Below are 57,671 nucleotides of genomic sequence, written 5' to 3'. Positions count from 1 at the left end.
TCGCGCTGCGCCAGGACGGCGCGTGCGGCGGCGTTCACCTTGGACCGCAACCGGATCGCGCCACCCTGCGCCGGACGGCGCAGGTCCAGGTAGCGGTACTTCAGCCGGGCTTCCTCACCGACGTTGATCCGCTCGTCGATCTGGAACGGCAGCGGCGCGGACGCGCTGAGCACCTCGATGGTGTCGGCGACGACATCGATCTCGCCGGTGGGCAGGTCTGTGTTGACGTCCTTGGCGTCACGCGGGGTGACCGTGCCGGTCACCGCGATGCAGTACTCGTTGCGCAGTCCGTGTGCGGCGCCGGTCAGCACCTCGTCACGGGCGACGACCTGGACCACACCGCTGGCGTCGCGCAGGTCGAGGAAGGCGACCCCGCCGTGGTCCCGGCGCCGGGCCACCCAGCCGGTGAGCGTCACGGTCTGTCCGGCGTCGGCGGCGCGCAGGGTGCCGGCGTCATGGGTTCGAAGCATGATGTGCGTTTCCTTTCGGGTCGGTTCCCGAAGGTCGCGCGATCGGCCACCTGTCGGGAAGGCAGCCCTGGAGGTGTGGGCGGGGGCCAGATCGCGGTGCCACCACACCTTCGCCGAGGAGACCTCGGCCTCTCGTCGGTGACGCCGCACGCGCGTCCCGCGGCCGGCATCCGGGGTATGACGCACCTGGTGCGTCATACCCGTCGTGTGCCTGGTGGGTCGTCACTCCACCACCGCAAGCGAGGCCCATCCTACGGTGTCGCGTCCCCTCACCCGAAACGGATAAGCCGCCCGCCGGGCGGACCCACCGCCATGCCACTACCCTCACGGGCAATGGATGCCGCCGAGATCATGCGTATCGCCGCCACCAGCTACTGGGTGCCGCCGGACAGCGAGCACGTCGTGCGCGATGGCTTCACGGTGGTGCGCTACGACAACGGATTCCAGTACGACACAGGCGTTTACGAGATCGACTCGGCGCGCCCGGCCGCCGACCTCTTCGCGGAAGTCACCTCGCTGGCCCGGTCCTGGGGACGCCCGGCGACCTACTGGAACGGACTCAACGAGCACATCCGGCCGGCATCGCTGATCGACGTGCTGCTCGCTCACGGTGGTGAGGAAGTGGAGCGGCTGGCGATCCTCGCCCTGGACCTGAACGACCGCACCGACCTCGCGGTGCCGGCGGACGTCACCGTCGAGGTTCCGCTGGACCGCGCGGGCTGCGAGGCGTCCGCCCGGGTGGCGGCCGAAGGGTTCGAGCGTGACGTCACACCGGTGACCGATGCCGAGATCGCCGCGCACCGACGAACGGTCGAGACCGGCTCGGGCATCTCCTTCGTGGCCCACGTGGACGGACGTCCCGCTGCGACGGGCGGCACCACGTATGTCGCCGACGGCCGGGCCGCGAAGCTCTGGGGCGGTGCGAGCACGATCCGGGATCGGGGCCGCGGCGCCTACCGCGCAGTGCTGGAGGCACGACTGCGGGCGGCGCAGGAACGCGGCTGCGAGGTCGCGATCGTCGGAGGACGGGTCGGCACGTCCGCGCCGATCCTGCGGCGGGCGGGCTTCCGGTCGTACGGCGAGGAGTTCATGCTCCGGGTGCCGGTCGGTCCGGCATACCCTGCGGACGACCGCCACCTAGGCTGAGCAGGTGACCACCTGCGACCACCCCGGAGCGCTGCTCGCGACGGGCGCGACCGCGTCGGTCTACGAATTGGCCGGCGGTCGCGTGCTCCGACGTTACCGGGACGAGTCGCGATCGGCGGGTCCGGCCGCGACCGCCACGCGGATCGCGTGGGAGGCCGGCGTGCCCACACCCCGGGTGCTGGCCAGTCGCGGACCGGACCTCGTGCTGGAGCGTGTCGACGGCCCGACCATGCTGGCCGAGATGACTGCCGGGCGACTGGCGATGGACGAGGCGATGCGGATGCTCGCCGATCTGCACCGGGTGACCCATGGCGTGCGCAAGCCCGAGGGCGCCAGCGAGTTGCCCGAACGTGACGGGGACGATCGGCTGATCCACCTCGACCTCCACCCGAACAACGTCCTGATGGCCGCCGGTGGCCCCCAGCTGATCGACTGGGAGAACGCCTGCTGGGGCCCGCCGGGCCTCGACGTGGCCGTCACTGCGGTGATCCTGGCCTGTTATGCGCTGGCCTACCGGGCCGAGGACGACTCGCTGGACGCCACCGACCTGCTCGACGCGTTCCTGCAGGCCGCCGAGCCGCTCACCCATCTCGACGAAGCGGTCGCCTTCCGCCGGGACCGCGTCGACTTCATGCCGGCCGCGGAGGCTGCGCAGCTGGACAACGCCGCCGGGCTGGTGCGCTACCTCGCCGATCGTCCGGTGCAGTAGTCGCCCGGATCAGTCGTCCGCGTCGAGGTAGAACCAGCGCCCGCCGCGCTTGGCGAAACGGCTGCGCTCGTGCAGCTCTCCCCCGTCGTATGACGCGACGAACTCCACGACCCCGGTGTCGTCGTCGGTCTGACCGTCGCGAACGTCCAGGATTCGCAGGCCGGTCCACGTCATCGACGGCTCGACTGCGACTTCCGGCGGACGCGTCCTCGGGTGCCAGGTGCGCCACAGGTGCTCCCGGTTGCCGTAGAAGTAGGCGGTGTACCGCGACCGCATGAGTTCCTCGGCGGTGCCGGCCAGCCGCTCGGTCGCGAGCAGCGGGCCGCAGCAGTCGTCATACACCCGGCCGGAGCCGCAGGGGCAGGGATCGTCGGTGCTCACCGTTCACACCGTAGACCGCCCGCCCGCGATCACGAGGAGGGCCGTAGGCTGCTGTGCCGTGTCGAAAGTGTTGAACTCCATCCCCGTCGGCGAGCGCGTCGGCATCGCCTTCTCCGGTGGCCTGGACACCTCGGTGGCCGTGGCCTGGATGCGCGACAAGGGCGCGGTGCCGTGCACGTACACCGCCGATCTGGGCCAGTACGACGAGCCGGACATCGACTCCGTCCCGGGTCGCGCCGGGCAGTACGGTGCCGAGCTGTCGCGCCTGGTCGACTGCAAACGACAGCTGGTCGAGGAAGGCCTGGCGGCGATCGCCTGCGGCGCCTTCCACATCCGCAACGGCGGCCGCGTCTACTTCAATACCACACCGCTGGGTCGCGCGGTGACCGGCACGCTGCTCGTGCGTGCGATGCGCGACGACGACGTGTCGATCTGGGGTGACGGATCGACGTTCAAGGGCAACGACATCGAGCGGTTCTACCGCTACGGTCTGCTGGCCAACCCCGACCTGCGGATCTACAAGCCGTGGCTGGACGCGCAGTTCGTGGACGAGCTCGGCGGGCGCCACGAGATGTCGGAGTGGCTGGTCGCCAAGGGTCTGCCCTACCGCGACTCGACCGAGAAGGCGTACTCGACCGACGCCAACATCCTCGGCGCGACGCACGAGGCGAAGAAGCTCGAACTGCTCGACACCTCCATGGAGATCGTCGAGCCGATCATGGGCGTGCGCTTCTGGGATCCCGACGTTGCCATCGAAACTGAAGACGTCACAGTGCGATTCGAGCGCGGCCGCCCGGTCTCGATCAACGGGCAGACGTTCGACGACGTGGTCGACCTGTTCAAGCTTGCCAACGAGGTCGGCGGACGACACGGCCTCGGGATGTCGGACCAGATCGAAAACCGCATCATCGAGGCGAAGTCGCGCGGCATCTACGAGGCGCCGGGCATGGCGCTGCTGTTCGCGGCATACGAGCGGCTGGTCAACGCCATCCACAACGAGGACACCATCGCGCAGTACCACAACGAGGGCCGGCGACTGGGTCGCCTTCTCTACGAAGGACGTTGGTTCGACCCGCAGTCGCTGATGATCCGCGAGGGCCTGCTTCGCTGGGTCGCGTCGGCGGTCACCGGCGAGGTGGTGCTGCGGCTGCGGCGCGGTGAGGACTACTCGATCATCGACACCCGCGGTGAGGCGTTCAGCTACCACCCCGACAAGCTGTCGATGGAGCGCACCGAGGACGCGGCGTTCGGCCCGACGGACCGCATCGGCCAGCTGACGATGCGCAACCTGGACATCGCCGACACCCGCTCCAAGCTGGAGCTGTATGCCGGGCTCGGCGCTCTCCCGCAACGCGAGACAGACCTGGTCGGCGAGCTGAAACCCGGTGGTGCCGCCGCGATTTCGGCGAACCCGGCAGTGGACAGCGACGAGGACGACGCACTGGATCGCGCTGCGATCGACTTCGGTGTCGACTGAGCACGTCGTCGCGGACACCGCCCTCGTCTTCGAGGGCGGTGCCATGCGCGGCAGCCATTCCGCGGGTCTGGTCGTGGCCCTCATCGAGGCACGCATCCGGATGACCTGGATGGTCGGCATCTCGGCCGGCGCGACCAACGCCTCGAACTACTTCACCCGTGATGCGTGGCGGGCGCACGCGTCGTTCACGACGTTCGCGCAGGAGCCGAACTTCGGCGGCTGGCGCACCTTCGTGCGCGGCAAGGGCATCTTCAACTCGCAGTTCATCTACCAGGAGTCCGGCCTGCCCGACAACGTGCTGCCGTTCGACTGGCAGACCTACGAGGACTCTTCAGATCAATGGCGGATCGGCGCCTTCGACGCGGGCACCGGTGAGACCGTCTACTGGGGCCGGGACGAGATGAAGACGCTGCCGGATCTGCTGGCGCGCGTGCAGGCCTCGGCCTCGATGCCGGTGCTGATGCCCCCGGTCCACCTGGACGGGCACGTGTATGTCGACGGCGCGCTCGGCACTTCCGGTGGCATCGCCCTGGACGCGGCGCAGGCCGACGGGTACGACAAGTTCTTCGTGGTGCTGACCCAGCCGCGGTCCTACGTCAAGGAGCCCGAGGGCAAGGACCTGTTCTTCAAGACGTACTACCGGAAGTACCCTGCGGTTGCCGAAGCGCTGCGGACCCGGGCGGCACGCTACAACCGGACGCGCGAAGAGTTGTTCGAGCTCGAAAAGGCCGGTAGAGCCTACGTTTTCGTGCCAGAGATCGAGCCGGTCGGCAACGGTGAGCGTCGTCTCCCGGTGCTCGAGGCGAGCTATCGCGCAGGCTACGAGCAGGCGCAGCGGGAGCTGCCCGCCATCCGCGAGTTCCTCGGCATCTCCTGACGGTCCGCCGGTCCGCCGGTCCGCCGGTCCGTCACACAACGACGTCGGCAACCCCCCGTCCGCCCCGGCCCGACCACCGACAGGCTCAGAAAATACCGATCGGCTCAGCAACTCCACCGATATTCCATCGCGGTACTGAGCCGGTGGACTACTTTTTGAGCCTGTCGGTGACGGACTTCGCCAGTTCGGAGGCACCGGGCGGATAGAGCGGATGGGACTCCGCCGCGTCGTCGACAGGACGCCACCAGACCGGCATCGGGTCGCCGTCGTCCGCGAACACCTTGCCGCCGGGCGGGATGATGCCGGGATCGGGCAGCTGCCCGCCATACACGAAGACCACCTCGTGTCCGAGGCGACCGTTGATCCGGAAGATGTTCTCCAGCACGTCGAGCAGCTCCGCGTCGGCCAGGGGCGCGCCGAGCTCCTCGAAGACCTCCCGGTCCAGCGCGTCCCGCGCCGTCTCCCCCGGTTCGATGTGCCCGCCGATCAACCGGTCGTAACCGTGCGGGTTCTCGGCCGTCGGGCGGAGCCGGGCAACGGCGTGCGCCGTCGCATCCGCGCTGGGCAGGATGATCATCGACTTGACCCGGATGTGGTCACCCTCCGCCATGGCCCCTCCTTCGCAGGCGATCGACTGCCGTGCACTGCGGCCACGATTGCACCACAGCGTCGACCTCCTGCGCCGCATCCTCGCTGCTCAGCTCGGTCGTGTCGACTTCCAGATCCTGGTCGCCGTGGCCGAACACCAGGCCCACCTGTGCGAGCGCAGTGCCCGGTACGCGGTCACCACGCTCCCGCTCCCGACGTTCCAACTCGGCGCGCGAAGCCGTCACGTGCACGAGCAAGGTCGGTATGCCGTCCAGCGCCAGCAGCAGATCCGCGATCCGCCACGGCTCGCTCAAGACGTGGTCACCGACGACGTCGTTGCCCGCCTGCGCCAAGCCCGCGAGCATCCGGTGATAGCCGGCACGGCTGCGCCGGAAGCTCTCCTGCCACCGCGTCCCGTCGGTCGGTAGATCCGCCATTGCCGCGGGACGCGACCGGATCGAGTGGACCAGGTCGACCGGCAGGTAGTGCCACGGTGTCGACTGCCGCGCGAGGAACGCCCGGGCCAGCGAGGACTTGCCCGCGCTGGAGGGTCCGTTGAGCAGCACGACCCTGCCCGGCGCACTCGTCGCGAAGCTCTTCGGCATACCCGCCATTCTCACCGACAGGCTCACAAACGCACTGAGCGGACACGAAAACCGGCGCCAGCGCACGCTCGAAGACCCGCTCGTGTGGGCCTCTCGGTGCGTTTGTGAGCCTCTGTAACGAAGATAGGTGCGTGGCGTTGTGTCCTGGGTTGTCAGGCTGCGGGTGTGAGGGTGACGGTGTAGCCGAGGTCGCGGAGCATTTTCAGGGCACGTGTTTTCGTGCGGTCCGGGCGTAGCCGGGTGTAGTAGTCAGCGCCGGGTTCCTGGTAGGGCTGGCCGGTGTGGCCCATGGCCCAAACGATGGACAGCAGGGTGCGTTCGATCGCGACGATGGCTTTGAGTTTGCCGCGGCGGGCAGCGATGCGGTGATACCGGGCGCCCAGGCGCGTGTTTCTGGTGCGGGAAACCGACATGGCCGCGATGCCCAGGGCGCCTTTGAGGTGGGAGTCCCCGGGACGGGCCGTGGTCGATCCCGTGCGTCCGGCGGACTCGTTTTGCCCGGGCGCGACCCCGGCCCACGCGGCCAGGTGCCCGGCGGTGGGAAACACGCTCATGTCCGCGCCGGTCTCGGCGATGATCACGTCCGCGACGGTGGTACTGATTCCCGGGATCGCGCAGATCAAGTCCCGGAAGGAGCGAAAGGGTTCGATCTGTGCCTCGATCCGCTGGGTCAACGCGGCGATCGCTGCGTCGTCCTGGGCGATGCGTTCCAGGGACATCCGCACCAAGAACGCGTGATGCTCAGTGAACCGGCCGGTCAGGGCTCGTTGCAGGTCCGGGCGCTTGTTGCGCATGCTGCCGCGGGCCAACTCCGACAGGGCGATCGGGTCGCGTTGCCCGGCGACCATCGCGGTCAGCATGTCGTGACAGGACACCCCGCTCAGGTTGGAGGCCACCGAGGACAGTTTGATCCCGGCGTCCTCCAACTGCTTTTCCAGCCGGGCGATCTTGCGGGTCCGTTCGTGGGTGATCACCTCCCGGGAACGGGTCAGATCCCGCAACGCCCGGATCGGTGCCGGCGGCACGAAGCTGGATCGCACCAGCCGGTGTGCGCACAAGTCCGACAGCCAGGTCGCGTCATTGACGTCGCTCTTGCGGCCGGGGATGTTCTTCACGTGCCGGGCATTGGCCAAGATCAGTTCGAACCCGGCGTCCTCGAGCAGGTAGTAGAACGGTTTCCAGTAGTCACTGGTCGATTCCATCAACACCCCGGTCACCTGCTGATCGATCAAGTACTGGCGTAACCCGAGGATGTCATCAGTCATCGAACCCCAGTCCGTGACCTCATACCCGGTCTTGCGGCGGCGAGTGCCTTGTACCCGGACACAGACTTTCGCGCCCTTTTTTGCGATATCGATCCCGGCACACCGGGCGTGTACTACTTCCATCACGGCCTCCTTCAGACCGCCGCCGGCCCGGCCCCAGGACCGGGGTCGGGTGCGTGTTGCGGGGAGGGCAGGAAAGAAATGAAGTCTGTAACGCGTGCTCGTAGCAACAATCCACGGTTCCCGTGGAGCCCTCCGCCACCATGCTCGGTGCCAGGCTCACCATGGCGCTAGAGAGGAACGGCGTCTAACCGCAACACACTCCACCAGTGTCCCGCCAACAGCCCACGAACAGCCAGCCACCACCACCAGAAATCTTCCCCACCCACGGTGGGCCAAGCGAAGCGGCCCGGCAAGCTCGGTGGGGGGAGCCGGGGCGCGCGGTCAGGCCTTGTCGCCGCTGCCGCTGTCGCCGTGGCCGCTGCCGCTGTCGCCGTGGCCGCTGCCGCTGTCGCCGTGGCCGCGGCCGCTGTCGCCGCCGCTGCTGCTGCTGCCCCGCCGCCGCCGTCAGATGATCGCGACGAGGCGGTCGAGCGCCTCGTCGAGCGCGTCCGTTGCCCCGCAGAAGCTCAGCCGGACGAACCGGTTGCCGTGCACCGGGTCGAAGTCGATGCCCGGCGCGATCGCGACCCCGGTCCGGTCGAGCACCTCCGCGCACCAGCGGGTGCTGTCGTCGGTCAGGTGCGACACGTCGCAGTAGGCGTAGAACGCCCCGTCCGGTGGCGCGAAGGAATGTATGCCGAGCTCGGGCAGCCGGCGCAGCAGCAGGTCGCGGTTGACGGCATACCGTTCCACGTGCCGCTGTAGCTCGGCGGTCGCTTCCGGCGAGAACGCCGCAACCGCAGCGTGTTGCGACACCGCCGGGGCACAGATCGCCAGGTTGCTCTGCAGCACGTCCACCGGTCGGCGCAACGCCGGCGGCAGGAGGTTCCAGCCGACCCGCCAGCCGGTCATCGACCAGAACTTGCTCAACGAACCGAGCACCACTGCCTCGGTCGAGAACACACGTGCGGTCTGCGCCGACGCGCCGTACGAGATGCCGTGGTAGATCTCGTCCGAGAGCAGCAGGACGCCGTGGGTCCCGCACCACGCGGCGATGTCGGCGAGTTCCTCGGCACCGATGATGGTGCCCGTCGGGTTTGCGGGGCTGGCGACGATCACGCCGGCCAGCGGCGCCACCGCGTGCTCGCGGTCGAGCTGGTCGACCGTCAGCTGGAAGCGCGTATCGGCGTCCACGTCGATCTCTACCGGTTGAAGTCCCAACGCACGCAACGTGTTCCGGTATGCCGGGTAGCCCGGCCGAGCCATCGCAACCCGGTCAGCGGTGTCGAAGGCCGCCAGCAGGAGCGTGCTGAAGCCACCGGACGATCCGGTGCTGACCAGGACCTCCTCGACACCGACCGGCACGTCGTAGACGCGCGCGTAGTGTGCGGCGATCGCTTCCCGCAGCGCAGGGATGCCGTCGCCCTCGGTGTAACCGAGCGCGTCGGTCTCCAGCACCGAATGCACCGCGTCCAGCACCGGCCGCGGCGCGGGTGTCGACGGTTGACCGACGCACAGCAGGATCATGTCGCCGTGGCTGCGCTGTCGCGCCGCCGCCGCGCGCACGACCTCCATGACGTGGAACGGCTCGACCGCGCTGCGCCGCGACGGCTGCCTGGCGACGCTCATCGGTATGCCGGATGCGCCGGCCACGGAGCGTCCGCCGGACGCAGTGCCGCCCAGTCGCCCTGACGCGCGATCTCGGTGGCGAGCACCGCGGAGACGGCGATGCCGTTGTGCACCCGTCCGGCCATGATCGCCTCGATGGCAGCCGGCAGTGACACCCAGCCGGTCGGCATACCGAGCTCTTCGCCCTCCCGCACGAAACCTTCGGCGACGGCCGGGTGCACGTCACGGGCGAGGAAGACACGCAGGTTCTCCGACAAGGCACCCGGAGAGGTGAACAGGTCGACCAGCACGTGCCACGTGCGCGCGTCCAGGTCCGCCTCCTCACGCAGCTCACGTGCCGCGGCATCGCGCGGGTCCTCACCCGGCTTGTCGAGCAGTCCTGCCGGAACCTCCCAGTCGAAGGTGCCCACCGGGTGGCGGTACTGCTGGATGAACAGCAGTTCCTCCGCGCCCGGATCACCACGCAGCGCCACCACCGCGACGGCCCCGGTATGACGCACGAAGTCGCGCGTGACCTCGCCGCCCGCGCCGAGGTGCACTCTCTCCGACATCACGTCCCAGACCCGGCCGTGGTAGACCAGCTCGGAGGATGTCACCTCTTGCGGCTCGACCCGGTCGGTCAGCGGGGTCGACAACCGATCATGCCCGGAGCTCATGCTGCCCTTTCGCGAAAATCACTGAACCGCAACCGGATCGGCCGCCTTCGGGCGCTCGACCTCTACAAGCCTGGCCGCACGCTGCTGGTCGATCGCCGCGCCGACCAACCCGGCGAAGAGCGGATGTGCCCGGTTGGGCCGGGACAGGAACTCCGGGTGGGCCTGGGTCGAGACGTAGTAGGGGTGAGCATCCTTCGGGATCTCGACGAACTCGACCAGCTCCCGGTCGGGCGACAGACCGCTGAAGACCAGTCCGGCCTGTTCCAGCTCCCCGCGGTAGGCGTTGTTGACCTCGTAACGGTGCCGGTGACGCTCGGAGACGCTGGTGGCGCCATACGCCTCGGCGACCACGCTGTCGGCGACCAGCTGCGCCGGGTAGGCGCCCAGCCGCATGGTCCCGCCCAGGTCCCCGGCACCCTCGACGAACGCCTTCTGCTCCTCCATCGTCGCGATGACCGGCGCGGGGGTCTCCGGGTCGAACTCGGTGGAGGACGCCCCGGCGATCCCGGCGACGTTGCGGGCGTACTCGATCACCATGCACTGCAGGCCGAGGCAGATGCCGAGTGTCGGCACCTGGTGTTCGCGCGCCCAGCGCAGCGCCCCCAGCTTGCCCTCGATGCCGCGGACGCCGAAGCCACCGGGCACGAGCACCGCGTCCACTCCGCCGAGCACCTTGGCGGCCCCGGCGGGTGTGGTGCAGTCGTCGCTCTTGACCCATCGGATGACGACTTTCGCGTCGTGGTGGAAACCACCCGAGCGCAGGGCTTCGGTGACCGACAGGTAGGCGTCCGGCAGATCGATGTACTTGCCGACCAGCGCGACCTCGACCCGGTGTTCCGGCTGGTGCACCCGCTCCAGCAGCAGATCCCAGTCGTGCCAGTCGACGTCCCGGAACGGCACGCCGAGCCGGCGTACGACGTAGGCGTCGATCCCCTCGGTGTGCAGCACCTTCGGGATGTCGTAGATGCTCGGGGCGTCGACGCACGCGGCCACGGCCTCGAGATCGACGTCGCACATCCGCGCGATCTTGTCCTTGATCCCGTCCGGCAGGTCCCGATCCGCCCGGAGCACAAGGGCATCGGGCTGGATACCGACCTGCCGGAGCGCCGCCACCGAGTGCTGGGTCGGCTTGGTCTTCAACTCACCGCTCGGGGCCAGGTAGGGCACCAGCGAGACGTGCAGGAAGAAGACGTTGTCCCGGCCGACGTCCTGGCGCACCTGCCGGGCCGCCTCCAGGAACGGCAACGACTCGATGTCGCCGACGGTGCCGCCGATCTCGGTGATGATCACGTCGACGTCCGCGGCCGCCTGGGCGCGCATCTGCGCCTTGATCTCGTTGGTGATGTGCGGGATGACCTGCACGGTGTCGCCGAGGTATTCGCCGCGTCGTTCCTTGGCGATGACCTGGCTGTAGACCTTGCCGGTCGTGACGTTGGCGTCCCCTGCCAGGTTGACGTCGAGGAACCGCTCGTAGTGGCCGATGTCCAGATCGGTCTCGGCGCCGTCCTCGGTGACGAACACCTCGCCGTGCTGGAACGGGTTCATGGTGCCCGGGTCGACGTTGATGTACGGGTCGAGCTTCTGCATCGTCACCCGTAACCCGCGAGCGCGGAGTAGGTGTCCGAGGCTGGAGGCGGTGAGCCCCTTGCCGAGCGAAGAGGCAACGCCTCCGGTCACGAAGATGTGTTTCGTCTGCTCCACCACGGGCTCCCAGTCTACGTCATGAAAAGGGTTCGGCCGTCACCACCGACGGCCGCGCGCTCATATCTGTGCGAGCTCGTCGAAAACCGTTGTCCTGACTCGTGTCTCGCGCGAGACCAGGATCGATCGCGGCGTGTTGCGCCGGTCCGGACGCTCAGTCGCGGCTGCCGCTCGCACCGTCCAGCAGTTCCTGGGCGTGTTCGCGTGCGGACGCACTGTCGCTGACCCCGCCGAGCATCCGGGCGAGTTCGGCGAGCCGGTCGGCACCGTCGACGACGGTCACGTCGCTGGCGGTCACGTGGTCGTCGCTGGACTTGCGCACCACCAGGTGCCGGTCGGCGTATGCCGCCACCTGTGCCAGGTGGGTCACGACGATGACCTGGGCGCCTTTCGCCAGTCTGGCCAGTCGCGCCCCGATGTCGAGTGCGGCTGCACCGCCGACCCCGGCGTCGACCTCGTCGAACACGAAGGTCGGGACCGTGCCACTGGCGGTGACCACCTCGAGGGCGAGCATCACCCGCGACAGCTCACCGCCCGACGCCGCCTTGGCGACGCTGCGCGGCGCGGACCCGGCGTTGGCGGCCAGCAGGATCTCCACGTCATCGGCGCCGTGCGGTCCGCGGTGCTGCGGATCGGTGGCCACCTGGACGGTCAGCTTCGCCGACCCCATGGCGAGATGCGCGAGCTCGGCGGTGACGGCCTTCTCCAGTTTCCGGGCCGCCCTGGTGCGGGCCTTGGTCAGCTCGGACGCCGCCTTGTCGAGCCTGGGCTCCAGCTCCGCGAGCGCGGCATGCAGGGTCTCGATCCGGTCGTCGGTGCCGGCGAGCTCCGCCGCCTCCGCCGCGGCGCTCTTGCTCCAGACCAGGACCTCGTCGATGCTCTCGCCGTACTTGCGCAGCAGGGCGGTCAGCTCGGCGCGCCGCAGCTGTACCTGTTCCAGCCGGGCGGGGTCCACCTCGAGATCCGCCAGGTATGACGCGAGGTCTCCCGCGAGGTCCGCGGCCAGCACACCGAGTTCGCGCAACCTGTCGTCGAACCCGGCGAGCGCTGCGTCGTGGTCCACGGAGCCGGCCAGCGCCTGCCGTGCCCGGGCGACGAGCGCGATGACGTGGGGTGCGTCGTCGGCGGCCTCGCTGCCGGCCAGTGCATCGTGTGCGGTGCCGGCGCCGTCGCGCAGGGCGTCCGCGTGGGTCAGCCGGTCCGACTCCGCGGCCAGCTCGAGATCCTCCCCCGGCACGGGGGCGACGCGCTCGATGTCCTCCAGCGCCGCGGTCAACAGGTCCAGCCGCTGTGCCCGGTCCCGTGCCCGGGTGGTCAGGTCGTGCAGTTCCTCGCGGGTCGCGTGCCACTGCTGGTGCAGCGCCCGGTAGGCCGTGAGCGCCTTCGCGACAGGTTGCCCGCCGAAGTCGTCGAGCATCACCCGGTGCTGTTCGGGTCGTTGCAGCCGCCACTGGTCCGCCTGGCCGTGGACCGCGACCAGCAGCTCCCCCAGCTCGGACAGCACCCCCACCGGCGCGCTGCGGCCGCCGACGTGCGCCCGGGACCGGCCGTGGCCGGAGACGGTCCTGGCGAGGATCAGCTCGTCGTCGACGTCGGCTCCGGCCTCCTGGGCACGCGTGACGGCGGCATGGTCCGCCGGCAACTCGACGATGCCTTCGACATACGCCTTGTCGGCGCCGCCGCGCACCAGCCCCGCGTCGCTGCGCCCACCGAGCAGCAGCCCCAGGCCCTGCACGACCATCGTCTTGCCGGCCCCGGTCTCGCCGGTGACGACGTTGAGGCCGGGCGACAACTCGAGCAGGGCGTCGTCGATGACGCCCAGGCCCTGGATCCGCAGTTCGCGCAACACGCCCCGCAGCCTAGTCACCTCGCGATGTTCACCGCTGGCCGCGCCGGGCGCCACGCCAACCCGACACCGACAGGTCGAACTTGGCGACCAGCCGATCGGTGAACGGTGCATCGGTGAGGCGCGCCAACCGCACCGGCTGGTCGCTGCGCCGGACCTCGATGCGTGCACCGCACGGGAGGTCGAACGAGCGGCGACCGTCACACCACAGCACCGCCTGCGCATCCGTGGTGTCCCGGAGGTCGATGGCGATGTGCACGTCGTGGCTGAGCACGAGCGGACGGGCGAAGAGTGCGTGGGCGGAAATGGGGACGACCAGGATCGCGGCGACCCCGGGCCAGACGATGGGGCCACCGGCGGAGAACGCGTATGCCGTGGAGCCCGTCGGCGTGGACATCACGACCCCGTCGCACCCCCAGGTCGACAGCGGGCGGCCGTCGATCTCCAGCGTCACCTCGAGCATCCGCTCACGTGCCGCCTTCTCGACGGAGGCCTCGTTGAGCGCCCAGTTGGTCCACAACGACTCGCCGGCGAGCGATGCCTCGACCTCGAGCGTCTCGCGTTCCTCGACGGTCCAGCCACGGTCGACGATCTTGCGCACGGTGTGGTGTATGTCGTCCCGCTCGGCCTCGGCGAGGAAGCCGACGTGGCCGAGGTTGATGCCCAGTAGGGGGACACCGCTCTCGCGGACGATCTCGGCGCCGCGCAGCAGGGTCCCGTCGCCGCCGAGCACGACTGCCAGCTCCGCGCCATCGGGCCGGGGCTTGTCGAGTCCGGTGACACCCGCTTCGCCGAGTACCCCGAAAGCACCGAGTTCGTCGGTCTGCCCGACCACTTCGATGCCGTTCGCGGTGAGGCCGTGCACCAGCTCCGCCGCGACGTCGAGGGCCTGCGGTCGACCGGGGTGTCCGACGAGCAGGACATGTCTGGTCATACCCGTCCGATTCCCTTCTCCTGCGCCAGCAGCCGCTCGAGCACGGTCCGCACCTCCATGTCCGACATACTGCCCCTCCCCTCGTGCCGGGCCCACAGCAGGTATTCGCGATTGCCGGTTCCACCTTCGATCGGGCTCGCCGTGAGACCGTGCACGGTCAGGCCGGCCGCCGCGACCGCGCCGAGCACATCGCGCAGCACGCGCTGCCGCTCGTGCGGTGAGGTCACGACCCCGGTGCGCGCGAGGCGGTCCCTGCCCACCTCGAACTGGGGCTTGACCAAGGTGATCAGATCGCCGGCCGGAGCGGTGAGCCGAGCCATGGTGTCCAGCACGAGACGCAGCGAGATGAAGCTCAGGTCGGCCACGACCAGCTCGAACGGTCCACCGAGGAGATCCGGTCCCACGTCGCGCACGTTCGTGCCCGAGCGTTCGACGACACGCGGGTCGGTGCGCACCGCCTCCGCCAGCTGGCCGTGGCCGACGTCGAGCGCCACGACCTGCCGGGCGCCGCGCCCGAGGAGCACCTGTGTGAAGCCGCCGGTGGACGCGCCGATGTCGAGGCAGCGCCGGCCCGACGGGTCGACCGGGAAGGCTTCCAGCGCCCCGAGCAGTTTGTATGCCGCCCGACCCACCCACGCGTCGATCTCGCCGCTGACGGTGAGATCGGCGGGGTCGACCGGGGTCGAAGCCTTGGTCACGCGGTTGCCCGCGGCCATCACCTGGCCCGCATCGATGAGCTCCTTGGCGACCGCACGTGACCGGGCCAGCCCCCGCTCCACCAGCGCTGCGTCTGCGCGCACCGGTCAGCCGGACAGGTCGGAGAGCCGTTGCTGGAGCCCGCGATGCACCGCCGTGGCTGCCGCGAGGTGTTCGTCCAACGGGCCGGGGTCGGGCAGCCCGCCGCCGAGGGCCGGCTCGTCCTGGCCGGCGGCGCTCTCCCGCTCGATCGGCGCGTCGGGAGCGGCGGCCGATCCACCGTGATGCGCCCGGGGATCGGGCAGCTGCGCGATCACCTCGTCGACCCGGGCATCTCCCGTCGGCGGGAATCGCGCAGCGGTCGTCGCGATCGTCGGCTCCTGGGCCTGCTCCTCGTCGGTCACCGGCCCATTATGACTGCGGTCGGCCACCGTCACTTGCCACCACCACGCTGCACGGACCTCTTGGCCGTCGTGCTCTTCCGGGTCGCCGCCGCCTTGGCCGCGGTCTTCTTCGCCCCGGACTTCGTGGCTGCGGACTTCGTGGCCGCGGGTTTGCGCGCGACGTTCTTCTGCGCCGCGGGCGCGGCGCCGGATGCTGCGCCCGCGGACACCTTCTCTGCTGCTGAGCTGCGAACGGCCGAGCGGGCCGGGCGTCGCCGCGACGTCGTCGCGGGAGTGGCGGAGGTGGGCGAGGCAGCGACCGGGGACCGGTCGGCGCGCAGTGACGCCACCTCGGCCTCCAGCGCTTCGATGCGGCGCTGCGCGGACTCCAGGTCGCTGCCTCGCACCAGCCCCAGACGCGTCAGCTGCCGCTCGAACTCGGTGCGCACCAGGTCGTGGACCAACTGCTGGTTCCCCGTCGCCGCCTGGAGGAGTTCCTCCGCCAGCTGAGTCACGCGCGTCGACGTGTCTCCGACACCGGGAAGCTCCAGCAGGGTCGCCGCGGCCTCCATCGCGCGAGCCCGCGTGAGTTCTCCGGCACCACTCAAGAGTTGCAGTGCCGTTCGAACGCTGTTGATCGCCATGTCCGCATCTCCCTGTATGTCGTCCGGTCAACCACGGTGTCGAAGCCCGCGGTATCGCCCGAGGGGCCACTCGACGCTTCTGCCAGGCTAGACGGGCCGGCGGGCCCGACACTGTCTTCGCCGCGAGCGGGTCAGCCGCGGACCGGCAACGCGGCGACGGCCTGGTCCGGGGTCAGCGCACCGGCGTCGAGTGACTCCCACAGCAGCGCCAACGCCAGCCGGAGCCGGACGATCCAGCTCGGCACACCGTTCTCTGCGGTGAACTCGATCCGGAACGTCTCCCCACCGCCGGACGCGGCGGCAGACGCATCGGCGAGGGTCCACCGGCCGTCGAGGACCCGTTGTGGCTCCTGATATGCCTCGCCGAGCGCACGCAGGTCCTCGGCCACGAACCGTGGCCGCAGGTCCGGTCGTGCGCGGACGAGGTCGGCGGGTCCGTGCACCCCGGTGAGAACGTGCAGAGCACTCAGGCCGGCGGCGTGCGCACCGGCGACGTCCGTCTCGAGTCGGTCACCCACCCCCAGGGTGTGCTCGACGTCGGTGCCCAACGCCTGCGCCGCGAGCTCGTAGAGCAGTGCGCCCGGTTTGCCGACCACCACCGGGTCCACCTCGACTGCGAGCCGCACCGCAGCGACGAGCGAACCGTTCCCCGGAGCCACCCCCCGATCGGTCGGCAGCGTGAGGTCGTCGTTGGTCGCCACCCAGCGGGCGCCGCCCTGGATCGCGTAAGCCGCCTCACCCAGTTGCGCCGCGGTCACCCCCGACCCGTAACCCTGCAGCACCGCATCGACGTGTACCTCCGGTGCCGCGTCGGGGCTCACCGGGCGAAATCCTGCGTCCTGCAAGGCTTCCGCGACGCCCGGTCCGCCGATGGCGAGCACCTGCGCGCCGGGCCGCAGATCCTCGGCAAGATGCCGCGCCCCGGCGATCGAACTGGTGAGGACGTCGTCGACGCCGACGGTGAGACCGAGGTGGCGAAGCGACTCGGCCACCACTGCGGGGGGACGTGACGCATTGTTGGTCGCGTAGACGATCCGTCCCCCCGACCGCGAGACAGCCGTCAGCGAGTCGACGGCGTGCGGCACTGCCTGCGCTCCGCGGTAGACGACGCCGTCGAGGTCGCACACCAGGCCGGGGAAGCGTTCGGCGAGCGTCGGCGGTGCGTCCCGCCGGGCGCCGTCGCCGCTCACCTCCAACGGTGCGCTCTTCCCACCCGGCGAACGGCCTGCTGCATTGTCGGACACGAGAGCCATCTTGCCGAGTCGCGTGTCACCTCGTCGCATCGGCCTCCTGACGGCGTGGCCCGATCGCCCGCCACCACTTGCGCTACTTCACAGCGCGCGCTTGGTCCGCCTCGACCTCGTAGCGGCTGGCAACACCGTGCGCGCCGCGCCAGAAGCGCCGGCGCAGCGCTCCGGTGACCTCGACCGTCTCGGTGCCCGTCCACGACATGGCGCGACGCCGCAGGTCTGCCTTCCAGCACGCGACGTCGATCGTGTCGACGGTGACCGGGCGAGTCCCGTCGGTGGTCGTCCGGCGAATCGAGCCGGCCGGCCGATCGACGACCAGCCGGAGTTGCACGACCTCTGCGCCGCTCGGCAGGTACTTCACCGCCGGTGGCGCGCTGAGCCGCCCCACCAGATGCACCTCGTTGCGCGCGAGGGTTCTCGGATCCGTGCTCCGACCTGCTCGGGCGCCATGGCCTCGGGTCTTCGTTTTCGTCGACATGCGGTCTCCTGGGTTGCGAACGTGTGTTCGCAACCCAGGATCGATGATCCGGGTCGCACCCGGTCATGTTTCCGCATGGCCTGTGGACGGGGGTCCGCTCGGCAGACAGGTGTGGACAAGTGGGCGTGCCGGTCGACGTCAGTCGTCGTCGGAGGCTGCCGCAGTTCCGGCTTCGTCGTCCTCGTCCGGAACCTCGTCGAGCAGGTCCGTCAACACCACGCCATCCAGTTCGTCGATCCGGTCAGCAGCGTCCGTCTGACCTTCGGCATCCGCGGCAGCGGCCTTGACGAACCATTCCCGCGCCTCGTCCTCGGAGCCGGAAGCAAGCAGGGCTTCAGCGTAGGCATAGAACAACCGTGCTGCCCACGGCTGCCCTGACGCCCGCTCCAGGGCAGGGATGCGCAGCACCATCTGGGCGGCCTCGGGCTGACCGAGGTCCCGGCGCACCCCTGACACGACGATCGCCAGCTCGATGTTGTCGGCTTCGCCCAGCGTGCGCGCCTCCGGTGAAGCGGCCAGGTCGAGCGCTCGTTCGTATCGACCGAGACCGCGTTCGCAATCGACGAGATACGGCAGCAGATGGTTGGAACCCGACAACCGCTTGGCGGTCCGGAATTCGCGGATCGCGTCGCTGAACTCGCCCCGCCGGTAGTGGACCAGCCCCAACGCCTCGCGCACCGCCGCGACGCGGCCGGCGCGACGCGCGGCGTGCTCGGCGTGTGCAAGTGCCAGATCCGGGTCGTCCTCCAGCAGGGTCGCCGCCGCGACCAGGTGCTTCGCGACGCCTTCCGCATTCTCCTTCGTCAGCGTTCGCAGTTCACGCCATACGGAACGGTCCAGTTCCTTGCCGGTGATGTCCTCCGGCAGCGCGGGCTCGACCCTGGTGTCGTGCGCCGACCGTTGCGATGGAGACGAGCGGTCCCATGACCTGGGGCCCCGGATACCCCTGTCCTGCTCGTCCCGGCCGCGGTCGCGGTCGTCCCTGCGGTCGCGGTCGTCCCTGCGGTCGCGCGGAGCCGATCCGCCGCCCTGCCGCGCACCGGTACGGTCGCCGTCGCGGAATGGGCGCCCGGTGCGTCGTTCGTCGTCCCTGCGCCTAGGGTCACCGCCGCGCGCGCGACCGCCGCGTGACCCCGCCTTCGCCGATCCCTGACCGCCCGAGCGGGCTGGGCGGCCCGAGCGATACCCGGACCCGCCGCCGGATGCACCGCGCTCGCCGCCGTGACCATCGCGACGACTCGATGGGCGACCCGTCGACTCGCGCCCCGGTCCCGACCTGCCGGCATCCCGCGCCGACGAGGAGTCACCGGCCCCGCCGGCGTCACCCGCGCTCTCGGACTCGCCCCCGGATCCGGCGTCGGAACGCCGCTCGCCGGATGCCCGTGACCAGCGGCCGGCAGGGGGTGGCTGCACCGACTCCGGTGGGGTCGCCTCGTCGTCGTTCGTCACGTCACCGCACCAACTCTCGTAGAACCGTCGCTCGGAAGTAGCCATCCGTCCCGGTCGGGCCAGGACCGGGCTCACGACAGTACGCCCACTCACCGCGTCGCCGACCGAGAGCAACGGCCAAAGAATATGACAAAGGGCCGGTCACGAGCACTCTCAAAGTGTTCATGACCGACCCTTTGCGGAATGTATGTTCGGCGGTGTCCTACTCTCCCACACCCTACCGAGTGCAGTACCATCGGCGCTGAAGGGCTTAGCTTCCGGGTTCGGGATGTGACCGGGCGTTTCCCACTTCGCTATGACCGCCGTAACCCTTGGAAACACAACCACACGGGTTACACGTCAACCAGTATTCAACTATTCCTGTTTCCGTGTACCAACCCTGCCGTCCCCGCTTGTACCGGGGGGTGTGTGGGTGTTGTTTCAGAATCGTATAGTGGACGCAAAGCATACTTGTTACATGGCCCCAAAAGAATGTTTTCTGGGGAAGTGTTTGGTAAGTTATCGGCTTATTAGTACCGGTCAGCTCCACACATTACTGTGCTTCCACATCCGGCCTATCAACCCAGTAGTCTCGCTGGGAGCCTCACCACCCACAAAGGAGTGTTGGAAACCTCATCTTGAAGCGTGCTTCCCGCTTAGATGCTTTCAGCGGTTATCACTTCCGAACGTAGCTAATCAGCGGTGCTCTTGGCAGAACAACTGACACACCAGTGGTTCGTCCATCCCGGTCCTCTCGTACTAGGGACAGGTCTTCTCAAGTTTCCTACGCGCGCAGCGGATAGGGACCGAACTGTCTCACGACGTTCTAAACCCAGCTCGCGTACCGCTTTAATGGGCGAACAGCCCAACCCTTGGGACCTACTCCAGCCCCAGGATGCGACGAGCCGACATCGAGGTGCCAAACCATGCCGTCGATATGAGCTCTTGGGCAAGATCAGCCTGTTATCCCCGGGGTACCTTTTATCCGTTGAGCGACGGCGCTTCCACAAGCCACCGTCGGGTCACTAGTCCCGACTTTCGTCTCTGCTCGACATGTCTGTCTCACAGTCAAGCTCCCTTGTGCACTTACACTCGAAACCTGATTACCAACCAGGCTGAGGGAACCTTTGGGCGCCTCCGTTACCCTTTGGGAGGCAACCGCCCCAGTTAAACTACCCACCAGGCACTGTCCCTGAACCAGATCATGGTCCGAAGTTAGGAGCCCAGAACGACCAGAGTGGTATTTCAACAATGACTCCACACACGCTGGCGCGTGCGCTTCACAGTCTCCCACCTATCCTACACAAGCCGCACCGAACACCAATACCAAGCTGTAGTAAAGGTCCCGGGGTCTTTCCGTCCTGCTGCGCGTAACGAGCATCTTTACTCGTAATGCAATTTCGCCGAGTTCGTGGTTGAGACAGTGGAGAAGTCGTTACGCCATTCGTGCAGGTCGGAACTTACCCGACAAGGAATTTCGCTACCTTAGGATGGTTATAGTTACCACCGCCGTTTACTGGCGCTTAAGTTCTCAGCTTCACACCGAAGTGTTAACCGGTCCCCTTAACGTTCCAGCACCGGGCAGGCGTCAGTCCGTATACATCGAATTACTTCTTCGCACGGACCTGTGTTTTTAGTAAACAGTCGCTTCTCCCTGGTCTCTGCGACCCCCACCCCTAGAGAGCAAGTCTCTTCAGAGCGGAAGGTCCCCCTTCTCCCGAAGTTACGGGGGCATTTTGCCGAATTCCTTAACCACGATTCACTCGATCGCCTTAGTATTCTCTACCTAACCACCTGAGTCGGTTTAGGGTACGGGCGGCTCGAACCTCGCTAGAAGTTTTTCTCGGCAGCATAGGATCACCCTACTTCCCACATTACGTGGTCACCATCACGCCTCAGCCCATATGACCAGCGGATTTACCTACCAGTCGGCTCGCACGCTTGGACGGGGACAACCATCGCCCCGCGGAGGCTACCTTCCTGCGTCACTCCATCGCTTACCTACTACAAGATCGGGTCCCACGCTCCCCACACACGACCCCACCCCGAAGGGCGAAGCACACGGTGGTTCGGGTGGTTAGCATCCCCTGATTCGATATGGGCGGTCCTTCGCCGGTTCCGGAATATCAACCGGATGTCCATCGACTACGCCTGTCGGCCTCGCCTTAGGTCCCGACTTACCCAGGGCAGATTAGCTTGACCCTGGAACCCTTGGTTATTCGGCGGACGGGTTTCTCACCCGTCATTCGCTACTCATGCCTGCATTCTCACTCGTGTCACCTCCACCCCTGGTTCACACCGGGACTTCACTGGTGACACGACGCTCCCCTACCCAACCACACCCCTGAAAACCATCCCGAAGAACAGTCCTAGAGTCTTGTGTGATTGCCACAGCTTCGGTGGTGTGCTTGAGCCCCGCTACATTGTCGGCGCGGAATCACTTGACCAGTGAGCTATTACGCACTCTTTAAAGGGTGGCTGCTTCTAAGCCAACCTCCTGGTTGTCACAGCAACTCCACATCCTTTTCCACTTAGCACACGCTTAGGGACCTTAGCTGGTGATCTGGGCTGTTTCCCTCTCGACTACGAACCTTATCGCCCGCAGTCTCACTGCCACGCTTACACTTACCGGCATTCGGAGTTTGGCTGACGTCAGTAACCTGGTGAGGCCCATCAGCCATCCAGTAGCTCTACCTCCGGCAAGAAACACGCAACGCTGCACCTAAATGCATTTCGGGGAGAACCAGCTATCACGGAGTTTGATTGGCCTTTCACCCCTACCCACAGCTCATCCCCTCCATTTTCAACTGAAGTGGGTTCGGTCCTCCACGACGTCTTACCGTCGCTTCAACCTGGCCATGGGTAGATCACTCCGCTTCGGGTCTAGACCCAGCGACTCAAAACGCCCTCTTCGGACTCGCTTTCGCTACGGCTACCCCACACGGGTTAACCTCGCCACTGAGCACTAACTCGCAGGCTCATTCTTCAAAAGGCACGCCATCACCCCACCAACGGAGGCTCTGACGGATTGTAAGCGCATGGTTTCAGGTACTATTTCACTCCCCTCCCGGGGTACTTTTCACCTTTCCCTCACGGTACTAGTCCGCTATCGGTCACCAGGGAATATTTAGGCTTACCAGGTGGTCCTGGCAGATTCACACGAGATTCCACGAGCCCCGTGCTACTTGGGAAATCACATCAACGCCGCGCCACGCATTTCGCCTACGGGACTCACACCCTCTACGGTCCAGCACTCACCACTGATTCGACTACACGCACGCAAACACGCCACCGCACTGTCAGACACGGTACGACACAACCCCAACAACCCCACGACTGCAACCCCTGACAGGTATCACACAACCATGGTTTAGCCTCCTCCGCTTTCGCTCGCCACTACTCACGGAATCACTATTGTTTTCTCTTCCTGTGGGTACTGAGATGTTTCACTTCCCCACGTTCCCTCCACGCACCCTATAAATTCAGGCACGGGTCACACCACATAACTGGTGCGGGGTTCCCCCATTCGGAAACCCTCGGATCACAGCCCGTTTATCGGCTCCCCGAGGCTTATCGCAGATTACTACGTCCTTCATCGGTTCCTGATGCCAAGGCATCCACCATGCGCCCTTAAAAACTTACACAAAAACCAGAAAAATCTTTAAAGCCACAAAGATGCTCGCGTCCACTATACAATTCTCAAACAACACACCAACACCACACAAACCATCCGCAACCACGAACAATCCATGCAGGCAGCACCAAGAAAACAACACAACGGTCGTTCCCTCAGGACCCAACAACGTGCCGACACCCCCACACCACGCACCCACGACACTTTCCCCAACACCACCCACCCCACCAGGGGGGCACGCACTGCTCGTACTCGTCCCGCCGGCACACACTGTGCAGGCACCATGATTGATGATCCACCCATGAGCCACCCCACTGTGCATTCGACAGTGAAAGGTGTTGATGCTCCTTAGAAAGGAGGTGATCCAGCCGCACCTTCCGGTACGGCTACCTTGTTACGACTTAGTCCCAATCGCCAATCCCACCTTCGACGGCTCCCCCCACAAGGGTTGGGCCACCGGCTTCGGGTGTTACCGACTTTCGTGACTTGACGGGCGGTGTGTACAAGGCCCGGGAACGTATTCACCGCAGCGTTGCTGATCTGCGATTACTAGCGACTCCAACTTCATGGGGTCGAGTTGCAGACCCCAATCCGAACTGAGACCAGTTTTAAGGGATTCGCTCCACCTCACGGCATCGCAACCCTCTGTACCAGCCATTGTAGCATGCGTGAAGCCCAAGACATAAGGGGCATGATGATTTGACGTCATCCCCACCTTCCTCCGAGTTGACCCCGGCAGTCTCCCATGAGTCCCCACCCGAAGTGCTGGCAACATGGAACGAGGGTTGCGCTCGTTGCGGGACTTAACCCAACATCTCACGACACGAGCTGACGACAACCATGCACCACCTGTACACCAGCCCAAAGGCTGCACCATCTCTGGCACATTCCGGTGTATGTCAAGCCTTGGTAAGGTTCTTCGCGTTGCATCGAATTAATCCGCATGCTCCGCCGCTTGTGCGGGCCCCCGTCAATTCCTTTGAGTTTTAGCCTTGCGGCCGTACTCCCCAGGCGGGGCGCTTAATGCGTTAGCTACGGCACGGAACTCGTGGAATGAGTCCCACACCTAGCGCCCAACGTTTACGGCATGGACTACCAGGGTATCTAATCCTGTTCGCTCCCCATGCTTTCGCTTCTCAGCGTCAGTAGTGGCCCAGAGACCTGCCTTCGCCATCGGTGTTCCTCCTGATATCTGCGCATTTCACCGCTACACCAGGAATTCCAGTCTCCCCTACCACACTCTAGCCTGCCCGTACCCACCGCAGACCCAGGGTTAAGCCCTGGGCTTTCACGGCAGACGCGACAAACCGCCTACAAGCTCTTTACGCCCAATAATTCCGGACAACGCTCGCACCCTACGTATTACCGCGGCTGCTGGCACGTAGTCAGCCGGTGCTTCTTCTGTAGGTACCGTCACAAAAAGCTTCGTCCCTACTGAAAGGAGTTTACAACCCGAAGGCCGTCATCCCCCACGCGGCGTCGCTGCATCAGGCTTCCGCCCATTGTGCAATATTCCCCACTGCTGCCTCCCGTAGGAGTCTGGGCCGTGTCTCAGTCCCAGTGTGGCCGGTCACCCTCTCAGGCCGGCTACCCGTCAAAGCCATGGTAGGCCACTACCCCACCATCAAGCTGATAGGCCGCGAGTCCATCCCCCACCACAAAAACTTTCCACACCCCACCATGCGACAGAATGTGAATATTCGGTATTAGACCCCGTTTCCAAGGCTTATCCCAAAGAGGAGGGCAGGTTACTCACGTGTTACTCACCCGTTCGCCACTAATCCACCAGTGCAAGCACCAGCTTCATCGTTCGACTTGCATGTGTTAAGCACGCCGCCAGCGTTCGTCCTGAGCCAGGATCAAACTCTCCAAAAAAAATTCAAAAAATTCGATACATGGCTAAAAAATCGATCAAGAGCAAAAATGCTACAAAAACGATCAAAACCAACAAACAATTGGCATCAATCACTCGACACGCTGTTGAGTTCTCAAAAAACGACCGCACCCGTTTGCTTCGCGTTTCCGCTCCGCTCTTGGGGCTTTTAAAACTTAACACTCTCTTCGGTGTCTTTCCAAATCGCTGTTTTCGGCGAACCGAAAGTGATTGGAAGGATCGGGAAGGAGTGGATTCCGCTGCATCGGAACCGGCCGCCTGGCTCTCGCCTCTGGCGTCCGTGCCTCCCGGGCAACGAGGATCTAGCTTACCCGATGGCCGCCGTGGCGGACAACTCGAAACCGGACCCTGCTCCTGTGACGTCACGCACATCGGGCTGTCGCCGTCGTGCGCTCGCTTCCCAGGCGCGAGGAGAAACACTACCGATCGCCCACGAGCGACGCAAATCGGCTCTGTCCGGCCGCAATTGGCCGAACAGAGCCGATCCGACGCGGGAGCTGGTCAGGCCGCGAGGCGTGCCGCCGCGAGGTGCTTGCGGCCCCGCTTCAGCAGCGCGACCGCGCCGTGCAGGAAGGCGTCCGAGGCCAGCACGGCTTCGGCATCGGTGACCTTGACGTTGTTCACCGACACACCGCCTTCGCCGATGAGCCGTCGCGCTGCGTTGCGGGAGTCCGCGATACCGACGGCGATCAAGGCGTCGACCACGCTGATGCCGGCCGCCACCTCGGCGCCGGGTAGTTCGGCGGTGGCGTCACGAAGGGTCCTGTCATCGAGAGCTTCGACATCACCCTTGCCGAACAGTGCCTCTGAGGCGGCTTGCACCGCAGTCGTGGCGTCGGCGCCGTGCACGAGCGTCGTCATCTCGGCGGCAAGTGCCTTCTGCGCCGCTCGACGGTACGGTTCGTCGGCCACCTGGCGGGCGAAATCGTCGATCGTCGCCTGATCCTGGTCGGTGAAGACCCGCATCTTGTCGATCACGTCGGCGTCGTCCAGGTTGATCCAGAACTGGTAGAAGGCGTACGGCGACATACGGTCCGGGTTGAGCCACAGCGCGTTGCCCTCCGACTTGCCGTACTTGCGCCCACTCGCATCGGTGATCAGCGGCGTCGTCATGGCGTGCACCGCGCGTCCCTCCGCGGAGTGGATCAGGTCCACGCCGGCGAGCAGGTTGCCCCACTGGTCGCTCCCACCCAGTTGCAGCGTGCACCCCTCGGTGCGGTAGAGGTGCAGGAAGTCCAGGCCCTGCAGGATCTGGTAGCTGAACTCGGTGTAGCTGATCCCCTGGTCACTGTTCAGGCGGCGCGCAACGGCTTCCTTCTTGATCATAGCGTTGACCCGGAAGTGCTTGCCGTAGTCGCGCAGGAAGTCCAGCGCGGAGATGGGCGCTGTCCAGTCCAGGTTGTTGACCATGGTGGCCGGGTTGTCACCGTCGAACTCCAGCAGCGACGCCGCCTGCTGCCGGATGAGGTCGACGGCCGCGGCCACTTCCTCCTTGCTGCGCAGCACCCGCTCCGAGTCCGGCTTCGGATCACCGATCAGGCCGGTGGAGCCTCCGACCAGGCACAGCACGCGGTGACCCGCTCGCTGCATCTTCCGCGCGACGATGAGCTGCACGAGGTTGCCGATGTGCAGCGAGTCCGCGGAAGGGTCGAAACCCACATACATCGTGAGCGGCCCGTCGGCGAGTGCCTGGCGCAGCGCGGCCTCGTCGGTGGTCTGTGCCACCAGGCCCCGCCACTGCAGCTCGTCGAAGATGTCGTTCACGATGTGTTCCGTCCTTCCGGTTCCGTATGGCGGCGATCGTCCGCCGGGGTCAAGAGTGCCGCATCACGTCCGAGGGCGACGACGCGGTTTCGCCGGTCGGTATGCCGAGACGGTGGGGTCGCCGTCGACCCAGAACCGCCAGGGGTAGGTGTCGCCGTCGCCTCCCGCCCCGCTGACGCCGACCCGCGGACCGGTCCGTATGACGTCCGAGGGCAGCGCGGCCTGCCACTCGACCCGGACCGCAGAGCCAGTCGCGTGCAGGTCGACCCCCTTGTCCGACAGCTCGATCCCGAGCGCCTGCGTCAGGCAGGCGGGTCCGCGTGCCAGGGACCGATCGACGGTCGTGTGCCGTCGCTCGCGCGCCAAGCCGATGCCGTCGATCACCTCGCCGGCGCGCAGCAGCACGGCCGCCGCCTCACCGTCGGGGCCGCAGACGTAGTTGCAGCAGGTGTGCATGCCGTAGCTGAAATAGCAGTAGAGGTGCCCGGCCGGGCCGAACATCACCTCGTTGCGGGCGGTGCGGCCGCGGAAGGCGTGCGAGCCGGGGTCGCGCTCCCCGGCATACGCCTCGACCTCGGTGAGGCGGACCGTCACCGCACGGCCGATCAGGTGGGCACCCAGCAGCCGGCGCGCGGTCTCGAAGGGGTCAGTCGCGTCCATCGAGCCACTCCACGATCCGATCCGCCGTGTCGGTCGCGCTGGTCCGGGTCGTGTCGAGCCGCAGCGCGTCCGCGGGCGGCGGCGCGGCACCGAGCGAGACGATGTCGTCCAGCTTCGACGGGTCGCGCAGCTTGTTGCGGACCGCGCGGTCCGGCAGGGTCAACCGCCGGCCCATCTCGGCCGGTGCGCAGCTCAACCAGACCGAGTGGAACGTCGCACCGCGCTCCGCGGCGAGCTTGCGGACCACCTCGAAGGCAGCGGCGTCCTCGGGCGTGTCCACCAGCCAGCTGGTGAAGATGTGCGACGTCTCCGGCGGGGCCGCAAGGACCGCCTCGTGGACGATCCGTCGGACCCGCCCGGCCATCGGCAGGGCCTGCGGGTGCAGGCTGCCCATCCCGTTGACACCGAGCGCGGTGAACACCGGGTCGTTGATCAGATGGTTGTCCACCAGTGCTGCGCCGGTGCGCTCCGCCACCAGCGCTCCGATGGTCCGCTTACCGGACGCGGGAGGGCCGACCAACTGCAGGATGAACGCCATGGCCGCAGTCTGGCAGACGCTCCGTGCCGCCGCACCGCGATATCCGGCGTGACCGGATCGGTCCGGATGATGACCGGATCGGCTCTTCACCGGGCGCTCGTTCGCGGCGACGATTGGGGTATGACGCACACCGCGATCCTGGTCATCGACATCCAGCAGTCGTTCACCGCGCTGCCACGCTGGCGGGCGGTCTCCGACCCGCACATCGCCACCCGCGCGCAGCTCCTGGTCGACGACGCCCGCCGGTCCGGCGACGAGGTCATCTGGATCCTGCACGCCGAACCGGGCACCGGCACCGCGTTCGACCCGTCGACCGGGCTGGTCGAGCCCCAACCTGGACTCGACCCGGCGGACAGCGAGCCGGTCCTGATCAAGACCTCCCGTAATGCGTTCACCACCACGCGGTTACAACAGATGCTGACCGAACATGGCGTTCGCCGGCTGCGGGTCTGCGGCATTCAGACCGAGCAGTGCTGCGAGACCACCGCCCGGCTCGCAGCCGATCTCGGGTACGACGTCGACTTCGTCATCGACGCGACCGCGACGTTCCCGATCCCGCATCGAGACGCCAACCCCGACCAGCCGTACGAGCAACTCCTGCTTGATCCACGGACACTCGGCACGGCAGCGGTCATCGAACGCACCGAGTACGCGCTGGCGGGTCGATTCGCGCGGATTCTGACGATCGACGACGTACGCAGCGAACGGGCGGTGACGGTGCCACAATGACCGGATCATGACTCTTGTCGTTTTCGTCCTCGCGCCGCAGGTCCATCTGCTCGACGTCGCGGGCCCGGCACAGGTGTTCGCGTCGGCGGCCGACCTGGGCGCGACATACGACCTGCACTTCGTCGGGACACGGGCGCGGGTGGCGAGCCATCAGGGACTGCCGCTCGACGTGGCGACCTCGTGGCCGGCCCTGACGACCGACGACCTGGTCCTCGTGCCGGGCTGGAAGATCCCCGACCGGCCGGACTGGCGACAACCCGTGGACTGGACGCAATTGCAGAGGCTGATCCAGCACCACGACGCGGGTGGCACGGTGGGCAGCATCTGCGCCGGCGCCTTCGCGCTCGGTGCCGCCGGGTTGCTCGACGGCCGGCTGAGCACGACCCACCACGAGGTGCAGGACCTGCTGCAGCACCGGTATCCGGCGACCCGGGTCCTGCGCGACCGGCTGTTCGTCGAGGACGACCGGGTGGTCACGTCCGCGGGCATCGCCAGCGGGATCGACCTGGCCCTCGATCTGGTGGCCGGTCGCGACGGCCCGGCGCTGGCGGCGCGCGTTGCGCGCACGATGGTCGTCTACGGGCGCCGGAACGGTCAGGCGGAGCAACTGGGCGCGATGCTGCGCTGCCGCGATCACCTGCGTGAGACGGTGCACCGTGCGCAGGACTTCATCGACGCGCAGTTCGACCAGAAGCTGCCGCTTGCTCAGGTGGCGGCGGTCTGTGGCGTCAGCGAGCGGACGCTGACGCGGGCGTTCGTCGAGGCGACCGGTCTCACCCCGCTGCGCTACCAGCAACTACTGCGGTGCGAGAAGGCGGAGCTGCTGGTCACGCAGGGGGCGACCCGCGAAAGCGCAGCGCAAGCAGTCGGTTTCGACGACGCACGGATGCTGCGCAGGTTACGTGCCGGGACTCGGACGCGCCCGAGCTCCACCTGCTGAGCTCAGCGCACCCGCTGCGGGAAGTCGAGCTCCGCGGCCGCCCAGGTCCTGGCCGACGTGGCCGTGTCCCGGGCCTGCTGCAGTTGCTCGGCGACCCGCTGCGGTGCAGTGCCGCCCACACCGTCGCGCGACGCGAGTGAACCCTCGACGCTGAGCACCGAGCGCACCCGCGGGGTGAGCGCGGGGTTGATCGCGGCCAGGTCCTCGTCGGTCAGGTCCCACAGCTCGATGTCCCGCGATTCGCAGACACGGACGCACTCCCCCGCGACCTCGTGGGCGACGCGGAACGGGACGCCCTGCTTGACCAGCCACTCGGCCACGTCCGTCGCGAGTGCAAAGCCCTGCGGCGCAAGTGAACTGAGCCGATCGGCGTGGAAGGTCAGCGTGCCGACCATGCCGGAGAATGCAGGTAACAGCACCTCGAGGGTGTCGACCGCGTCGAACACCGGCTCCTTGTCCTCCTGCAGGTCCCGGTTGTAGGCCAGCGGCAACGCCTTGAGCGTCGTCAGCAGCCCGGCCAGGTCGCCGATGAGCCGGCCTGCCTTGCCGCGGGCGAGTTCGGCGACATCCGGGTTCTTCTTCTGCGGCATGATGCTGGACCCGGTCGAGAACGCATCGTCCAGCGTCACGAACGAGAACTCCTTGGTCGCCCAGAGCACCACCTCCTCGGCGATCCGGGAGACGTCGACAGCGGACATGGCTGCCACGAAGGAGAACTCGGCCACGAAGTCACGCGACGCGGTGCCGTCGATCGAGTTGCGGGTCGAGCTGCTGAAGCCCAGGTCCTGCGCGACCGCCTGCGGGTCCAGCCCCAGCGAGGAACCCGCCAAAGCACCTGAACCGTATGGCGATTCGTCTGTCCGGCGGTCCCAGTCGCGGAAGCGTTCGACGTCACGCAGCAACGCCCACGCGTGCGCGAGCAGGTGGTGGGCAAGCAGCACCGGCTGGGCGTGCTGCAGGTGCGTCCGACCCGGCATCGGGACGTCGGCGTGCTCCGCCGCCTGGGCCACCAGCGCATCCACGACGTCGAGCAGCAGCATCGACACGGAACGAGCGTGATCGCGCAGGTACATCCGGAACAACGTGGCTACCTGGTCGTTGCGGGATCGCCCGGCGCGCAGCCGGCCACCGACGTCGGCCCCGGCGCGTTCGATCAGACCGCGTTCCAGCGCGGTGTGCACGTCCTCGTCGTCGGCGGCGGGTTCGAACGCTCCGCCGCGCACGTCGTCGGCCAGCTGCTGCAGTGCGGTCAACATGGCGTCGAGCGTCCCGTCGTCGAGCAGACCCGCCCCGTGCAGCACGCGCGCGTGCGCCTTCGAGCCGGCGATGTCGTAGGGTGCCAGCCGCCAGTCGAAATGCGTCGATTTCGACAACGCAGCCAGCGCGTCGGCCGGGCCACCGGCGAAGCGGCCGCCCCACAGGCTCAGTCGTTCTTCGGAGTCGGTCACTGCATGCTCACTCTCAGTCGTGGTCGGTGTTTTGCATCGTCGTCGGTCTTCAGCCTTCGCCGGCCATCTCCAGCAGGGTCGCGCTCACCTCGGTGGCGCGCCCGTCGGCCGCGATGATCAGAATCGTGTCATCCCCGGCGATGGTGCCGAGCACGTCCGGCAGGTCCGCACGGTCGATCGCGGAGGCCAGGAAGTTGGCGGCCCCGGGCGGGGTGCGCAGGACCACCAGGTTGCCGGAAACCGTTGCCGTGACGAGTAGTTCAGCACAGATCCGCCGGAGGCGGTTGTCCGCCTCGGCGGCGTCGGCACCGGTGACCAGCGCCCGGTCACCGCCCTCACCCGGCACGGCATACACCTGCTGTCGCCCGAGCCGCACCTTCACCGCGCCGAGGTCCAGCAGGTCACGGGACAGGGTGGCCTGGGTGACGCGGATACCGTCCGTCTTCAGGCGCTGCGCGAGCGACGCCTGCGAACCGATCGACTCGCGGGTCAGGATGTCGACGATGCGCTGCTGGCGCGCCGCCCGGCTGCTCGCGAGAGAGCTGTCGTTCGTCATCGACCTCGACCGATCCGGCTGCGTGGACTCATGATTCGAGCAGGAACGACAGCACTGCCTTCTGCGCGTGCAACCTGTTCTCGGCCTCGTCCCACACCACCGACTGTGGTCCGTCGATCACGTCCCCGCTGATCTCGAAACCGCGGTAGGCGGGTAGACAGTGCATCACGATCGCGTCCTGCGCCGCGTGGTCCACCAGGCTGCGGTCGACCGCGAACTTGGCGAACGGGCTCTCGACGCCCTTGCGGTCGTCCGCCTCGGCCTCCTGCCCCATCGACACCCACGTGTCGGTGATGACGACGTCGGCACCCAGGACGGCCGAGATCGGGTCATCGGTGACGCTCACGGACCCGCCGGTTTCGGCGGCGATCTCACCGGCCCGCTGCAGGATGTCCGCACGGGGCTGGTGCGTCGAGGGTGCACCGATGCGCACGTGCATGCCGGCGGTGGCGCCGCCGAGCAGGTAGGAGTGCGCCATGTTGTTCGCGCCGTCCCCGACATACGTCATGGTGAGCCCGGCGAGCGCGCCCTTGTGCTCGGTGATCGTCAGCAGGTCGGCCAGGATCTGGCAGGGGTGGAAGTCATCGGTCAGCGCATTGACCACGGGGACAGTGGAATTCGCCGCCATCTCCTCGATGCGGTCCTGCCCGTAGGTGCGCCAGACGATCGCGGCCACGTGGCGCTCGATCACCCGGGTCACGTCGGCGACCGACTCGCGCGTCCCTATCTGGGCGAGGTTGCCGTCGACCACCATCGGGTGGCCGCCGAGTTCGGCGACGCCGACGGTGAACGACAACTGGGTTCGCAAGGTCGGCTTGTCGAAGATCAACGCGACCACCTGCGGGCCTTGCAGCGGGCGCAGGGCGAAGCGGTCCGCCTTCAGCGCAGCGGCGCGTTCGAGCACGGTGCGCTGTTCGGCCGGGGTGAGATCGTCGTCGCGCAGGAAATGCCTGGTCATTCTTCGGTTGCCTCCTGGATGATGTCGGGGAGCGCGGACACGAGTGCGTCCAGCTGCTCGGCCTGTATGACGAGCGGGGGCGCCAGCCGAATCGCTTCCGGCGCAACGGGATTGATGATGAAACCGGCGTCGCGGGCGGCCGTTGCTACCGCAGCACTGATCGGCCCGTCGAGGGTGATGGCACGCAGCAGCCCCTGGCCTCGTACCCCGGTCACGTGCGGGATGTCTGCGGCTGCGACGGCCGACTCCAGGTGCTCGCCCATCCGCTGGGCGTGGTCGAGCAGGCCTTCCTCCTCGATCGCCCCGAGCACGGCGAGCCCGGCCGCCGCCGCGAGCGGATTGCCGCCGAACGTCGTGCCGTGCTGACCTGCGGTCAGCAGGGCCGACACGTCGGGTCCGAAGGTGACCATGGCGCCGATCGGCACGCCGCCGCCGAGTCCCTTGGCGAGCGTGATCGCGTCCGGCACGATCCCGGCGTGCTGGAAGCCGAACCAGGTCCCGGTGCGGCCGATGCCGGTCTGGATCTCGTCGATGATCAGCAGCGCCCCGGCGGCCCGGGTGATGTCACGCGCCTCCCGCAGGAAGTCGACGGCCGGCGCGATGACGCCGGCCTCGCCCTGGACGGGTTCGAGCACCACGGCGCTCGTGGTCTCGTTCACGGCGTCGCGCAGGGCGTCCGTGTCGTCGTACGGCACGTGGGTGACACCGGGCAGCAGTGGCTCGAACGGCTCCCGGTAGGCGGCCTTGTGGGTCAGCGCCAGGGCGCCGGTCGTCCGGCCGTGGAAGGCGTGCTCCGCCGCGACGATGCCGGTGCGACCGGTGCGGCGAGCCAGTTTGATCGACGCCTCGATCGCCTCGGCCCCGGAGTTGCCGAAGAAGACCCGCGACCCCGCCGGAGCTCCGGAGATCTCCAGCAGGCGTTCGGCGAGCAGAACCTGCCCGGGCGAGGTGAAGAGGTTGGAGATGTGCAGCGCCTCCGAGGCCTGCTTGGAGACGGCGGAGACCATCGCCGGGTGCCCGTGGCCGAGCGCGTTGACTGCGATGCCGCCGACCAGATCCAGGTAACGCCGGCCGTCGACGTCCCAGACGTAGCAGCCGTCACCGTGCGACAACACAAGCGGTGGCGTGCCGAACACCCCGAGGATGCTGTCCGAATACCGTTGTAACCATTCGTTGTTCGTGGTCATGATGCCTCCGGGTCATCGGGGAGGACCATCGTGCCGATGCCCTCATCGGTGAAGATCTCCAGCAGGATCGAGTGTGCCGACCGGCCGTCGACGACGTGGGTCTGCGGCACGCCGCCGCGGATGGCGCGCACGCAGGCCTCCAGCTTCGGCACCATCCCGGCGTCGACGTGGTGGAGCAGCTCCTCGGCCTGGCTGACCGGCAGCGAGCTCAGCAGGCTGTCCTTGTCGGGCCAGTCGGCGTAGACGCCTTCGACATCGGTGAGCACGACCAGCTTGTGCGCCCCGAGGGCGACTGCCAGCGCTGCGGCTGCGGTGTCCGCGTTGACGTTCAGCACCTCGCCGTCGTGGTCCAGGTCGGGTGCCACCGACGACACGACCGGGATACGCCCGGCCGCGAGCAGGTCTTCGACCGCCTCCGGGTTCACGGTGACGACATCGCCCACATGGCCGATGTCCACCGTCTCGCCGTTGACGACAGCACCGCGGCGGCGGGCGCCGAACAGTGCGCCGTCCTCGCCCGACATACCCACCGCGAGCGGACCGTGCTGATTGATCAGGCCGACGAGTTCGCGGGACACCTGCCCGGTGAGCACCATGCGCACCACATCCATCGCCTCGGTCGAGGTGACCCGCAGGCCGCCCTTGAACTCCGATGCGATGCCGAGCCGGTCGAGCATGGCCTGGATCTGCGGGCCTCCGCCGTGCACGACGACGGGGCGCAGGCCGGCGTAGCGCAGGAACGCGACGTCCTGCGCGAAGCTCGCCTTGAGCTCGTCGTCGACCATGGCGTTGCCGCCGTACTTGACCACGACGAGCGCACCGCGGAAACGCTCCAGCCACGGCAGCGCCTGGACCAGGGTGTTCGCCTTGACCGTCGCCGTCGCCAGATCGGTGGGAATGCGCTTCATGTCGAGTAGGCCGAGTTCTCGTGGACGTAGTCGTGGGTCAGGTCGTTGGTCCAGATGGTCGCCGTCTCGTCGCCGGCGTCGAGGTCGACGACGATGTGCACGTCCCGGCCGGTGAGGTCGACCAGGTTGCGATCGTCACCGACGCCACCGTCGCGGCACACCTGGATCCCGTTGATGCACACGCCGAGCCTGCCCGGCTCGAACGCCGCCTTGGTGGTGCCGAGAGCGGCGAGGATGCGGCCCCAGTTGGGGTCCTGCCCGAAGATCGCACACTTGAAGAGGTTGTTGCGTGCGATCGCCCGGCCGACCTCGAGGGCATCCTCCAGTGTTGCCGCGTGCACGGTCTCGATGGTGATGTCGTGCGCCGCGCCTTCGGCGTCGCCGATGAGCTGTTGCGCGAGGTCGGTGCAGACCTCGGTCAGCGCCGCACCGAACTGCGCGGGGTCGGGCCGCGCGCCGGACGCACCGGACGCCATGAGCAGCACGGTGTCGTTGGTGGACTGGCATCCGTCGGAGTCGACCCGGTCGAAGCTGACCGACGTCGCCGCGCGGAGCGCTTCAGACGCCTGCGTCGGGTCGATCAGGGCGTCCGTGGTGACGACCACCAGCATCGTGGCGAGGGCGGGCGCGAGCATCCCGGCGCCCTTCGCCATGCCGCCGACGGTCCACCCGTCGCCGGTCGACACCGCCTCCTTGGCCACGGTGTCGGTTGTCATGATCGCCTCCGCAGCAGCGGAACCACCCTCTGCTGAAAGGGTTTCCACCGCTTCGTCGGCGCCGGCGAGCAGCTTGGGCATCGGCAGGAGTTCGCCGATGAGCCCGGTCGAGCACACGACCACGTCACCCGCGGAGACGCCGAGTCGGTCCGCCAGGTGCTCGGCCGTTGCGTGGGTGTCGGCGAAGCCCTGGCCGCCGGTGATCGCGTTGGCGCCGCCGGAGTTGAGGATCACCGCGTCCACCCGGCCGTCCGTGACGACCTGGCGTGACCAGGTCACCGGGGCCGCCTCGACGCGGTTGCTGGTGAACACCGCGGCGCCGACGTGCTCGGGGCCGTCGTTGACCACGACGGCGACGTCCGGCTTCCCGCTGGGCTTCAGACCGGCCGTGACGCCGGCGGCGCGGAAGCCCTTGGCGGCGGTGACACTCATGCTGTCGCTCCTTCGGTGGTGTCGATACGGGGCGCGTTGCTCGACCCTGCTCGACCGGCGAGGTCGGGGTGCAGGATCACGGTGCCACGCCCGTCACGGGAAGACCGAGCGTTTCGTCGAATCCCCGTGCCAGGTTGAGACATTGCACCGCTCCCCCGGCCGTCCCCTTGGTGAGGTTGTCCTCGGCGGCCACCACGATCAGCCGGCCCACCCGCTCGTCGACCGCCACCTGCACCTGGACGTTGTTGGACCCCAGGACCGCGCCGGTGGACGGCCACGCGCCTTCGGGCAGCAAGTGCACGAAGGCCTCCTCGTCGTACGCCTGCTGATAGGCGGCGCGCACCGACTCGGCGGTCACACCGTGCGCCAGCTTGGCCGAGCAGGTCGCCAGGATGCCACGCGGCATCGGTGCGAGCGTCGGCGTGAACGAGACGGCAACGGGCACCCCCGCGGCGCGTGAGAGGTTCTGGTCGATCTCGGGCGTATGCCGATGTCCGCCGCCGACACCGTACGGACTCATCGAGCCCATGACCTCTGCCCCGAGCAGGTGCGGCTTCAACGACTTGCCGGCGCCGGAGGTCCCGCTGGCGGCGACGATCACGACGTCCGAGCTCGCCAGACCGGCGGCGAACGCCGGCGCAAGGGCCAAGGAGCAGGCCGTCGGATAGCAGCCCGGCACCGCGATGTGCGACTGACCGGCGAGCTGCACCCGCTGTTTGGTGCGACCTTCGACGAGCAACTCCGGCAGGCCGTAGGCCCAGGTCCCGGCATGCTCGCTGCCGTAGAACTGTTGCCACGCCTGCGGATCCGACAAACGGAAATCGGCCCCGCAGTCGATGACGGTCACGTCGTCCGCGAGGTCGCCGGCCATCGCCGCCGAGGCTCCGTGCGGCAGCGCGAGGAACACGACGTCGTGCCCGGCCAGGGTTCCCGCCGTGGTCGGCGCAAGGATCCGGTCCGCCAACGGAGTCAGGTGCGGCTGGTGTCGTGCCAGCGGGTCACCCGCCGACGACGCAGCGGTCACCGCCCCGATCGACACCTCGGGATGCCCGATCAACAGGCGAAGGAGCTCACCGCCGGCATAGCCACTGGCCCCGGCCACTGCAACTGACAACACCTGCATGACTATACATGATTACGCATACTCATGCTGCCCACTCTCGAGAGGACACGAACGGCACCGAGCGGACACGAAATGCACCGCGATCCGGCCCGCAAGCCGGTGCATTACGTGCCCTGTCGGTGGTTGCTGGGCCTCTCGGTCAGGCGCGCTGAACGGCGCCGGTGGCCGCCGCCGCGGCGACCACTGCAGCGTCCCTCGCGGCGTTGACCTCCTCGGTCTTCAGAGTCCGGTCGGCCGCCCGGAACCCCATCCGGTAGGCGAGTGACTTCTTCCCCTCTCCCGCCTGATCACCTTGGTAGGCGTCGAAGAGCACGATCGACTCCAGCAACGGACCCGCTCCCTCTCGGAGCGCGGACTCCACTGCTGCCGCCGTGACCTCGCGATCCACCACGAGAGCGACATCGCTGCTCGCCAGCGGCATCGTGCTGATCTGGGTCGAGCGGACTGCCTGGTCGCTCACCGCGATCAGCACGTCGAGGTCGATCTCAGCACCCACTGTGCGCGCGGGCAGGCCGAGCCGCTGCACGACCTTCGGGTGCAACTCTCCCGCGTGTCCGACGAGTGTGCCGTCGGGCAGGGTGAACTTCGCGCACCGGCCCGGGTGGTATGGCGCCACGTCATCCGCGCCCGCCACCAGCGGAACTGCCAGCGCCTCCGCGATGCTGCGGACGGCAGCGGCAGCATCGCTCCACTCCGCCTGCCTGCCCGCGCCCCACCAGCCGCTGCGCTCCACCTCACCGGCCATGAGCAGGCCGATGTGGCGTGGCTGCGGCGGCACGGCGGCACGGATCCGGGTCAGCGCCTCCGGCCCCGGGAACACCCCTACCGGCGAGGTCGGAGCAGGCTGTTGACCGTCCTCCAACGCCACGACCAGACCCTGCTCGAAGATTGCCACGTCCTTGATGCCACGGGCGACGTTGCGCTTGAGCGCGTCGACCATCGTCGACAGGACCGAGATCCGCATCAGCGGTTGCTCCTCGGAGAGCGGGTTCGCGATCCGCACCGTCCGGGCACGCGCCGCGTCCGCCGGCCAGCCCATCGCCTCGTGCCGTTCATCGCTGACGAACGGCGCCGACCAGATCTCGCAGAACCCTTCCGCCGCCAGCACATCGGTCACCAGTCGGCGGACCTGCTGGGCGTGCGTGAGGCCACGGCCACCGGGCGGGGTCGGCAGCACCGACGGGATCTTGTCGTATCCGACCACGCGGGCCACTTCCTCGACGAGGTCCGGCCCGGTCTGCAGGTCGGGCCGCCACGACGGTGCCGTCACATGCCAGGGCACCGAGGTCGAGTCGATCTCGCACCCGACGTCCTGCAGCACCTTGGCGACCTGCTCGTCGGAGTACGACATGCCGACCAGCGAGGAAGCCAGCGCTGGATCGAAGTCGACCCCTGCAGCTTCCGCGGTGTTGTCGACGTCCGTGACACCCGCGTCGGCGGTGCCGCCGCCGAACTCCACGAGCAACTGCACGACGAGTTCGACAGCTGCCGGCGCGAGCTGCGGGTCGACGCCGCGCTCGAAGCGACGCGAGGCCTCCGACGGCAGCTTGTGCCGACGCGCCGAGCGCGCCACGGTGATCGGGTCGAAATGGGCTCCCTCGATCAACAGGTCGGTCGTGGAGTCGCTCACCTCGGAGTCGAAACCGCCCATGACACCCGCGATGCCGAGGCCACGCTCACCGTCGTCGGTGATCAAGAGGTCTTCGGGGAAGAGCGAACGCTCCTGGCCGTCAAGCGTTTTCAACGTCTCGCCGTCCCGCGCGCGACGCACGACGATCGGCCCGTCGATGGTGGCCAGATCGTAGGCGTGCAACGGCTGCCCCAGACCGAGCATCACGTAGTTGGTGATGTCGACCGGAAGCGAGATGGGTCGCATACCCGCCTCGGTCAGCCGTGTCGCCATCCAGGCGGGCGTCGGTGCCGCGACATCGACCCCGCGCACGGTGCGAGCCACGAAGCGGTCACAGCCGACCGTGCCACGCAGCGGTGCAGCGTCCTCGATGCGGACCGGGTGCCCCTCAGCGTTGTCCGAGGGAGCGGCGGCACCGAGCTTCGCCGTCGGGTCGGTGAACGGAATGTCCTTGGACAGTGCGTATTCGCGCGCCACCCCACGGATCGCGAAGCAGTAACCCCGGTCGGGCGTGACGTTGATCTCGACGGTCTCACGGTCCAGGCCGAGCAGTGGTATGACGTCCTGGCCCGGCGTCAGCGGGACACCGGGCACCCGCTCCGCGAGACGGATGATGCCGCCGGACCCGTCGTCCGGCAGCCCCAGCTCGTCCGCTGCGCAGATCATGCCGGCCGAGACGTGACCGTAGGTCTTGCGCGCCGAGATCGCGAACCCGCCGGGAAGTTCCGCACCGGGAAGCACCACCACCACGAAGTCGCCCGGCGCGAAGTTGTGCGCGCCGCAGACGATGCCCTGCGGTTCGCCGGTCCCGTTGGCGTCGCCGACGTCGACCGTGCACCAGTTGATCGTCTTGCCGTTCTTCTGCGGCTCGGGCTCCATGGTGCGGACCCTGCCCACGACGAGCGGCCCGGTGACCTCGCCGCCGTGCAGGCCCTCCTCCTCGAGGCCGACCCGCACCAGCGTCGCCGCGACGTCGGCCCCGGTCGCACCGGCGGCCAGCTCGGCATACTCCCCCAGCCAATCCAACGGAATCCGCATCAGATCTCCATCCCGAACTGCGCGTCGAAACGCACGTCGCCCTCGATCAGCTCCCGCATGTCCGACTGCCCGGTGCGGAACTGCAGTGCCCTGTCGATGCCCATCCCGAAGGCGAATCCGGTGTAGACGTCCGGATCGACCCCGCACGCCCGCAACACGTTGCGGTTGACCATGCCGCAACCGCCCCATTCGATCCAGCCGGTGCCGCTGCAGGACCGGCACTCCGGGTCCGTGCCACGGCACACGAAGCAGCGCAGGTCCATCTCGGCGGACGGCTCGGTGAACGGGAAGAACGACGGGCGCAGCCGCGTCGTGATGCCTTCGCCGAAGAGTTCACTCGCCATCCGGTCGAGCGTGCCCTTCAGGTGCGCCATGGTGATGCCCTTGTCGACCGCGATGCCCTCGATCTGGTGGAACGCCGGCATGTGGGTCGCGTCCAGGTCGTCGGTGCGGAAGACGCGGCCGATGCACCCGACGTACAGCGGCACCCCGCGTTCCAACAGTGAACGCGCCTGCACCGGCGAGGTGTGGGTGCGCAGCACGAGGCCGCTGTCCTCGGGCGCGATGTAGAACGTGTCCTGCATCTGCCGGGCGGGGTGGTCGACGTCGAAGTTCAGCGCGTCGAAGTTGAACCACTCGGCCTCGATCTCGGGCCCTTCGGCGATCTCCCAGCCCATCCCGACCAGCAGGTCGGCGATGCGCTCACCCATCAGTTCGACCGGGTGGCGCCGACCGAGCGGCCGGCGAGCGGGCACCATCGTGACGTCGACGGCCTCCTCGACGAGGATGCGCTCGTCCCGTTCGGCCTCCAGTTGCGCCTGCCGCTCCTTCAGGGCGGCGCCGACCTGACCACGTGCTTGGCCGACCCGCTTGCCCGCCTCCGCCTTCGCCGAAGGCGGGAGCGCACCGATCTCGCGGTTGGCGAGTGCGAGCGGGCTCTTGTCCCCCTGGTGCGCCGTCCGAGCGACCTTCAGCTCCTCGAGGGTGCCCGCCGCGGCGAACGCGGCCAGGGCATCCTGGACGGCTTGCTCGATGGCACCGGGGTCGAGGGCGGCCACCTCGACGGGATCGTATGACGTGTTGGGACCTGACACGCTGCCCAAGTCTAAATCACCCCACGAAGTTCTCCTCCGCTGCGCTCCTCCGATACTTCGCGGGGACCCCGATCCGGTCACACCGTTGTCCGAACAGTTCAGGCGCTCGCCTGCGGCCCACCGTCCGCCGGCAGCGTCACCCGAAACGTCGCGCCGTCCGCCCGGTCCAGCACTTCGATCGTGCCACCGTGCGCGCGCACCAGGCCGTGCACGACATACAGACCGAGACCGTTGCCGCCGTGGCGTCCCCGCGCCTGCCAGAAGCGGGAGAAGACCAGTGCCCGGTGCTCGGGTGCGATGCCGGGCCCGTCATCGGAGACGTCGAACCGGACGCTGCCGCTGCGCTGTTCGACGGTGATCGTGACCGGACCGCCGCCGTGCCGGACTGCGTTCTCCAGCAGGTTGGACAGGATCTGGGTGAGTCGGTCGGGGTCCGCCTGCAGCGGCACCTCGCTGTCGGCGCTGAGGACTCGGAACGGACCCGAATCGGTGGCGGCGGACTCCATCCGCTCGATCGCGGCGTCCAGTTGCGCCAGCAGATCGACCTGGCGGAGGTTCAGAACCAATCTGCCGGCATCGATGCGGGAGATGTCGAGCAGCTCCGCCACCTGGCGCTCCAGCCGCGCGGCGTCCGCCTCGATGGCCGCCACCATCCACAGCTTCTGATCGTCGCGCAGCTGGGTCCAGCGGTTGCGCAGCGTGTGGGAGAAGCCGCGCACGGCACCGAGTGGCGAGCGCAACTCGTGCGCGACGGTCGTCACCAACGCAGCCGTCTCGGCCTCGATGCGGTCGCGAACGGTCGTGCTGCGCATCGTCATCACCAGCCACTGCAGGGTGCGCTGGGCGCCGCTGCGCACGTGCCGCGTCGCGACCAGCACGCTTCGACCCCCGGGGAGCACCAGCCGCTGCTCGGGTGAACCGCTGCGGGTGCGCAGCCCACCCCAGGGGTCGTCGGTCGCCCAGTAGGAACGGCCGTCGACACCGGTGAGTGGCAGCACGTCGCGGACGTCCGCGCCGAGCCGGTCGGTGAGCCGGATCCCGGTGAGGCGCTCGGCACGCCGGTTGACGAGCACGAGCTTGCGTTCGGCATCGGCCACGACCACGCCCTCGGGCAGCTGCTCCAGCAGCGCCCGGTAGAGCACCAGCGCAAGCTCGGGCTCCACCCCGTCCGGTGCACCGCCGGGTTGCCCGGGACCTCGGTCCCCGAGGGAACTCATGACGTGGCCCGGTCGGCGCTGGCGTACATGCACACCGTGGCGGCGAGTGCGAGGTTCAACGACTCGGCGTGCCCGTGGATCGGCACGCGCACCACGTCGTCGGCGAGTCCGCGGATCTCCTCGTCGAGTCCCCACGCCTCGTTGCCCATCAACCAGGCGTGCGGTCCGGACAGGTCGGCCGCGGGCAGCAACGTGGTGCCTGCGCCGTCCGCCGCCAGGACCCGGCGGCCGCGGGCCCGGCATGCCGCGATCAGCCCGGGGACGTCGCCGCCGAGGGCGATCGGCAGATGCCACAGCGAACCCGCCGTCGACCGCACCACCTTGGGGTTGTAGAGGTCGACGCTCGCGTCGGACAGGATGACCGCTCGGGCCCCCGCGGCGTCGGCGGAGCGTATGACGGTCCCGGCGTTGCCGGGATCACGCACGTGCGCGAGCACGACGACGAAGCCGTCAGCGGCCGCCAACGCGTCGGCGACCGGGACGTCGACCGGCCGGCACACGGCGACGATGCCCTGGGGGTGCTGGGTGTCGACCAGGGCCGACATGACGGCCGTATCGCACTGGTGGACAGGCAGGTTCGCGCTCCGCGCAGCGTCGATCAGGTCGCCGTGCCGGCCCTGCGCCGAGCCCTCGACATACACCTCGACGACCGTGCCGGGAGCGAACCGGAGCACCTCGCGCACGCCCTGCGGGCCGTCGACGACGAAGCGCCCCGCGCGTTGACGCGCAGAACGCCGGCCGAGCGCCCGGACCGCCTTCACCCGCTCCGCGCGGGGGTTGGTGAGGACGGACAAAGCGGCTCGGCCGGCGTTCGAGAATGCCTTGGGTGCTCGGTCAGGCGACCGAGTCGGCCTTCGCGTCGGTGGTCGAGGGCACGTTGGCCTTGGCGATCTCCACCAGCGCGGTGAAGGCGGCGGCGTCGTTGACGGCCAGCTCGGCCAGCATGCGACGGTCGACCTCGACCTCGGCGGCCTTCAGCCCCTGGATGAACCGGTTGTAGGTCATGCCGTTGGCGCGGGCACCGGCGTTGATGCGCTGGATCCACAGGCGACGGAAGTCACCCTTGCGGGCGCGACGGTCGCGGTAGCTGTAGCCGAGGCTGTGGGTGACCTGCTCCTTGGCCTTGCGGTACAGGCGCGAACGCTGTCCGCGGTAGCCGCTCGCCTGCTCCAGAACGGTGCGGCGCTTCTTCTGGGCGTTGACCGCCCGCTTCACGCGTGCCACGTGAATCTCCTTCTAGTACGTGTGGATTTGAGTGAAGCGGGGCTTACTTGCCCAGCAGCTTCTTGATCTTCTTGCTGTCGGGGGCCGACGCCTCGACGTTGGGCACCAGGCGGCGGGCCTGGCTGCTGGTGCGCTCCTGGAACTTGTGCACGTGGCGTGCACGCTGCCGGATGACCTTGCCGGACCCGCTGATCTTGAAGCGCTTCTTGGCGCCGCTGTGGGTCTTCATCTTCGGCATCGCCGAACTCCTTCGTTACGTGACGTACCCGCCCGCCGTAGGGCAGGGCTGGCTTGCGAACTCACGCGCAACGGGCGCGCGAGGTGGCTCAGGCTTCGGCGCTCGCGGTCTGCTCCGCTTGCGCCTTCTCGCGGCGGCGCCGGCCCTCGGCCCGTGCCTCCGCCTTCTTCTTGGTCGGTCCGAGCACCATGATCATGTTGCGGCCGTCCTGCTTGGGCGCGCTCTCCACGAAGCCCAGCTCCTGGACGTCGTCGGCGAGCCGCTGCAGCAGCCGGAAGCCGAGCTCCGGGCGGGACTGCTCACGCCCGCGGAACATGATCGTCACCTTGACCTTGTCGCCCGCCGACAGGAACCGCTCGACGTGGCCTTTCTTGGTGCCGTAGTCGTGCGGGTCGATCTTCGGGCGGAGCTTGATCTCCTTGATGACGGTGTTGACCTGGTTCTTGCGCGACTCGCGGGCCTTCATGGCGGCTTCGTACTTGAACTTGCCGTAGTCCATGAGTTTCGCCACGGGCGGCTTGGCCTGGGGTGCGACCTCGACCAGGTCGAGGTCTGCTTCGGCGGCCAGCCGCAGCGCGTCCTCGACGCGCACGATGCCGACCTGCTCTCCGTTCGGCCCAACCAACCGCACCTCCGGAACCCGGATGCGGTCGTTGATACGAGGCTCAGCGCTGATGTGAAGCTCCTTCATTCGTGTTCGATGCTGCTGCGGGAAACGAAGAAAGGCTCCTCGTCACCCAGAGGGTGCTCGAGAAGCCTCAGCCTGCAGCACAATGGTGACGTGGTCACCGAGCCGTCGTATGACGTCAGCGGTGACCACTCATCACTGGACCGGACCTGGCGGCATGCCTGCCGCGCGAGGTGGAAGCTTCCGCTTCTCTTGCACACCGGACCGGCTCACGCCGGACCAGTCGGTAAGTCAATGGTAACAGTGCCGTCCTCGACGCCGAAATCGAGGACGGCACTGCCGTTACGGCGTCAGCCGACGGGCACCGGCTCGCCGGGTGCTGTCGCGCTCGGCGGGGGTTCCACCGCCGCCGCGGGTGCGTCGACCTCGAGCATGCTCTCGTCGAAGGGCGCCGCGCCGCTGAGCACGGCGGTCAGCTGCTGCCTGTCCAGGTTGCCGGTCCAGTGTCCGACCAGCACGGTGGCGATCGAGTTGCCGGCGAAGTTGGTCAGCGCCCGGGCCTCGCTCATCATCCGGTCGATGCCGACGATCAGCCCGACCCCCTGGACCAGGTCGGGGCGGTGCGACTGCAGGCCACCGGCGAGGGTTGCGAGGCCGGCACCGGTGACACCCGCAGCGCCCTTGGACGCGATCACCATGAAGACCAGCAGGGAGATCTGCTGCCCGAGGCTGAACGGCTTGTCCAACGCGTCGGCGATGAACAGCGATCCCATCGTCAGGTAGATCGCGGTGCCGTCCAGGTTGAAGGAGTAACCGGTCGGGACCGTGATGCCGACCACCGGACGGGAGACGCCCAGGTGCTCCATCTTGGCGATCAGCCGCGGCAGCGCCGACTCCGAGGACGACGTCGACAGGATCAGCAGGAACTCGCGGGCGAGGTAGCGCAACAGCGAGAAGACGTTCACCCGGGCGGACACCCACAGGATGGCCCCGAGGACGCCGAACACGAAGATCGCACAGGTGATGTAGAACGCGATCATCACGACCGCCAGGCCCTGCAGGGCCTTCCAGCCGGTGGCGCCGACGACCGCCGCCATCGCGCCGAAGGCGCCGACCGGCGCGACATACATGATCATCTGCATCAGCTTGAAGACCAGCCGCTCGCAGTGCTTGATGCCGGCCAGGATCGGCTCACCGGCCGGACCCAGCTTCTGCAGCGCGAAGCCGACCAGCAGCGCGACGAGCAGGGTCTGCAGCACCGATCCGGACGTCAGCGACGACACCAGGGTGTCCGGGAGCAGGCCGAGCACGAAGTCGACCGTGCCGCTGGCCTCGGTGCTGACCTGGCTGTGCCCGGTCGCCGCCAGCTCCTTGGTCAGGTGCAGGCCCGAGCCGGGATGTATGACGTTGCCGACGACCAGCCCGATGGCCAGCGCCACCGTCGACATGGCCAGGAAGTAGCCGAGCGCGAGGCCGCCGATCCGGCCCACCTGCGCGGCTTTGCGGACCGAGCCGATGCCCAGGACGATGGTGCAGAAGATGATCGGCGAGATCATCATCTTGATCAGGTTCACGAACCCGGTGCCCAGCCATTTCAGCTGGATGCCGAAGTCCGGCCAGATGATGCCGACGGCGATGCCGGCGATCATGGCGGCGACGACGGCGACATACAGGTAGTGCGTGGTGTCTTTGCGCCGCGACGGAGTGCCGTCGGGTGCGGTGCCCTTCACAGTTGAGGTCATTGTCATCTCCCGTGACTCGTGTCCCCTGCCGGATGTGGGGAACGTCCACGACAATGGCCGGTGACGTGACGCAGGTCACCGTTGTGTTCATTGAGTTCACCGTGTGCGCCAGCGGACAGGAGCCACCATGCGCCGAGTAGTGCCCGTGCGGTCGCCGCGCCGGTGGTCGGTCGCGACGCAGACGTTCGCGCTGCAGGTCGTGGTCGGACTGCTGGTCATCGCGGCGGGGGTGGGCGGGGCGTTCCTCCAGGCGCGTCGCTACAGCACCAGCCGGGCCACCGCACAGGTGCTGGCGGTCGCCACCTCGGTGGCCGCGACGCCGCAGGTCGTCGCGGCGCTGCACAGCGACGATCCGTCCAAGACCCTGCAGCCGCTCGCCGAAGGTGTCCGCAAACGCACCGGCACCGATTTCGTGGTCATCATGAGCCCGGCCGGGACGCGCTACAGCCATCCCAACCCGGCGCGCATCGGTGAGAAGTTCGTCGGCCACATCGCCCCGGCGGTCGCCGGCGGTGAGGTCGTCGAGGACTACACGGGGACGCTGGGGCCGTCCCGCCGTTGTGTCGTCCCGGTGACCGACCGTGGAAGGGTCATCGGGCTCGTCTCGGTCGGGATCCGCAAGCAGGCCGTCAGCCACCGGGTCACCGAGCAACTACCGACCGTGCTGGGTGCCGGGCTGGCGGCGGCCCTGCTGGTCGGGCTGGGGACGGCGCTGGTCACCCGGCGGGTCCGCCGGCAGACCCGGGGGTTGCGCGCGCAGGAGCTGCAGGAGATGTACGACTACTACGACGCGGTCCTGCACGCGGTGACCGACGGGCTGCTGCTCACGGATCTGACCGGCCGCATCCGCATCGCCAACGACGAAGCGGTCCGCCTGCTCGGCCTGCCGGAGGACTTCACCGAGCGCCCCGCCGACGAGCTCGGGCTGCCGACCCCGATGGTCGCGACGCTGACCGACGACGTCGTCCGGCACGACGAGCTGCAGCTCGCCGGTGGGCGCACGCTGGTGGTCAGCAAGGCCGTCGTCGCGCCGGGCGGGCGATCGCTCGGGTATGTCGTCACGATGCGTGATCGCACCGAACTCGTCGCATTGACAGGGGAGCTCGACTCGACCCGCAGTCTGGCGGAGGCCCTGAGGTCGCAGACCCACGAAGCCTCGAACCGACTGCACACCATCGTCTCGCTCATCGAGCTCGGCCACGCCGACCGGGCCCTGTCGTTCGCCACCGAGGAGCTCGACCAGGCGCAGGGGCTGGCCGACCGGGTGGTCGGCGCGGTCGACGGCGAACCCGCTCTCACCGCGCTGCTGCTCGGCAAGTCCGCGCAGGCCCGCGAACGTGGCATCACCCTGCGGATCGACCCGGACACGTCCTGGCCGGAGAACGCGATGCCGACGGCGGACCTGGTGACGGTCGTCGGCAACCTGGTGGACAACGCCTTCGACGCGGTGGGCGAGCTGCCGGGCGAGCGGGTCGTGAGCTTCGCCGCCGGTGCGTCCGGCGGCCGGGCGACCCTCACCGTCACCGACAACGGACCGGGCCTGTCCGGCGACGTGGAGCAGGCGTTCCGCCGCGGGTACTCGACCAAGGACTCCGGGCACGCCGGACGACGCGGGGTCGGCCTGGCCCTGGTTGCGCAGACCGTGGACCGCTTGCACGGCACCATCGAGGTGCGCGACGATCCGACGCGTTTCGTCATACACCTGCCCGTCCCGGGAGGAGACCCGAATGTCTGAGATGCAGGTGCTCGTCGTCGAGGACGAGCCGATCGCGGCCGAGGCACACACCGCGTATGTCGGACGCGTCGACGGGTTCCGGGTGGTCGCCACCGTCGGCACCTGCAAGGAGGCCATCCAGGTGCTGCAGGAGCGGCCGGTGGACGTGGTGCTGCTGGACATGAACCTGCCGGACCGGCACGGGCTGGAGATCCTGCGTGCGCTGCGGTCGGCGCGGCACCGGGCGGATGTCATCGCGGTGACGTCCGCGCGCGAGCTCGACGTCGTGCGGTCGGCGGTGTCGCTGGGCGTCGTGCAGTACGTCCTCAAGCCGTTCACGTTCGCGACGCTGCGGGACCGTCTGGAGGCCTACCGGGCCTACGCCGAGCACGCCTCCGCCGGCTCGGCGGTGGCCAGCCAGTCCGAGGTCGACGAGATGTTCGGCGCGCTGCGTCCGGCGAAGGCGGTGCAACTGCCCAAGGGGCTGTCCGAGCAACTGCTCGACCGGGTCAGCGCGGTGCTCCGCGACTCCGGCGACGGCCTGTCGGCGCGGGACCTGGCCGGACGGCTGCCGGTGAGCCGGGTGACCGCGCGGCGTTACGCCGAATACCTCTGCGAGACCGGGCTCGCCACCCGGCGCTCACGGTATGCCGGAGCCGGTCGCCCCGAGGTGGAGTACCACTGGGGGTGACGGGTCAGCCCGCTCTGCGCAGCTGCGCCGCGAGCGCGGGCGCGAGGTCGCCACGGCCGGCGACCCGGACATCGTCCAGCCCGAGCCAGTCGGCCAGCTCCCGCAAGGACTCGACGAGCTCGGGCGCGGTGCGCTCAGGGGCACCCGGCTCGGCATACGACCCGAGCACGTGCAGCACCCGTCCCTGCCGGTCGGCCTTCAGGTCGACCCGGGCGGCCATCCGGTCACCCAGCAGGAACGGCAGCACGTAATAGCCGTGCACCCGCTTGGCCTCGGGCACGTAGATCTCGATCCGGTAGAAGAAGTCGAAGAGTGCCTCGGTGCGCTCCCGGTGCCACACCAGCGGGTCGAACGGGCTGAGCAGTGCGCGCGCGTCGACCCTGCGCGGGATGGTCACGTTGCGTTGCAGGTATGCCGGACGGCGCCAACCCTCGACCGTGACCGGCAGCAGCTCACCGTCGTCCACCAGCGACTGCAGCGCGGTCGCGACCTGCTCGCGATGGACCGGGGACTCCTGCATGCGGAAGTAGTCGCGCAGGTCGAACTCGGTTGCCACGCCATAGGATCGGGCTGCGCGCCGCAGCAGCTCACGGGCCGCCTCGAGCGGAGTGGGCTCGGGCTGGTCGAGGATCGGGGCGGGGATGACGCGCTCGGGCAGGTCGTAGACCCGCTCGAACGCGGTGTTGCGCCGGGCGACGCTCAGCTCGCCGGCGAAGAAGAGGAACTCCAGCGCCTTCTTGGTCTTCGACCAGTTCCAGCCCCAGTTGTCGCGGGTGCGGGGCAGCCCGTCGTCAAGGTCGCGGGCTGTTGCCGGACCGCCCTGCTCGATCTCGCGGAGCAGTGCGCGGGGCAGGCCGGGATCGTCGGGCAGGCCGAACCATTCGTGGCCCCTGCCCCGGTGGTACTGCATGCGGTGCACCATGACCGGCCACAGCTCCACCGGCATGTATGCCGCGCAGTGCGCCCAGTACTCGACGAGCCGCCGCGGGCTGCGGCCGGACGCGCGGTCGAGCAGCCCCACGTCATACGGGCCCATGCGGGAGAACAGCGGCATGAAGTGCGCGCGCTGCAGCACGTTGACCGAGTCGATCTGCAACAGGCCGGTGCGCTCGACGGTGCGGGTCAGCGTCCGCATCGTCGGCCGCTGATGGCGGGTGTCGCGAAAACCTTGCGCCACCAGGGTGATCCGCCGTGCCTGGGCCGCTGACAACGATCCGGTGCTGGGGGGTGAGCTCACCTCGCCGACTCTACGTGGCACCACCGACACGGTCGCGGAACGCCGCCGCGGCGTCGTCCCCGGAGAGCCCGGACGCCAGCAGGGCCACGAGCAACAATCGGGCCTTGTAGGCATCCAGGCTCCCCGCGGGGAGCAGGCCGCGCGCCACGAGGTCGATCTCGTTGCCCGGACCGCCGTAGGTGGCGACGTGGACGGTGCCCGCGCCGGTGCGGGAGGCGAGCACGACCGGGCGATCGGCAGCGAGTGCGGCGGCGCGGTCGGCGATCTCCGGGCGCAGGTGCCCGACCCCGAAGGCGGCCACCACCAGTCCGTCCGCGTCCGCCACCGCGTCGAAGAGACCTCCGTCGTCGTCGAGCACGGTCACCATGAGCGGCACACGGACGGTGCGCGTGGGCGGTTGGATCGGGGTATGCCGCGCCACCCGCGTCACGACCCGGACCACACCCTCCTCGACGCGACCGAGCGGCCCCGCGCCCGGGGACACGAACGCACCGACGCTGCTGGTGTGCCGCTTCGCGACGAACCGCGCGGCGTGCACCTCGTCGTCCATGACGACGAGCGCACCGAGCCCGGCGCAGGCCGGTTCGGCGGCGACGCGCAGTGCCGCCACCAGGTTCGCCGGCCCGTCGGGGCCGGGCAGGCCCGGGTTGCGCATCGCGCCGGTGAACACGATGGGCTCGTCCCGGGCCCACCACAGGTCGAGGAGGAAGGAACTCTCCTCCAGGGTGTCGGTGCCCTGGACGACCACCACGCCGTCCGCACCGTCCACGACGGCCCGGTCCGCTGCTGCGTACAACTCCGCGAGGTCGGCGACGGTCAGCCGCGAGCTGCCGACGGACCGGAAGTCGATCACCTCGGCCGCGATACCGAGACCCGCAATGGCGGGCGCCTGCAGCAGGTCACCGCCCGAGAGCCGGACCACGGCACCGCCGCCGTCGGTGCCGGTCATGCTGATGGTGCCGCCGAGGAAGAACACCGCAAGTCGAGTCACGGCAGCAACCCTACGGTTCGGGGGCTACCCGTACTCGGGTTCGCGACGCGCGTGTGCCCTCAGGCCGCGAGCGCGTGCTGTGCAACACGTCCGCGGTGCACCTGGAGTGCGGCATACCCGGCGAGCGCCACGGCCGCACCGACACCCGACACGAGCAGGAATCCGCCGCCGAAGCCCCAGATGTCGATGGCCGCACCGGCGACCGGCGCCCCGAGCGCAGACCCGGCCGTCATGAACGAGCCGTGCCAACCCAGCGCCTCACCCCTGGCCACCGACGGGACCACCCGGCTCACCGCATCAACGGTCGAGGTGATCGTCGGCGCACAGAACAGGCCGGACAGCAGCGCGAGGAACGCCAGGGACCAGGTCCCGACCGCGAACGCCATCGGCGCCGTGACGACCGCCAGCCCGAGCAGCAGGAGGAACGGCTGCACCGGACGGGACAAGGCACCGTAGATCAGCCCGCCGATCAACGAGCCGGCTCCCCACGGAATGAGCACGATCCCCATCGAGCTCACGGCGTCGAAGTCACGCATCGCGGCGACGATGGCGACGTCGCTGCCACCGAGCACGATCGTCGACGCGGCCGCGGCCGCGCAGATCGCGAGGAAGCCCGCACGGAACCAGGCCCGGCGCGGGACGACCTGCCCGGCCGCGTCGGTCTCCGGGTCGGCAGAGCGCAACGGCGGGTTGACGACATACAGGACCAGACCGACGAGCACCCCGAGCATCTGCAGGCCGAAGAGCACCAGCCGCGTGTCGAAGACCGTCGCCAGCCAGACCGCGACGACGGGTCCGATCATGAAGGACAACTCGACACTCATCCCGTCGAGGGACAGCCCGGTGCGGCGGTCCTTCTCGGGCACCGCGGCAATGACACCCTGCCGGATGATGGAAAACGTGGGTACGACGAAAAGCCCTGCGATCGTTGCGAGTACGAGCAGCAACCAGTAGCCGACGAAGGGCGCGACGGCCCAGCAGACCGCGTTGATCACGAGCGAGGGAAGCACGACGCGGCGCAGGCCCAGCCGGTCGAGCAACCGTCCGCGCCACGGGCCCGACACCGCGATGGCGATGGTGGACCCGGCGGCCACCAGACCGGCCTCCGAGTAGGACCGGCCGAGCGACTGCACCACGTGCAGGGTGAGGACGACGCCCGCCGAGAAGATCGGGATCCGCAGCAGGAAACCGAGGAACAGCACCCGTCTCGCGTCGGTGATGTTCAGGACGTGCCGGTAGGGACGCAGGGACATGCGGGTGTCACTCCTTCGAGGTGTCGGAAATGCTTGGGCGATCCACGAAGGACCGTCTTCAATACTTCCATATCGAAGTTCGCCGAGCGACCGATTTATGCCCCGGGCGCGGGAATTCGGTTGTGACTCCCAGCACATCCGGAGCCGCCGCACATCGCTGCCGAAGATTTTTCGAAGAAGCTGGTCGCATCGGGAATTATCCGGAGTAACCCTCCGTTAACCCTTGTGTCCGAGGAGCCAGCCAGTGAAAGGACATCCGGATGCCACCACACACCTCACCGGTCGTACGACGCACAACGTCACGACTGCTCGACCAGGTGCACCGCGACACCGTGACCCGTAGCAACGCACAGGCGACGTCAGGACGCTGGCGGGAACTCCCCCGCATGCGACCCTACGCCGAACAGCTCGCATACGAGCGCGGCGAGGACTGACAACAACCACGCGACGAGCCGGCCCGTTCGAATCCTGTTACCAGGGAGTCGAATCGGCCGGCTCCCGACATTTTCCGGGGGCGTCGGTCCTCAGCCGACAGGCGCTCCCGGGTGCGTCGCGCCGAGCACCTCGCGATAACGCTGCGCTGCGAGCGCACCGGCGGCCGGATCGGACGGCTCGACCGTCGCGGCCACGGGCACACTCCAGTCCGGGGGCGTGTCGGCCCCGGACAGCGCCCAGGCGGCCTGCCGCGCGGCGCCGAGGGCGACATACTCCCCCGGCTCCGGCACGAGCACCGGGACACCGAAGATGTCCGATGCCGCAGCACGGACCGTCTGCGCGGCGGCGGCGCCACCGATCAGCAGCACTCGACGCGCGTGGATCCCGTTGCGGGACAACGCATCGATGCAGCCCTTGAGGTTGCACAACATGCCCTCGACGTAGGCGCGGGCCAGATGCGCGGGAGTGGAGTTCGCCCGGGTGATGCCGGCGAGCGTGCCGCGTGCGGTGGGCAGGTTGGGCGAGCGCTCACCGTCGAGGAAGGGCAGCAGCGTCAGTCCGCCGGCCCCGATCGGCGCCTGCGCCGCCAGCGCGTCCAACCCCTGGAGATCGACGTCCAGCGTCGCGGCCGCAGCCACCAACACCCGCGCCGCGTTGAGCGTCGCGAGCAGTGGCAGATGACGTCCCGTGGCGTCGGCGAAACCCGCCACCGCACCGCTGACGTCTCCGACCGCCCGGTCGTGCACGGCGAAGACCGCCCCGCTGGTGCCGAGTGAGACCACGACGTCGCCGGGCTCGATCGCCAATCCCAGTGCTGCCGCAGCGTTGTCGCCGGTGCCCGCGGCGACGAGCATGCCGGCCGCTGTGCGCCCGGCCGCCTCCGCGGGGCCGAGGACCCGCGGCAACCCGACATCCCGGCCGAAGGCCAACCGGACCAGGTCGCGACGGTACTCCTCCGTCACCGGAGACCAGTAGGCCGTGCCCGACGCGTCACCGCGATCGGTCGTCCATCCCTCGAACCCGTTGCCGTCAGCCAGGATCCGCCCGGTCAGCCAGTCATGTGGCAGCACCACCGTCTCGGTCCGCGCAGCATTGTCCGGCTCGTTGTCGACCAGCCAGCGCAGTTTGGTGCCGGTGAAACTGGCCACCGGCACCAGGTCGACCGCCTCGACCCAGGCTGGTGGCCCGCCGAACTCGTCGATCAACCGGGCCGCCTGCGGGGCCGAGCTCGTGTCGTTCCAGAGCATGGCATCGCGGACCAGCTCACCGGCCGCGTCCAGGGTGACCATGCCGTGCTGCTGACCACCGACGGCGATCGCGCTGACACCGTCCAGCAGGCCGCCGGAGCGGGCCGACTCGAAGGCGGTCCACCAGGCGGCCGCGGAGACCTGCGTCCCGTCCGGATGACTCGCCCTCGCCTGCCGTACGACGCGGCCGGTCGCGGCCTCGCAGACGACGATCTTGCACGACTGGGTCGAGCTGTCGACTCCGGCAACCAGTGGCTCACTCATCGACGGGTCCCTGGATCAGCATGACGCGAGGCTATCGGGTCCCGGATTGGCGGTCCCGGGAACACGGTCTATGCTCGGGTCGTTAGTTAAGGCTTGCCTAATCCGAGCGGAGAGGTGTCCGGTGCTCGCGACGTTCGTGATCGGCCTGCGTGAAGGTCTCGAGGCCGCCCTGATCGTCGGCATCATCGCGACGTTCCTGCGCAGCAACGGCCGCCGCCTGACGCCGATGTGGATCGGCGTCACCATCGCCATCCTGATCAGCGTTGCCGTCGGTGTCGTGCTGCGCCTCGTCGAGACCACGCTGCCGCAGGCCGCGCAGGAAGGCATGGAGACGGTCATCGGCGCCGTGGCCATCGTCTTCGTGACCGGCATGGTGCTCTGGATGGCGACGCACGCCCGCTTCATGAAGCGGGAGCTCGAGTCGGCCGCGCAGGACGCGCTCGGCGACGGCACCTCGCGCGCGCTCGCGGTCATGGCCTTCCTCGCCGTGCTCAAGGAAGGCTTCGAGACCGCGGTCTTCCTGCTCGCGACCTTCCAGGCGGCCAGCGACACCGCCGCCGCCGCCGGTGGCGCCGTCCTCGGCGTCTTCGCCGCGGCCCTGATCGGGATCGGCATCTTCCGCGGTGGAGTGCGGCTCAATCTGGGCCGCTTCTTCAAGGTCACCAGCGCCTTCCTGGTCCTCGTGGCTGCCGGGCTGGTGCTGACCGCGCTGCGCACGGCACACGAGGCGCACTGGCTCAACGCCGGCCAGCAACGCACGATCGACCTGCACTGGCTGGCACCCAACGGCTCGATCCGGGGCGCGCTGTTCACCGGCGTCCTCGGCATCCCGCCGGACCCGCGGGTCGTCGAGGTGCTGGGCTGGCTCTGCTACCTGGTGCCGATGACGCTCATCCTCTTCTGGCCGCAACACCACCGCCCCGGCGCCGCCGCGAGCCGCCGGATCAAGGTCGTCGCCGCCGGCACCTGCGTCGTCGGTGCAGCGGTCCTCTTCTTCGCCATACCGGCCGCAAGCCTGCAGGCGCCCGCGAGCGCCGGTTTGGTCGACGCCGGTGGCCAGCAGGTGGGCACCGCACGGCTGACCGGCGACTCGCCGCCCGCCCTCGTGCTGACCAGTGGTGGCACGACCAGCAAGGTGGCACTCTCGCACCCGGCCACCGAGAGCCACGCCGGCTTGACCACGACCCGCTACGTCGGTCACCCGAAGGCGACCGGGGCCACACCGGGCACGATCACCCTCGAGCAACTGATCGCGATGACCGGCAACAAGCTGCCGGTCGGATTCGACCCGACCCGCAACCCGGGTCCGTTCACCGCCCACTGGTCGCGCACGGCGACCGTCGACGTCTGGAGCTACGAGCACCACCTGCTCGACGCCACCGGCCGCCGCACACAGGTCGTGACCCTCACCGGTGGCGGCCTCACCACGCCGCGGACCATGTCGGTCACGCCGTCCGACGGCATCACCGCTGGCACCTGGTCGGTGGCTCCGTCATACGTCGACCGGGTCGGTCACGCCGCCCAGGCCCGGGACAACACCGCCGCCGAACGCGACTTCTGGCGGCACGTCGTACCCGCCGGTCTGCTCATCGCCGCGGTGGCGCTGCTCGCAGCCGCGCTGTGGTCGGCCCGTTCATCGTCCGAAACCTCCGTCACCGCCAAGGTCCCGGCCCGCTCGGCCGCCTGACCCGGCGTCCATCTCAACACCGATCGAATCACCTCACAAGGAGCACGCATGTCCCGTCGTACAACTCGCCGCGTCGCGGCGTCCACTCTCACCGCTGGTATGGCGGTGGCCCTGGCCGCCTGCGGTTCGTCCTCGAGTGGCGGCTCCACGGGATCCGGCTCATCGGCGGCCGGCGGTGCCGCGAAGTCGAGCAACGGCGTGACGCAGGTGCACATCACGTTGACCGGCGGCGACAGCGACACGTGCACGCTGGACACCACGACGGCCGCAGCGGGTCCGATCACCTTCCACGTCACCAACAAGAGCTCGACCGCGATCACCGAGGTCGAGCTGCAGAGCGACCAGCGGATCCTCGGTGAGAAGGAGAACCTCGCCCCGGGCCTGGCACCGGTGAAGTTCACCCTGACGCTGACCGGTGGCACCTACCAGGTCTACTGCCCCGGCGCGAAGCAGGAGATGCAGGACTTCAAGGTCACCGGTTCCGCACCGAAGTCGACCGGCGGCACCGCCAGCACGCTGCTGAACCAGGGTGTGAAGGGCTACGCGAAGTACGTCACGGGCACGGTGCAGTCGATGCAGACCGCCGTGAACAATCTGGTGGCCGCCGTCAACAGCGGAGACCTGGAGAAGGCGAAGAAGGAGTACGCACTCGCGCGCCCCTTCTACGAGAAGATCGAGTCCGACGTCGACGGCTTCGTGCTGCCCGGCTTCAAACCGACCGACAACGCGGGCAACCTCGACTACCTGATCGACATGCGACAGTCCAACCTGGACCCGAAGGTCGGCTGGCACGGCTTCCACGCCATCGAGAAGGACCTGTGGCAGGGCGGCAAGATCACCGGCAGCACCAAGAAGCTCGCCGCGGAGCTGAAGACCAACGTCGGCAAGCTGGTGGGCCTGACCAAGACGCTGAGCTACAAGCCGGAGGACCTGGCCAACGGTGCGGCGGGGCTGCTCGAAGAGGTGCAGACCGAGAAGATCAAGGGCGAGGAGGAGAAGTACAGCCACCTCGACCTGGTCGACTTCAACGCCAACGTCGAGGGCGCGCAGCAGGCCTTCGCCTTCCTCAAGCCCGGCCTGGACAAGATCGATCCCGCCCTCAGCAAGACCATCGCGAAGCAGTTCTCAGCCGTCGAGGGCAAACTGAACAAGTACCGTGACAGCAAGATCGCGGGCGGCTTCGTCTACTGGACGCCGGCGCTGCGCGCGAAGGACGCTTCGACTCTCAGCCAGACCGTGCAAGGTCTGCAGGACCCGCTGTCGAAGGTGGGTGAAAAGGTGGCGACTGCACAATGACCGATGGACACAGTGACGTCTCCCGGCGGCGCCTCTTCCAGGGTGCCGCCGGGGGCGTCGCGGTGGGAGCGATCGCGGCCGGAGGCGCCGCCTGGGGCCTGTGGCCCGAACAGGCGGCGGCCGCCGACCGCGATCAGATCGACCTGACGAACGCGCACCCGTTCTACGACGAGGCGCACCCGGCCGGCATCGCCACTCCCCCACAGCGTTACGCCATCTACATGACGTTCGACCTGGTCGACGGCACCCTCGCGACCGACCTACAGACGCTGCTCGCCCGCTGGACGGCCGCCATCGCACAGCTCATGCGCGGCCGTCCGGTCGGTCAGGTCCAGCCGACGCGCATCGACGCGGTCGGGGGCGACAGCGGTGAGGCCACCGGACTCGACCCGGCCAGCCTCAGCGTCACGGTCGGCCTCGGTCCGGGAGTCTTCGACAAGCGGTTCGGGTTGGCGGACAAGAAGCCTGCTCTGCTCGCCGATCTGCCTGCGCTACCGAGCGACCGCCTGACGAAGGCGACCACGGGTGGCGATCTGAGCCTGCAGGTCTGCTCCGACGACCCGCAGGTCGCCTACCACGCCGTGCGCAACCTTGCCCGGATGGTGCGGGATACCGCACAGACCCGCTGGGCGGTCCTCGGTTTCGGCCGCGCGTCCGCCGGGCAGGGGCAGGAGACACCGCGCAACCTCTTCGGTTTCAAGGACGGCACCCGCAACATCCGCACAACCGCCGATCTGGACAGGCACGTGTGGGTGAAGGACGGTTGGCTGGCCGGCGGCACCTACCAGGTGGTGCGCAAGGTGCAGATGAACCTGGAGATCTGGGACGCCGACATGGTCAGCGACCAGGAGACCATCTTCGGACGCACCAAGCTCGAAGGCGGACCCCTGTCCGGTGGAGGGGAGATGGCGACCCCCGACTTCACCGCCAAGGGCAAGGACGGGAAGACCAAGATCTCGCTGCGCTCGCACATCGCCCTGGCCGCCCACGAGAACAACAACGGCATCAAGATCCTGCGTCGCAACTACAACTACACCGACGGCATCAACCAGTTCGGTCAGCTGGACGCCGGGCTCCTGGTCCTCACCTACCAGAACGACCCCGCCAGCTTCATCGCGCTGCAGACCAAGCTCGGCGCATCCGACCTGCTGAACGAATACATCCAGCACATCGGGTCGGGCGTCTTCGCGGTGCCGCCGGCCCCCAGGACCGGCCACTACATCGGCGAGCAGCTCTTCGCATAACCCCATTCACCGACAGGCCCACCAATCACCGACAGGCCCAGAAACTCCA

At 68.3% G+C, this 57,671-nt stretch carries 50 protein-coding genes and 3 rRNA genes (1 of these 53 running past the window's edge); 12 read left to right on the top strand and 41 right to left on the bottom strand.

Features of this window, described 5'->3' with window-relative positions; translation table 11 throughout:
- Positions 1 to 470, bottom strand: the start of a protein-coding gene (gene aspS / locus FHU39_RS06310; protein ID WP_183319563.1) for an aspartate--tRNA ligase. Its footprint begins 1,330 nt before the window's first position; only the first 470 of its 1,800 coding nucleotides appear in the window; it begins with the start codon at positions 468 to 470; the stop codon falls past the left edge of the window.
- 333 nt (positions 471 to 803) lie between these two features.
- On the opposite strand from aspS, the gene FHU39_RS06305 reads away from it, so the two are divergent.
- A complete protein-coding gene (locus FHU39_RS06305; RefSeq protein ID WP_183319562.1) occupies positions 804 to 1,616 on the top strand; it encodes a GNAT family N-acetyltransferase in 813 nt (270 codons plus the stop codon).
- A 4-nt stretch (positions 1,617 to 1,620) separates the two neighbouring features.
- Positions 1,621 to 2,325, top strand: a complete 705-nt coding sequence (locus tag FHU39_RS24920) for a phosphotransferase (RefSeq protein WP_183319561.1) — start codon at positions 1,621 to 1,623, stop codon at positions 2,323 to 2,325.
- A 9-nt stretch (positions 2,326 to 2,334) separates the two neighbouring features.
- Here FHU39_RS24920 and FHU39_RS06295 read toward each other — a convergent pair whose 3' ends face one another.
- Positions 2,335 to 2,706, bottom strand: a complete 372-nt coding sequence (locus FHU39_RS06295; protein WP_183319560.1) for a YchJ family metal-binding protein — start codon at positions 2,704 to 2,706, stop codon at positions 2,335 to 2,337.
- A 58-nt stretch (positions 2,707 to 2,764) separates the two neighbouring features.
- Between FHU39_RS06295 and argG the strand changes: the two genes are divergently transcribed.
- Complete coding sequence (gene argG, locus FHU39_RS06290; RefSeq protein ID WP_183319559.1) at positions 2,765 to 4,183, top strand: argininosuccinate synthase; 1,419 nt, start codon at positions 2,765 to 2,767, stop codon at positions 4,181 to 4,183.
- The gene (locus FHU39_RS06285) at positions 4,173 to 5,060 is read left to right on the top strand and encodes a patatin-like phospholipase family protein (protein WP_343065752.1); all 888 of its coding nucleotides are present in this window, start codon (positions 4,173 to 4,175) and stop codon (positions 5,058 to 5,060) included. The genes argG and FHU39_RS06285 overlap by 11 nt, the downstream gene beginning before the upstream one ends.
- A gap of 148 nt (positions 5,061 to 5,208) precedes the next feature.
- On the opposite strand, the gene FHU39_RS06280 is transcribed toward FHU39_RS06285, so the two are convergent.
- From FHU39_RS06280 to FHU39_RS06185, 20 genes are all read right to left on the bottom strand, one after another.
- Entirely contained in the window at positions 5,209 to 5,670 is a 462-nt protein-coding gene (locus FHU39_RS06280; RefSeq protein WP_183319558.1) for an NUDIX hydrolase, read from the bottom strand.
- Complete coding sequence (locus FHU39_RS06275; protein WP_183319557.1) at positions 5,657 to 6,253, bottom strand: phosphotransferase-like protein; 597 nt, start codon at positions 6,251 to 6,253, stop codon at positions 5,657 to 5,659. Before FHU39_RS06275 ends, FHU39_RS06280 begins: the two co-directional genes overlap by 14 nt.
- 152 nt (positions 6,254 to 6,405) lie before the next feature.
- Entirely contained in the window at positions 6,406 to 7,641 is a 1,236-nt protein-coding gene (locus FHU39_RS06270) for an IS110 family RNA-guided transposase (protein ID WP_183319556.1), read from the bottom strand.
- A gap of 444 nt (positions 7,642 to 8,085) precedes the next feature.
- Positions 8,086 to 9,273 (bottom strand): aminotransferase class I/II-fold pyridoxal phosphate-dependent enzyme, encoded by a 1,188-nt coding sequence (locus FHU39_RS06265; RefSeq protein WP_343065751.1) that lies wholly within the window; start codon positions 9,271 to 9,273, stop codon positions 8,086 to 8,088.
- Positions 9,246 to 9,905 carry an NUDIX domain-containing protein gene (locus tag FHU39_RS06260; protein ID WP_183319555.1) on the bottom strand — a complete coding sequence of 220 codons (660 nt, stop codon included), beginning with the start codon at positions 9,903 to 9,905 and terminating at the stop codon, positions 9,246 to 9,248. Before FHU39_RS06260 ends, FHU39_RS06265 begins: the two co-directional genes overlap by 28 nt.
- Before the next feature lie 18 nt (positions 9,906 to 9,923).
- Complete coding sequence (gene pyrG / locus FHU39_RS06255; RefSeq protein WP_183319554.1) at positions 9,924 to 11,609, bottom strand: CTP synthase; 1,686 nt, start codon at positions 11,607 to 11,609, stop codon at positions 9,924 to 9,926.
- A 151-nt stretch (positions 11,610 to 11,760) separates the two neighbouring features.
- A complete protein-coding gene (recN, locus tag FHU39_RS06250; protein ID WP_343065750.1) occupies positions 11,761 to 13,473 on the bottom strand; it encodes a DNA repair protein RecN in 1,713 nt (570 codons plus the stop codon).
- Between the two features lie 10 nt (positions 13,474 to 13,483).
- Entirely contained in the window at positions 13,484 to 14,386 is a 903-nt protein-coding gene (locus tag FHU39_RS06245; RefSeq protein WP_183319553.1) for an NAD kinase, read from the bottom strand.
- Positions 14,383 to 15,186 (bottom strand): TlyA family rRNA (cytidine-2'-O)-methyltransferase, encoded by an 804-nt coding sequence (locus FHU39_RS06240; RefSeq protein ID WP_183319552.1) that lies wholly within the window; start codon positions 15,184 to 15,186, stop codon positions 14,383 to 14,385. Before FHU39_RS06240 ends, FHU39_RS06245 begins: the two co-directional genes overlap by 4 nt.
- 3 nt (positions 15,187 to 15,189) lie before the next feature.
- Positions 15,190 to 15,486, bottom strand: coding sequence for a hypothetical protein (locus FHU39_RS06235; RefSeq protein WP_183319551.1), 297 nt, complete (start codon positions 15,484 to 15,486; stop codon positions 15,190 to 15,192).
- A gap of 29 nt (positions 15,487 to 15,515) precedes the next feature.
- Positions 15,516 to 16,109, bottom strand: a complete 594-nt coding sequence (locus FHU39_RS06230) for a hypothetical protein (protein WP_183319550.1) — start codon at positions 16,107 to 16,109, stop codon at positions 15,516 to 15,518.
- A 131-nt stretch (positions 16,110 to 16,240) separates the two neighbouring features.
- Positions 16,241 to 17,353, bottom strand: a complete 1,113-nt coding sequence (locus FHU39_RS06225) for an HAD-IIA family hydrolase (protein ID WP_343065749.1) — start codon at positions 17,351 to 17,353, stop codon at positions 16,241 to 16,243.
- Positions 17,354 to 17,435: 82 nt separating this feature from the next.
- Positions 17,436 to 17,837: a single-stranded DNA-binding protein gene (locus tag FHU39_RS06220; protein ID WP_183319549.1), complete on the bottom strand. Its 402-nt coding sequence runs from the start codon at positions 17,835 to 17,837 to the stop codon at positions 17,436 to 17,438.
- Between the two features lie 138 nt (positions 17,838 to 17,975).
- Positions 17,976 to 19,286, bottom strand: coding sequence for a tetratricopeptide repeat protein (locus FHU39_RS24075; protein ID WP_246336174.1), 1,311 nt, complete (start codon positions 19,284 to 19,286; stop codon positions 17,976 to 17,978).
- 189 nt (positions 19,287 to 19,475) lie between these two features.
- Positions 19,476 to 19,593, bottom strand: a 5S ribosomal RNA gene (rrf, locus tag FHU39_RS06210).
- A gap of 182 nt (positions 19,594 to 19,775) precedes the next feature.
- Positions 19,776 to 22,909 (bottom strand): 23S ribosomal RNA (locus FHU39_RS06205).
- Positions 22,910 to 23,251: 342 nt separating this feature from the next.
- A 16S ribosomal RNA gene (locus FHU39_RS06200) occupies positions 23,252 to 24,774 on the bottom strand.
- The 16S, 23S and 5S rRNA genes sit together here, the layout of an rRNA operon.
- 520 nt (positions 24,775 to 25,294) lie before the next feature.
- Positions 25,295 to 26,557, bottom strand: coding sequence for a tyrosine--tRNA ligase (gene tyrS / locus FHU39_RS06195; RefSeq protein WP_183319548.1), 1,263 nt, complete (start codon positions 26,555 to 26,557; stop codon positions 25,295 to 25,297).
- 63 nt (positions 26,558 to 26,620) lie between these two features.
- Complete coding sequence (locus FHU39_RS06190) at positions 26,621 to 27,217, bottom strand: DNA-3-methyladenine glycosylase (protein ID WP_183319547.1); 597 nt, start codon at positions 27,215 to 27,217, stop codon at positions 26,621 to 26,623.
- A complete protein-coding gene (locus FHU39_RS06185) occupies positions 27,204 to 27,755 on the bottom strand; it encodes a nucleoside/nucleotide kinase family protein (RefSeq protein ID WP_183319546.1) in 552 nt (183 codons plus the stop codon). The genes FHU39_RS06190 and FHU39_RS06185 overlap by 14 nt, the downstream gene beginning before the upstream one ends.
- A gap of 120 nt (positions 27,756 to 27,875) precedes the next feature.
- Between FHU39_RS06185 and FHU39_RS06180 the strand changes: the two genes are divergently transcribed.
- Together FHU39_RS06180 and FHU39_RS06175 are read left to right on the top strand one after the other, a co-directional pair.
- Complete coding sequence (locus FHU39_RS06180) at positions 27,876 to 28,484, top strand: isochorismatase family protein (protein WP_183319545.1); 609 nt, start codon at positions 27,876 to 27,878, stop codon at positions 28,482 to 28,484.
- Positions 28,485 to 28,491: 7 nt separating this feature from the next.
- Entirely contained in the window at positions 28,492 to 29,424 is a 933-nt protein-coding gene (locus tag FHU39_RS06175; RefSeq protein ID WP_183319544.1) for a GlxA family transcriptional regulator, read from the top strand.
- Positions 29,425 to 29,426: 2 nt separating this feature from the next.
- Here the strand turns inward: FHU39_RS06175 and argH are convergent, their stop codons facing one another.
- The 15 genes from argH to FHU39_RS06100 form a co-directional block, all read right to left on the bottom strand.
- A complete protein-coding gene (argH, locus tag FHU39_RS06170; protein ID WP_183319543.1) occupies positions 29,427 to 30,872 on the bottom strand; it encodes an argininosuccinate lyase in 1,446 nt (481 codons plus the stop codon).
- Positions 30,873 to 30,921: 49 nt separating this feature from the next.
- On the bottom strand, positions 30,922 to 31,428 hold the full coding sequence (argR, locus tag FHU39_RS06165; RefSeq protein WP_183319542.1) for an arginine repressor: 507 nt from the start codon (positions 31,426 to 31,428) through the stop codon (positions 30,922 to 30,924).
- A 28-nt stretch (positions 31,429 to 31,456) separates the two neighbouring features.
- Positions 31,457 to 32,386 (bottom strand): ornithine carbamoyltransferase, encoded by a 930-nt coding sequence (argF, locus tag FHU39_RS06160; protein ID WP_183319541.1) that lies wholly within the window; start codon positions 32,384 to 32,386, stop codon positions 31,457 to 31,459.
- The gene (locus tag FHU39_RS06155) at positions 32,383 to 33,573 is read right to left on the bottom strand and encodes an acetylornithine transaminase (protein ID WP_183319540.1); all 1,191 of its coding nucleotides are present in this window, start codon (positions 33,571 to 33,573) and stop codon (positions 32,383 to 32,385) included. The genes argF and FHU39_RS06155 overlap by 4 nt, the downstream gene beginning before the upstream one ends.
- Entirely contained in the window at positions 33,570 to 34,481 is a 912-nt protein-coding gene (gene argB, locus FHU39_RS06150; RefSeq protein WP_183319539.1) for an acetylglutamate kinase, read from the bottom strand. The genes FHU39_RS06155 and argB overlap by 4 nt, the downstream gene beginning before the upstream one ends.
- Positions 34,478 to 35,629, bottom strand: coding sequence for a bifunctional glutamate N-acetyltransferase/amino-acid acetyltransferase ArgJ (argJ, locus tag FHU39_RS06145; protein WP_183319538.1), 1,152 nt, complete (start codon positions 35,627 to 35,629; stop codon positions 34,478 to 34,480). The genes argB and argJ overlap by 4 nt, the downstream gene beginning before the upstream one ends.
- 76 nt (positions 35,630 to 35,705) lie before the next feature.
- Complete coding sequence (argC, locus tag FHU39_RS06140; protein WP_183319537.1) at positions 35,706 to 36,752, bottom strand: N-acetyl-gamma-glutamyl-phosphate reductase; 1,047 nt, start codon at positions 36,750 to 36,752, stop codon at positions 35,706 to 35,708.
- Positions 36,753 to 36,891: 139 nt separating this feature from the next.
- On the bottom strand, positions 36,892 to 39,420 hold the full coding sequence (gene pheT, locus FHU39_RS06135; RefSeq protein ID WP_183319536.1) for a phenylalanine--tRNA ligase subunit beta: 2,529 nt from the start codon (positions 39,418 to 39,420) through the stop codon (positions 36,892 to 36,894).
- Positions 39,420 to 40,514, bottom strand: coding sequence for a phenylalanine--tRNA ligase subunit alpha (gene pheS, locus FHU39_RS06130; RefSeq protein ID WP_183319535.1), 1,095 nt, complete (start codon positions 40,512 to 40,514; stop codon positions 39,420 to 39,422). The genes pheT and pheS overlap by 1 nt, the downstream gene beginning before the upstream one ends.
- Before the next feature lie 98 nt (positions 40,515 to 40,612).
- Positions 40,613 to 41,731: a sensor histidine kinase gene (locus tag FHU39_RS06125; RefSeq protein WP_183319534.1), complete on the bottom strand. Its 1,119-nt coding sequence runs from the start codon at positions 41,729 to 41,731 to the stop codon at positions 40,613 to 40,615.
- Positions 41,728 to 42,525, bottom strand: a complete 798-nt coding sequence (locus tag FHU39_RS06120; RefSeq protein ID WP_183319533.1) for a TrmH family RNA methyltransferase — start codon at positions 42,523 to 42,525, stop codon at positions 41,728 to 41,730. Before FHU39_RS06120 ends, FHU39_RS06125 begins: the two co-directional genes overlap by 4 nt.
- Positions 42,526 to 42,565: 40 nt before the next feature.
- Positions 42,566 to 42,955 carry a 50S ribosomal protein L20 gene (rplT, locus tag FHU39_RS06115; protein ID WP_183319532.1) on the bottom strand — a complete coding sequence of 130 codons (390 nt, stop codon included), beginning with the start codon at positions 42,953 to 42,955 and terminating at the stop codon, positions 42,566 to 42,568.
- Between the two features lie 43 nt (positions 42,956 to 42,998).
- Positions 42,999 to 43,193 (bottom strand): 50S ribosomal protein L35, encoded by a 195-nt coding sequence (gene rpmI, locus FHU39_RS06110; protein ID WP_183319531.1) that lies wholly within the window; start codon positions 43,191 to 43,193, stop codon positions 42,999 to 43,001.
- A gap of 88 nt (positions 43,194 to 43,281) precedes the next feature.
- Entirely contained in the window at positions 43,282 to 43,884 is a 603-nt protein-coding gene (infC, locus tag FHU39_RS06105) for a translation initiation factor IF-3 (RefSeq protein ID WP_183319530.1), read from the bottom strand.
- A gap of 287 nt (positions 43,885 to 44,171) precedes the next feature.
- On the bottom strand, positions 44,172 to 45,563 hold the full coding sequence (locus tag FHU39_RS06100; protein ID WP_183319529.1) for a cation:dicarboxylate symporter family transporter: 1,392 nt from the start codon (positions 45,561 to 45,563) through the stop codon (positions 44,172 to 44,174).
- Between the two features lie 127 nt (positions 45,564 to 45,690).
- On the opposite strand from FHU39_RS06100, the gene FHU39_RS06095 reads away from it, so the two are divergent.
- Both FHU39_RS06095 and FHU39_RS06090 read left to right on the top strand, forming a co-directional pair.
- Entirely contained in the window at positions 45,691 to 47,298 is a 1,608-nt protein-coding gene (locus FHU39_RS06095; RefSeq protein ID WP_183319528.1) for a sensor histidine kinase, read from the top strand.
- A complete protein-coding gene (locus FHU39_RS06090) occupies positions 47,291 to 47,968 on the top strand; it encodes a response regulator (RefSeq protein WP_183319527.1) in 678 nt (225 codons plus the stop codon). The genes FHU39_RS06095 and FHU39_RS06090 overlap by 8 nt, the downstream gene beginning before the upstream one ends.
- A 4-nt stretch (positions 47,969 to 47,972) precedes the next feature.
- Here FHU39_RS06090 and FHU39_RS06085 read toward each other — a convergent pair whose 3' ends face one another.
- From FHU39_RS06085 to FHU39_RS06075, 3 genes are read right to left on the bottom strand one after another with little or no spacing between them, the layout of a single operon-like run.
- On the bottom strand, positions 47,973 to 49,205 hold the full coding sequence (locus FHU39_RS06085; protein WP_343065748.1) for a winged helix-turn-helix domain-containing protein: 1,233 nt from the start codon (positions 49,203 to 49,205) through the stop codon (positions 47,973 to 47,975).
- 10 nt (positions 49,206 to 49,215) lie between these two features.
- Positions 49,216 to 50,196, bottom strand: coding sequence for an asparaginase domain-containing protein (locus tag FHU39_RS24915; RefSeq protein WP_221185149.1), 981 nt, complete (start codon positions 50,194 to 50,196; stop codon positions 49,216 to 49,218).
- Between the two features lie 59 nt (positions 50,197 to 50,255).
- Positions 50,256 to 51,449 (bottom strand): MFS transporter, encoded by a 1,194-nt coding sequence (locus FHU39_RS06075; protein ID WP_183319525.1) that lies wholly within the window; start codon positions 51,447 to 51,449, stop codon positions 50,256 to 50,258.
- Positions 51,450 to 51,709: 260 nt separating this feature from the next.
- On the opposite strand from FHU39_RS06075, the gene FHU39_RS06070 reads away from it, so the two are divergent.
- Complete coding sequence (locus FHU39_RS06070) at positions 51,710 to 51,883, top strand: hypothetical protein (RefSeq protein WP_183319524.1); 174 nt, start codon at positions 51,710 to 51,712, stop codon at positions 51,881 to 51,883.
- A 90-nt stretch (positions 51,884 to 51,973) separates the two neighbouring features.
- Here the strand turns inward: FHU39_RS06070 and FHU39_RS06065 are convergent, their stop codons facing one another.
- Complete coding sequence (locus FHU39_RS06065; RefSeq protein ID WP_183319523.1) at positions 51,974 to 53,395, bottom strand: xylulokinase; 1,422 nt, start codon at positions 53,393 to 53,395, stop codon at positions 51,974 to 51,976.
- 121 nt (positions 53,396 to 53,516) lie between these two features.
- On the opposite strand from FHU39_RS06065, the gene efeU reads away from it, so the two are divergent.
- Genes efeU through FHU39_RS06050 form a run of 3 tightly spaced genes read left to right on the top strand, consistent with a single transcriptional unit; the run spans position 53,517 to position 57,622 of the window.
- Positions 53,517 to 55,082, top strand: coding sequence for an iron uptake transporter permease EfeU (efeU, locus tag FHU39_RS06060; protein WP_183319522.1), 1,566 nt, complete (start codon positions 53,517 to 53,519; stop codon positions 55,080 to 55,082).
- Between the two features lie 48 nt (positions 55,083 to 55,130).
- Positions 55,131 to 56,378, top strand: a complete 1,248-nt coding sequence (gene efeO, locus FHU39_RS06055) for an iron uptake system protein EfeO (RefSeq protein ID WP_183319521.1) — start codon at positions 55,131 to 55,133, stop codon at positions 56,376 to 56,378.
- The gene (locus FHU39_RS06050; protein WP_183319520.1) at positions 56,375 to 57,622 is read left to right on the top strand and encodes a Dyp-type peroxidase; all 1,248 of its coding nucleotides are present in this window, start codon (positions 56,375 to 56,377) and stop codon (positions 57,620 to 57,622) included. Before efeO ends, FHU39_RS06050 begins: the two co-directional genes overlap by 4 nt.
- The last annotated feature ends 49 nt before the right edge of the window (positions 57,623 to 57,671 follow it).

The organism is Flexivirga oryzae (assembly GCF_014190805.1).
GTDB classification, from domain to species: domain Bacteria; phylum Actinomycetota; class Actinomycetes; order Actinomycetales; family Dermatophilaceae; genus Flexivirga; species Flexivirga oryzae.
This window is presented reverse-complemented; position numbering and strand designations above follow the sequence as displayed.

What these genes read in the sequence shown, in the direction of transcription:
- FHU39_RS06305 (WP_183319562.1), top strand. Translation starts at nt 804, where the DNA reads ATGGATGCCGCCGAGATCATGCGTATCGCCGCCACCAGCTACTGGGTG.
- FHU39_RS06280 (WP_183319558.1), bottom strand. Translation starts at nt 5,670, where the DNA reads ATGGCGGAGGGTGACCACATCCGGGTCAAGTCGATGATCATCCTGCCC.
- FHU39_RS06275 (WP_183319557.1), bottom strand. Translation starts at nt 6,253, where the DNA reads ATGCCGAAGAGCTTCGCGACGAGTGCGCCGGGCAGGGTCGTGCTGCTC.
- FHU39_RS06270 (WP_183319556.1), bottom strand. Translation starts at nt 7,641, where the DNA reads ATGGAAGTAGTACACGCCCGGTGTGCCGGGATCGATATCGCAAAAAAG.
- FHU39_RS06260 (WP_183319555.1), bottom strand. Translation starts at nt 9,905, where the DNA reads ATGAGCTCCGGGCATGATCGGTTGTCGACCCCGCTGACCGACCGGGTC.
- FHU39_RS06245 (WP_183319553.1), bottom strand. Translation starts at nt 14,386, where the DNA reads ATGACCAGACATGTCCTGCTCGTCGGACACCCCGGTCGACCGCAGGCC.
- FHU39_RS06230 (WP_183319550.1), bottom strand. Translation starts at nt 16,109, where the DNA reads ATGGCGATCAACAGCGTTCGAACGGCACTGCAACTCTTGAGTGGTGCC.
- FHU39_RS06220 (WP_183319549.1), bottom strand. Translation starts at nt 17,837, where the DNA reads ATGTCGACGAAAACGAAGACCCGAGGCCATGGCGCCCGAGCAGGTCGG.
- FHU39_RS06190 (WP_183319547.1), bottom strand. Translation starts at nt 27,217, where the DNA reads ATGGACGCGACTGACCCCTTCGAGACCGCGCGCCGGCTGCTGGGTGCC.
- FHU39_RS06185 (WP_183319546.1), bottom strand. Translation starts at nt 27,755, where the DNA reads ATGGCGTTCATCCTGCAGTTGGTCGGCCCTCCCGCGTCCGGTAAGCGG.
- FHU39_RS06180 (WP_183319545.1), top strand. Translation starts at nt 27,876, where the DNA reads ATGACGCACACCGCGATCCTGGTCATCGACATCCAGCAGTCGTTCACC.
- FHU39_RS06175 (WP_183319544.1), top strand. Translation starts at nt 28,492, where the DNA reads ATGACTCTTGTCGTTTTCGTCCTCGCGCCGCAGGTCCATCTGCTCGAC.
- argR (WP_183319542.1), bottom strand. Translation starts at nt 31,428, where the DNA reads ATGACGAACGACAGCTCTCTCGCGAGCAGCCGGGCGGCGCGCCAGCAG.
- argF (WP_183319541.1), bottom strand. Translation starts at nt 32,386, where the DNA reads ATGACCAGGCATTTCCTGCGCGACGACGATCTCACCCCGGCCGAACAG.
- FHU39_RS06155 (WP_183319540.1), bottom strand. Translation starts at nt 33,573, where the DNA reads ATGACCACGAACAACGAATGGTTACAACGGTATTCGGACAGCATCCTC.
- argB (WP_183319539.1), bottom strand. Translation starts at nt 34,481, where the DNA reads ATGAAGCGCATTCCCACCGATCTGGCGACGGCGACGGTCAAGGCGAAC.
- argJ (WP_183319538.1), bottom strand. Translation starts at nt 35,629, where the DNA reads ATGAGTGTCACCGCCGCCAAGGGCTTCCGCGCCGCCGGCGTCACGGCC.
- argC (WP_183319537.1), bottom strand. Translation starts at nt 36,752, where the DNA reads ATGCAGGTGTTGTCAGTTGCAGTGGCCGGGGCCAGTGGCTATGCCGGC.
- pheT (WP_183319536.1), bottom strand. Translation starts at nt 39,420, where the DNA reads ATGCGGATTCCGTTGGATTGGCTGGGGGAGTATGCCGAGCTGGCCGCC.
- FHU39_RS06125 (WP_183319534.1), bottom strand. Translation starts at nt 41,731, where the DNA reads ATGAGTTCCCTCGGGGACCGAGGTCCCGGGCAACCCGGCGGTGCACCG.
- rpmI (WP_183319531.1), bottom strand. Translation starts at nt 43,193, where the DNA reads ATGCCGAAGATGAAGACCCACAGCGGCGCCAAGAAGCGCTTCAAGATC.
- infC (WP_183319530.1), bottom strand. Translation starts at nt 43,884, where the DNA reads ATGAAGGAGCTTCACATCAGCGCTGAGCCTCGTATCAACGACCGCATC.
- FHU39_RS06100 (WP_183319529.1), bottom strand. Translation starts at nt 45,563, where the DNA reads ATGACCTCAACTGTGAAGGGCACCGCACCCGACGGCACTCCGTCGCGG.
- FHU39_RS06095 (WP_183319528.1), top strand. Translation starts at nt 45,691, where the DNA reads ATGCGCCGAGTAGTGCCCGTGCGGTCGCCGCGCCGGTGGTCGGTCGCG.
- FHU39_RS06090 (WP_183319527.1), top strand. Translation starts at nt 47,291, where the DNA reads ATGTCTGAGATGCAGGTGCTCGTCGTCGAGGACGAGCCGATCGCGGCC.
- FHU39_RS06075 (WP_183319525.1), bottom strand. Translation starts at nt 51,449, where the DNA reads ATGTCCCTGCGTCCCTACCGGCACGTCCTGAACATCACCGACGCGAGA.
- FHU39_RS06070 (WP_183319524.1), top strand. Translation starts at nt 51,710, where the DNA reads ATGCCACCACACACCTCACCGGTCGTACGACGCACAACGTCACGACTG.
- FHU39_RS06065 (WP_183319523.1), bottom strand. Translation starts at nt 53,395, where the DNA reads ATGAGTGAGCCACTGGTTGCCGGAGTCGACAGCTCGACCCAGTCGTGC.
- efeO (WP_183319521.1), top strand. Translation starts at nt 55,131, where the DNA reads ATGTCCCGTCGTACAACTCGCCGCGTCGCGGCGTCCACTCTCACCGCT.
- FHU39_RS06050 (WP_183319520.1), top strand. Translation starts at nt 56,375, where the DNA reads ATGACCGATGGACACAGTGACGTCTCCCGGCGGCGCCTCTTCCAGGGT.